The sequence below is a fragment of the Bacteroidales bacterium genome (assembly GCA_023228145.1).
Taxonomy (GTDB): domain Bacteria; phylum Bacteroidota; class Bacteroidia; order Bacteroidales; family CAIWKO01; genus CAIWKO01.
On sequence record JALOBU010000002.1, the window covers coordinates 57,672 to 115,342 of the forward strand.

Annotated in this window: 58 protein-coding genes, 1 tRNA gene and 1 riboswitch (2 of these 60 cut by a window edge); of the genes, 35 read left to right on the forward strand and 24 right to left on the reverse strand. The window is 36.9% G+C overall.

Features of this window, described 5'->3' with window-relative positions; genetic code table 11:
- From M0R16_01135 to M0R16_01160, 6 genes are all read left to right on the forward strand, one after another.
- Positions 1-723, forward strand: partial view of a PKD domain-containing protein gene (locus M0R16_01135; GenBank protein ID MCK9611489.1) — the 3' portion only. It extends 1,521 nt beyond the left edge of the window; the window shows 723 of its 2,244 coding nt (coding positions 1,522-2,244); its start codon lies beyond the left edge, outside the window; its stop codon occupies positions 721-723.
- Positions 724-841: 118 nt separating this feature from the next.
- A complete protein-coding gene (locus M0R16_01140) occupies positions 842-1,768 on the forward strand; it encodes a M23 family metallopeptidase (protein MCK9611490.1) in 927 nt (308 codons plus the stop codon).
- A 61-nt stretch (positions 1,769-1,829) separates the two neighbouring features.
- Positions 1,830-2,030: riboswitch (cobalamin riboswitch) on the forward strand.
- Between the two features lie 99 nt (positions 2,031-2,129).
- Positions 2,130-4,046 carry a TonB-dependent receptor plug domain-containing protein gene (locus M0R16_01145; protein ID MCK9611491.1) on the forward strand — a complete coding sequence of 639 codons (1,917 nt, stop codon included), beginning with the start codon at positions 2,130-2,132 and terminating at the stop codon, positions 4,044-4,046.
- Positions 4,043-5,047 (forward strand): DUF4465 domain-containing protein, encoded by a 1,005-nt coding sequence (locus M0R16_01150; GenBank protein MCK9611492.1) that lies wholly within the window; start codon positions 4,043-4,045, stop codon positions 5,045-5,047. Before M0R16_01145 ends, M0R16_01150 begins: the two co-directional genes overlap by 4 nt.
- 7 nt (positions 5,048-5,054) lie before the next feature.
- Positions 5,055-6,026 (forward strand): T9SS type A sorting domain-containing protein, encoded by a 972-nt coding sequence (locus M0R16_01155; GenBank protein MCK9611493.1) that lies wholly within the window; start codon positions 5,055-5,057, stop codon positions 6,024-6,026.
- The gene (locus M0R16_01160) at positions 6,023-7,063 is read left to right on the forward strand and encodes a hypothetical protein (GenBank protein ID MCK9611494.1); all 1,041 of its coding nucleotides are present in this window, start codon (positions 6,023-6,025) and stop codon (positions 7,061-7,063) included. The genes M0R16_01155 and M0R16_01160 overlap by 4 nt, the downstream gene beginning before the upstream one ends.
- Here the strand turns inward: M0R16_01160 and M0R16_01165 are convergent.
- On the reverse strand, positions 7,060-7,698 hold the full coding sequence (locus M0R16_01165; GenBank protein ID MCK9611495.1) for a peptide deformylase: 639 nt from the start codon (positions 7,696-7,698) through the stop codon (positions 7,060-7,062). The two genes, M0R16_01160 and M0R16_01165, sit on opposite strands and share 4 nt — an antisense overlap.
- 55 nt (positions 7,699-7,753) lie before the next feature.
- On the opposite strand from M0R16_01165, the gene M0R16_01170 reads away from it, so the two are divergent.
- The 4 genes from M0R16_01170 (at position 7,754) to M0R16_01185 (ending at position 12,519) form a co-directional block, all read left to right on the forward strand.
- A complete protein-coding gene (locus tag M0R16_01170; protein MCK9611496.1) occupies positions 7,754-8,170 on the forward strand; it encodes an OsmC family protein in 417 nt (138 codons plus the stop codon).
- A 14-nt stretch (positions 8,171-8,184) separates the two neighbouring features.
- The gene (locus tag M0R16_01175; GenBank protein ID MCK9611497.1) at positions 8,185-9,129 is read left to right on the forward strand and encodes a glycosyltransferase family 2 protein; all 945 of its coding nucleotides are present in this window, start codon (positions 8,185-8,187) and stop codon (positions 9,127-9,129) included.
- Between the two features lie 244 nt (positions 9,130-9,373).
- Positions 9,374-11,314: an asparagine synthase (glutamine-hydrolyzing) gene (asnB, locus tag M0R16_01180; GenBank protein ID MCK9611498.1), complete on the forward strand. Its 1,941-nt coding sequence runs from the start codon at positions 9,374-9,376 to the stop codon at positions 11,312-11,314.
- A gap of 182 nt (positions 11,315-11,496) precedes the next feature.
- Positions 11,497-12,519, forward strand: a complete 1,023-nt coding sequence (locus tag M0R16_01185; protein MCK9611499.1) for a glycosyltransferase — start codon at positions 11,497-11,499, stop codon at positions 12,517-12,519.
- 1 nt (position 12,520) lies between these two features.
- On the opposite strand, the gene M0R16_01190 is transcribed toward M0R16_01185, so the two are convergent.
- The 4 genes from M0R16_01190 to M0R16_01205 all read right to left on the reverse strand — a co-directional run bounded on the left by M0R16_01190 (position 12,521) and on the right by M0R16_01205 (position 15,903).
- Positions 12,521-13,630, reverse strand: a complete 1,110-nt coding sequence (locus tag M0R16_01190; protein MCK9611500.1) for a beta-lactamase family protein — start codon at positions 13,628-13,630, stop codon at positions 12,521-12,523.
- Positions 13,631-13,635: 5 nt separating this feature from the next.
- Positions 13,636-14,271, reverse strand: a complete 636-nt coding sequence (locus M0R16_01195) for a hypothetical protein (protein ID MCK9611501.1) — start codon at positions 14,269-14,271, stop codon at positions 13,636-13,638.
- A 51-nt stretch (positions 14,272-14,322) separates the two neighbouring features.
- Positions 14,323-14,994, reverse strand: a complete 672-nt coding sequence (locus M0R16_01200) for a YggS family pyridoxal phosphate-dependent enzyme (protein ID MCK9611502.1) — start codon at positions 14,992-14,994, stop codon at positions 14,323-14,325.
- A gap of 90 nt (positions 14,995-15,084) precedes the next feature.
- Positions 15,085-15,903: a 2,3,4,5-tetrahydropyridine-2,6-dicarboxylate N-succinyltransferase gene (locus M0R16_01205; GenBank protein MCK9611503.1), complete on the reverse strand. Its 819-nt coding sequence runs from the start codon at positions 15,901-15,903 to the stop codon at positions 15,085-15,087.
- 238 nt (positions 15,904-16,141) lie between these two features.
- On the opposite strand from M0R16_01205, the gene ruvX reads away from it, so the two are divergent.
- The 4 genes from ruvX to M0R16_01225 are packed head-to-tail and all read left to right on the forward strand — an operon-like array spanning position 16,142 to position 18,159.
- Positions 16,142-16,555, forward strand: a complete 414-nt coding sequence (ruvX, locus tag M0R16_01210; protein ID MCK9611504.1) for a Holliday junction resolvase RuvX — start codon at positions 16,142-16,144, stop codon at positions 16,553-16,555.
- A 7-nt stretch (positions 16,556-16,562) separates the two neighbouring features.
- On the forward strand, positions 16,563-17,135 hold the full coding sequence (gene def, locus M0R16_01215) for a peptide deformylase (protein MCK9611505.1): 573 nt from the start codon (positions 16,563-16,565) through the stop codon (positions 17,133-17,135).
- Positions 17,136-17,146: 11 nt separating this feature from the next.
- Positions 17,147-17,701, forward strand: a complete 555-nt coding sequence (locus M0R16_01220) for a tetratricopeptide repeat protein (GenBank protein ID MCK9611506.1) — start codon at positions 17,147-17,149, stop codon at positions 17,699-17,701.
- Positions 17,701-18,159 carry a GAF domain-containing protein gene (locus tag M0R16_01225; protein MCK9611507.1) on the forward strand — a complete coding sequence of 153 codons (459 nt, stop codon included), beginning with the start codon at positions 17,701-17,703 and terminating at the stop codon, positions 18,157-18,159. Before M0R16_01220 ends, M0R16_01225 begins: the two co-directional genes overlap by 1 nt.
- A gap of 5 nt (positions 18,160-18,164) precedes the next feature.
- Here the strand turns inward: M0R16_01225 and cdaA are convergent, their stop codons facing one another.
- The gene (gene cdaA / locus M0R16_01230) at positions 18,165-18,956 is read right to left on the reverse strand and encodes a diadenylate cyclase CdaA (protein ID MCK9611508.1); all 792 of its coding nucleotides are present in this window, start codon (positions 18,954-18,956) and stop codon (positions 18,165-18,167) included.
- Between the two features lie 180 nt (positions 18,957-19,136).
- Here cdaA and M0R16_01235 point away from each other — a divergent pair, with 180 nt between their 5' ends.
- The 4 genes from M0R16_01235 to M0R16_01250 all read left to right on the forward strand — a co-directional run bounded on the left by M0R16_01235 (position 19,137) and on the right by M0R16_01250 (position 25,158).
- Complete coding sequence (locus M0R16_01235; GenBank protein MCK9611509.1) at positions 19,137-19,802, forward strand: gliding motility-associated C-terminal domain-containing protein; 666 nt, start codon at positions 19,137-19,139, stop codon at positions 19,800-19,802.
- A 10-nt stretch (positions 19,803-19,812) separates the two neighbouring features.
- Positions 19,813-20,856 carry a PorP/SprF family type IX secretion system membrane protein gene (locus M0R16_01240; GenBank protein MCK9611510.1) on the forward strand — a complete coding sequence of 348 codons (1,044 nt, stop codon included), beginning with the start codon at positions 19,813-19,815 and terminating at the stop codon, positions 20,854-20,856.
- 132 nt (positions 20,857-20,988) lie between these two features.
- Complete coding sequence (locus M0R16_01245; GenBank protein ID MCK9611511.1) at positions 20,989-24,084, forward strand: gliding motility-associated C-terminal domain-containing protein; 3,096 nt, start codon at positions 20,989-20,991, stop codon at positions 24,082-24,084.
- Positions 24,085-24,111: 27 nt separating this feature from the next.
- A complete protein-coding gene (locus tag M0R16_01250) occupies positions 24,112-25,158 on the forward strand; it encodes a PorP/SprF family type IX secretion system membrane protein (protein ID MCK9611512.1) in 1,047 nt (348 codons plus the stop codon).
- Positions 25,159-25,344: 186 nt separating this feature from the next.
- On the opposite strand, the gene fabG is transcribed toward M0R16_01250, so the two are convergent.
- Complete coding sequence (gene fabG / locus M0R16_01255; GenBank protein MCK9611513.1) at positions 25,345-26,091, reverse strand: 3-oxoacyl-[acyl-carrier-protein] reductase; 747 nt, start codon at positions 26,089-26,091, stop codon at positions 25,345-25,347.
- Positions 26,092-26,319: 228 nt separating this feature from the next.
- Here fabG and M0R16_01260 point away from each other — a divergent pair, with 228 nt between their 5' ends.
- From M0R16_01260 to M0R16_01295, 8 genes are all read left to right on the forward strand, one after another.
- Positions 26,320-27,600, forward strand: a complete 1,281-nt coding sequence (locus M0R16_01260) for an ankyrin repeat domain-containing protein (protein ID MCK9611514.1) — start codon at positions 26,320-26,322, stop codon at positions 27,598-27,600.
- Between the two features lies 1 nt (position 27,601).
- A complete protein-coding gene (locus M0R16_01265) occupies positions 27,602-28,033 on the forward strand; it encodes a hypothetical protein (protein MCK9611515.1) in 432 nt (143 codons plus the stop codon).
- A gap of 209 nt (positions 28,034-28,242) precedes the next feature.
- Positions 28,243-29,124: a glycosyltransferase family 9 protein gene (locus tag M0R16_01270; GenBank protein ID MCK9611516.1), complete on the forward strand. Its 882-nt coding sequence runs from the start codon at positions 28,243-28,245 to the stop codon at positions 29,122-29,124.
- On the forward strand, positions 29,109-29,684 hold the full coding sequence (locus M0R16_01275; protein ID MCK9611517.1) for an L-threonylcarbamoyladenylate synthase: 576 nt from the start codon (positions 29,109-29,111) through the stop codon (positions 29,682-29,684). The genes M0R16_01270 and M0R16_01275 overlap by 16 nt, the downstream gene beginning before the upstream one ends.
- A 73-nt stretch (positions 29,685-29,757) precedes the next feature.
- Entirely contained in the window at positions 29,758-31,122 is a 1,365-nt protein-coding gene (locus M0R16_01280) for a CCA tRNA nucleotidyltransferase (protein MCK9611518.1), read from the forward strand.
- Positions 31,123-31,186: 64 nt separating this feature from the next.
- A complete protein-coding gene (locus M0R16_01285) occupies positions 31,187-31,780 on the forward strand; it encodes a plasmid pRiA4b ORF-3 family protein (GenBank protein ID MCK9611519.1) in 594 nt (197 codons plus the stop codon).
- Positions 31,781-31,789: 9 nt separating this feature from the next.
- Positions 31,790-32,728: a tRNA (adenosine(37)-N6)-dimethylallyltransferase MiaA gene (gene miaA / locus M0R16_01290; protein MCK9611520.1), complete on the forward strand. Its 939-nt coding sequence runs from the start codon at positions 31,790-31,792 to the stop codon at positions 32,726-32,728.
- A 79-nt stretch (positions 32,729-32,807) separates the two neighbouring features.
- Positions 32,808-33,614 (forward strand): hypothetical protein, encoded by an 807-nt coding sequence (locus M0R16_01295; protein MCK9611521.1) that lies wholly within the window; start codon positions 32,808-32,810, stop codon positions 33,612-33,614.
- Positions 33,615-33,649: 35 nt separating this feature from the next.
- Here M0R16_01295 and M0R16_01300 read toward each other — a convergent pair whose 3' ends face one another.
- The 10 genes from M0R16_01300 to M0R16_01345 form a co-directional block, all read right to left on the reverse strand.
- Positions 33,650-34,990, reverse strand: a complete 1,341-nt coding sequence (locus tag M0R16_01300) for a YihY/virulence factor BrkB family protein (protein MCK9611522.1) — start codon at positions 34,988-34,990, stop codon at positions 33,650-33,652.
- A gap of 142 nt (positions 34,991-35,132) precedes the next feature.
- Positions 35,133-35,909 (reverse strand): energy transducer TonB, encoded by a 777-nt coding sequence (locus M0R16_01305; GenBank protein ID MCK9611523.1) that lies wholly within the window; start codon positions 35,907-35,909, stop codon positions 35,133-35,135.
- Between the two features lie 22 nt (positions 35,910-35,931).
- Positions 35,932-36,579 (reverse strand): biopolymer transporter ExbD, encoded by a 648-nt coding sequence (locus M0R16_01310; protein ID MCK9611524.1) that lies wholly within the window; start codon positions 36,577-36,579, stop codon positions 35,932-35,934.
- Between the two features lie 34 nt (positions 36,580-36,613).
- Entirely contained in the window at positions 36,614-37,255 is a 642-nt protein-coding gene (locus M0R16_01315) for a biopolymer transporter ExbD (GenBank protein ID MCK9611525.1), read from the reverse strand.
- A gap of 34 nt (positions 37,256-37,289) precedes the next feature.
- The gene (locus M0R16_01320; protein MCK9611526.1) at positions 37,290-38,120 is read right to left on the reverse strand and encodes a MotA/TolQ/ExbB proton channel family protein; all 831 of its coding nucleotides are present in this window, start codon (positions 38,118-38,120) and stop codon (positions 37,290-37,292) included.
- 236 nt (positions 38,121-38,356) lie between these two features.
- Positions 38,357-38,905 (reverse strand): hypothetical protein, encoded by a 549-nt coding sequence (locus tag M0R16_01325; GenBank protein ID MCK9611527.1) that lies wholly within the window; start codon positions 38,903-38,905, stop codon positions 38,357-38,359.
- On the reverse strand, positions 38,869-40,074 hold the full coding sequence (locus M0R16_01330) for a tetratricopeptide repeat protein (GenBank protein ID MCK9611528.1): 1,206 nt from the start codon (positions 40,072-40,074) through the stop codon (positions 38,869-38,871). Before M0R16_01330 ends, M0R16_01325 begins: the two co-directional genes overlap by 37 nt.
- Positions 40,075-40,092: 18 nt before the next feature.
- Complete coding sequence (locus tag M0R16_01335; protein ID MCK9611529.1) at positions 40,093-41,034, reverse strand: substrate-binding domain-containing protein; 942 nt, start codon at positions 41,032-41,034, stop codon at positions 40,093-40,095.
- On the reverse strand, positions 41,021-41,308 hold the full coding sequence (locus tag M0R16_01340) for a hypothetical protein (GenBank protein ID MCK9611530.1): 288 nt from the start codon (positions 41,306-41,308) through the stop codon (positions 41,021-41,023). Before M0R16_01340 ends, M0R16_01335 begins: the two co-directional genes overlap by 14 nt.
- 9 nt (positions 41,309-41,317) lie before the next feature.
- Positions 41,318-41,405, reverse strand: a tRNA-Ser gene (locus M0R16_01345).
- A 278-nt stretch (positions 41,406-41,683) separates the two neighbouring features.
- Here M0R16_01345 and M0R16_01350 point away from each other — a divergent pair.
- The 5 genes from M0R16_01350 to M0R16_01370 are packed head-to-tail and all read left to right on the forward strand — an operon-like array spanning position 41,684 to position 45,779.
- Entirely contained in the window at positions 41,684-42,811 is a 1,128-nt protein-coding gene (locus tag M0R16_01350) for an Mrp/NBP35 family ATP-binding protein (protein ID MCK9611531.1), read from the forward strand.
- Between the two features lie 35 nt (positions 42,812-42,846).
- Entirely contained in the window at positions 42,847-43,092 is a 246-nt protein-coding gene (locus tag M0R16_01355) for a NifU family protein (GenBank protein ID MCK9611532.1), read from the forward strand.
- Between the two features lie 60 nt (positions 43,093-43,152).
- Entirely contained in the window at positions 43,153-44,229 is a 1,077-nt protein-coding gene (locus M0R16_01360) for a 3-hydroxyacyl-CoA dehydrogenase family protein (GenBank protein MCK9611533.1), read from the forward strand.
- 9 nt (positions 44,230-44,238) lie between these two features.
- The gene (locus tag M0R16_01365; protein MCK9611534.1) at positions 44,239-45,453 is read left to right on the forward strand and encodes a beta-ketoacyl-[acyl-carrier-protein] synthase family protein; all 1,215 of its coding nucleotides are present in this window, start codon (positions 44,239-44,241) and stop codon (positions 45,451-45,453) included.
- A 20-nt stretch (positions 45,454-45,473) separates the two neighbouring features.
- On the forward strand, positions 45,474-45,779 hold the full coding sequence (locus M0R16_01370; GenBank protein MCK9611535.1) for a hypothetical protein: 306 nt from the start codon (positions 45,474-45,476) through the stop codon (positions 45,777-45,779).
- A 16-nt stretch (positions 45,780-45,795) separates the two neighbouring features.
- On the opposite strand, the gene M0R16_01375 is transcribed toward M0R16_01370, so the two are convergent.
- The gene (locus M0R16_01375; protein ID MCK9611536.1) at positions 45,796-46,212 is read right to left on the reverse strand and encodes a DUF4878 domain-containing protein; all 417 of its coding nucleotides are present in this window, start codon (positions 46,210-46,212) and stop codon (positions 45,796-45,798) included.
- A 119-nt stretch (positions 46,213-46,331) separates the two neighbouring features.
- Here M0R16_01375 and M0R16_01380 point away from each other — a divergent pair, with 119 nt between their 5' ends.
- On the forward strand, positions 46,332-46,943 hold the full coding sequence (locus M0R16_01380) for a riboflavin synthase (GenBank protein MCK9611537.1): 612 nt from the start codon (positions 46,332-46,334) through the stop codon (positions 46,941-46,943).
- A gap of 56 nt (positions 46,944-46,999) precedes the next feature.
- Here M0R16_01380 and M0R16_01385 read toward each other — a convergent pair whose 3' ends face one another.
- Positions 47,000-50,212 (reverse strand): UvrD-helicase domain-containing protein, encoded by a 3,213-nt coding sequence (locus tag M0R16_01385; GenBank protein ID MCK9611538.1) that lies wholly within the window; start codon positions 50,210-50,212, stop codon positions 47,000-47,002.
- A gap of 37 nt (positions 50,213-50,249) precedes the next feature.
- Between M0R16_01385 and arfB the strand changes: the two genes are divergently transcribed.
- Positions 50,250-50,678, forward strand: coding sequence for an aminoacyl-tRNA hydrolase (gene arfB, locus M0R16_01390; protein ID MCK9611539.1), 429 nt, complete (start codon positions 50,250-50,252; stop codon positions 50,676-50,678).
- 37 nt (positions 50,679-50,715) lie between these two features.
- Here the strand turns inward: arfB and M0R16_01395 are convergent, their stop codons facing one another.
- Together M0R16_01395 and M0R16_01400 are read right to left on the reverse strand one after the other, a co-directional pair.
- Positions 50,716-51,486: a patatin-like phospholipase family protein gene (locus M0R16_01395; GenBank protein ID MCK9611540.1), complete on the reverse strand. Its 771-nt coding sequence runs from the start codon at positions 51,484-51,486 to the stop codon at positions 50,716-50,718.
- Between the two features lie 384 nt (positions 51,487-51,870).
- Complete coding sequence (locus M0R16_01400; GenBank protein ID MCK9611541.1) at positions 51,871-52,191, reverse strand: hypothetical protein; 321 nt, start codon at positions 52,189-52,191, stop codon at positions 51,871-51,873.
- Between the two features lie 216 nt (positions 52,192-52,407).
- On the opposite strand from M0R16_01400, the gene M0R16_01405 reads away from it, so the two are divergent.
- Positions 52,408-53,742: a saccharopine dehydrogenase NADP-binding domain-containing protein gene (locus tag M0R16_01405; GenBank protein MCK9611542.1), complete on the forward strand. Its 1,335-nt coding sequence runs from the start codon at positions 52,408-52,410 to the stop codon at positions 53,740-53,742.
- Positions 53,743-53,752: 10 nt separating this feature from the next.
- Entirely contained in the window at positions 53,753-54,469 is a 717-nt protein-coding gene (locus tag M0R16_01410; GenBank protein ID MCK9611543.1) for a TerB family tellurite resistance protein, read from the forward strand.
- Positions 54,470-54,472: 3 nt separating this feature from the next.
- Here the strand turns inward: M0R16_01410 and glpK are convergent, their stop codons facing one another.
- From glpK to M0R16_01425, 3 genes are all read right to left on the reverse strand, one after another.
- Positions 54,473-55,960, reverse strand: a complete 1,488-nt coding sequence (gene glpK, locus M0R16_01415) for a glycerol kinase GlpK (protein ID MCK9611544.1) — start codon at positions 55,958-55,960, stop codon at positions 54,473-54,475.
- A gap of 29 nt (positions 55,961-55,989) precedes the next feature.
- Positions 55,990-56,910 (reverse strand): YitT family protein, encoded by a 921-nt coding sequence (locus M0R16_01420; protein MCK9611545.1) that lies wholly within the window; start codon positions 56,908-56,910, stop codon positions 55,990-55,992.
- 120 nt (positions 56,911-57,030) lie between these two features.
- Positions 57,031-57,671 carry the final stretch of a tetratricopeptide repeat protein gene (locus M0R16_01425; GenBank protein MCK9611546.1) on the reverse strand. The gene runs 1,300 nt beyond the window's last position, so 641 of the gene's 1,941 nt are visible here — the last part of the coding sequence; the start codon falls outside the window, past its right edge; its stop codon occupies positions 57,031-57,033.

Consider the following 57,671-nt stretch of genomic DNA (forward strand, 5'->3'; position numbering starts at 1 on the left):
AATGGTGCTATTTCGGTTTATTACCGTATTGCTGAAGGCACACAAGTAAATGAAACTACACCATCTTTGTCAATACCTGCCGGAGGAACTCAGGAATACACCTTTTCAAATACTGAAACACCAGATACCACAGGACAATTTGTATTTATAGCAGGAACTAATATCACGGAAGATAATAACCGGGCAAACGATACTTCGAGCAATATTATCCCCATTCTTAAACTTCCCGTTGCCGGATTTACATATGAAATAAACGAGCTTGAAGCAACCTTCACCAATACATCTGAAAATGCAATTCTTTACTTATGGAATTTTGGAGACGGTAGTGCCAACAGCAATGCCGCAAATCCTGTTCATACTTTTCCAGCTTATGGAAATTACAACATCATGCTCGTTGCTTCCAATGCATGCAGCAGCGATATTGAAAACCAATCAATCGGTATTGTTGGAATAATTGAAAATTCATCAACAGAGCTTATTGCTGTTTCTCCAATTCCTGCTGATGATTATATCATAATTGATATAACTCAAGAAACAGAACTTGTAAAATCTGTTAGTATCATGGATATCAATGGGAAACTGATTTGCAGTCGTTCACTACTAAATAATAGTTCAAAACAATATAAACTTAGTGTGTCAGATTTTACTGAGGGCATGTATTTTCTGATAATGAATTTTGAAAACAAAATTGTTTGCAAAAAAATACTGATTCACAGAAACTAAGAGCCTTTAACACCAGTTTTTTCTTTGCATTGGCTCATTTTTCATAACATTATTGACAAAAAATATTATTTTTGTGTGGATTAAATTTGTTCAGGATGCTCTTGCGAGTTGACAATATATGATGAAAAACCTTTTTGTAAAAATATCACTTATAATTATTGTTCTTGTTTTAATCATTATTAAGAATACAACTTTTGCACAGGGAAACGGAGAGCAAACATTTGAAATTATCGAAAGCCTGAATGACAGCATTGACCTTCGTTCAAATTTTTATGATGACACGGATTCTCTCTCAGAATATTTTCCTGCTCACGGATTATATGAAACATGGGATAACGATGGGATATATTACCCTCAGGTAGATTTTTCAAGTAAAAAAGATACTACTTTATTGATTCTTTGCGATAATAAAACAAATTTCTATACTCATCCGCATAAAGGACACATCAATTCTGAATATGGTTATCGGCGTAGGCGTTTCCATTATGGAATTGATATAGATTTAAATATTGGTGATAGCGTTAAAAGTGCATTTGACGGCATGGTGCGAATTTCAAAATATCACAGAGGATATGGGAATGTTGTCGTGGTTAGGCATTTTAATGGCCTGGAAACTGTTTATGGGCATTTATCAGGATTCCGCGTCAGGGAAAACCAGATGGTTAAGGCCGGACAAATTCTCGGCTATGGTGGCAGCACAGGTCGTTCAACAGGGCCACACCTTCACTTTGAAGTACGTTATCTGGGCACACCTATGAACCCCAGAAAAGTTATAGATTTCGAAAAATTTAAACTATTAAGTGATACCCTTTTAATAACAAATAAAACTTTTGCAAAATCTGCCAGTAAAACTTACCCTAAAACCTCTAAATCCAGTTATTCAGGTAGTTCCAAAGGCTCTGGAAATTATTATTATGTCAAAAAAGGAGATACACTAGGTCATATTGCATCAAAATACGGGACTTCGGTTTCAACATTATGCAAGCTTAACGGTATCTCATCAAAAAGCATATTACAAATCGGCCAAAAAATCCGCGTCAGATAATTTATGAACATCATTTTGTGAATTATTTTCATTTATTTCCTGAGTAGATTATAAAAATAAATTACTTTTGCCAGCAAATGGTGCCGGTATTGAGTATTTTGATACCGTAAAGGGAATCAGGTTAAAATCCTGAACAGTACCCGCTGCTGTGAGTTCTATGAAAACTTTTTATGCACTCTTGTCACTGTCCGTTATTTATGGGATGGGAAGACGCATAAAAGGGGAACAAGTCAGAAAACCTGCCATTGAATATTTGTTATTTATAGCTTTCGGGGAAAAAAGCTTGAATAGATAAATCAAATTTCTTTTTTATCTGTTTTTCCCAAAAAGTTACAAGTAACATACTGGTAAATATGTTATTGTGTTAAAAACAGGAATCATCGGCTTTTTTGTATTTTTTACAGCAACTTTTTCTTTTGCTCAAAAACCAATCAACGACTCCATTTTTTTACTGCAGGAAGTGGAAATTAAAACGGAACGTTATTCAAATAACATCATTGGAGTTAAAACCATTGAAATTGACAGCAATTATATGAAAATGTTTGAAACAAAAAGCCTGAACGATGCTCTGGCACAAATTTCAACACTATATATAAAATCTAATGGTGTGTCGGGATTAAGCACTATTGCAATAAGAGGAACCGGAACTTCTCATACTGCCATTTTGTGGAATGGCTTTAATATTCACAATCCCATGAATGGCGGCATGGACTTATCTTTAGTGCCTGTCGGGTTTAACAATAAAATATCCATACAGTATAATGGGCCATCAGCTTTGTATGGAAGCGGCTCCATTGGAGGAATAATTCATCTGACTGACATTCCAAGGTTCGGGAAAGGGCTGGCTGTTTATGCAGGGGCAGATTACGGCAGTTTCATCAATTATTCAGCAAATGCAGGTCTTGAGTATAGCAATCAAAATAACAGCAGTGAATTTAGAGCTTTTTTCCATGAAGGGAAAAATAATTTTTCTTATTCAAACTTGGCTAAATATGGCAATCCGAAAGAAAAACAAATTCACTCTGACATGAAACAATATGGAGCAAGCCTGAACGAATCCTATAAGTTCAATGATAAGAATATTCTTAATTTCCGCCTCTGGTATCAAAAAAGCGACAGAAATATCCCGCCAACAATGACACAGGAGTTCAGTTCGGCAGAACAGGGCGATGAATTTTTAAGAAGTGCGGCAGAATGGAATAATATCGGTCTGCGTTACCGGCTTTTTATCCGCTCGGCATTGTTTTATGAAACATACCGATACGATGAGCCCGATAAAAATATTTTCTCAAAAAGCAAGTCCCTTCTCTCTGTGGATGAAGCAGAGATATATGTCAAAATATTCCCTTTTCATACCATAAACACTGGAATAAACTATACGTATTCAAAAGGAATATGTGATTACTATTCTGATGCCAAAACACAGCAATCGCTGGCCGTTTATGTTTCCTATACCGCCGTAAGCAAAAAAAACTTATGGAAATTCAATGGCAGTTTACGAGGAGAGTACAACGACATGGGGCTGCTGCCGCCAATGTTTTCGGCAGGTATGGAAATTAAAATCTATAAAGAACTTATTTTATATGCTAATTTTAGCAGGAACTACAGGGTGCCAACCATGAATGATATGTTTTGGTATCCGGGAGGCAATCCAGAGCTTAAACCAGAAAATGCTTACGTCGAAGAGCTGGGAATTAAACAAAATATCACTTGCAAAAAAATAAAAATTCACTATTCTGTATCCGGTTATAATAATAATGTAACAAACTGGATAATATGGCTGCCCGAGTCGTATTACTGGTCGCCGCAAAACATTCAGGCCGTTTGGGGCCGGGGGGCTGAAAGCAATATAGCTGCTGACATTCCCATTCGAAAAAGCGTGCTGAAAATTCAACTCGAAGCCGCATATACCAAATCTACCGTTGAAAAAAGTTCAAACATTACTTCTCTTGGCAAACAGCTTATTTATACACCGGAAGCAAATGCAGGTCTCATTATTTTATGGTCATATAACACTTTTGCCTGTTCCTATAATATGAACTTTGTTTCAGCACGATATACCTCTCCGGATAATTCAGAACAACTTCAATCCTATCTGTTGGGGAACATCCATCTTGCAAAAGAATTTAAAATAAAAGATTTCGGCCTCGGAATATTTTTTCATCTTAATAATATCTGGAACCAGGAATACCAGACTATTGCTTGGCAGGCCATGCCCGGTATAAATTTCAACACAGGAATTAAATTAAATTTCAATAAAAAAACAAACAAAACATGAAAACAAAAAAATTATCAATTATCACTGCATTAGTAATTATAATGTTATTATTGATGCCCCCTGTAGCTAAAACTCAGACAATTTCTGATTTTGAAACCCCCGTTCTGCCTGCCGATACTTTCTGGAACGGAAGTGACGGCTCTGGTGGATTTGCAAATGGCAACGCCTGGTTCAATAACAAATTTACGGACTGGGGTGGTGGATTTACTTCATGGGGCGGTTTTAGTTACTCAAGTATGCGTGACACCCTGACACAGAGTTTTACTAATGACCTTAGCGCAATAAGCTGTTTTGGATTTAATAATTCGCAACAATATGCCGTCTGTTATGTGAGTGTTTTCGACCCTTTGCCGGTTATCAGGCTCACAGGAATAGCACAGAACGACAGTGTCAGCGGCCTTTATATTACAAATTCCACTTATGGATATCTTACCATGAAAAACGGGGATTTTGCCACAAAAAAATTCGGCGGGGCAGACGGCACTGACCCGGATTGGTTCACAGTTGCAATTTACGGGTATAAAGACGGCATGAAAAAAGCCGACAGTGTCTTGTTTTACCTTGCAGATTTCAGGTCAGCCGATTCTACTGAAGATTACATTGTAAAAACCTGGGAATGGGTAGATTTAAAAATTCTGGGAAAAGTTGACAGCCTGGAATTCAATATGTTCTCAACCGACACTGTTGGCGGGTTTGGTATTAACAACCCCACCTATTTCTGCATAGACAACCTTATCACAAATCATAATAGTTTTGCATCGGTAAAGGAAAATATTTCAGAACAAATTCTGATATACCCAAACCCCGCTAATGATTTCATTTATGTTAAAAATATTCCTGTAGATAAACAAGCAACAATATTTGTAAATGATATTTACGGAAAAATTGTTTTTATTATCCCAGTTAATGAATCGTTCGCATATCTTGATATCAGGCATCTCTCGCCAGGTATTTATACAATTATATGTAATGGATTGTGTGCAAAGTTTTTAAAAAAATAAAAAAACTATGAAATATTTTCTCATACTGATTCTTATATTACCTTATGCTGGGTTAGCTCAATTTCCGCCACCTGCTGGACAAACAGGAACTACAGCCATTTATAAGGATAGTACTATTATTGTTTCATGGGCAAGCAGTTGTTCTGTGGCTCGAGGCTGGCAAAATATAGCCGACACCACACTTGGCAGAGCTGATGTGGGAGATAGTTCCATGGCCACAGGACAGGCAGGAACCAACGGTGTGGTTAGCCTTGGAGACGGTGGATATGCCACACTCACATTTCCCAATCCCATTACTAACGGCTCATCATGGGACTTTGCCGTTTTTGAAAATGGGTTTACGGACACTTTCCTTGAGCTTGCATTTGTTGAAGTTAGTTCTGATGGTATTTTATTCTATCGCTTTCCTTCAACATCCCTTACTGATACTTTAGTTCAGGTTGAAGCCTATGGCGGGCTTGATGCAGCAAAACTTAACAACCTTGCCGGGAAATACCGTATGTTTTACGGCACTCCTTTCGACCTTGAAGAACTAAAAGACTCAGTGGAACTGGACATAAATCACATTACACATGTCAGAATCAGAGATGTAGTTGGTTCTCTGGATAATAATTATGCGACCTACGATTCTCATGTTAAAAAAATCAATGACCCCTGGCCCACCCCTTTCAACTCCTCCGGCTTTGACCTTGACGCAGTTGGTGTTATAAATCAAATTGCCTCTGTCAAAGAAAATGATAATAATACAAATTTATCCTTTTACCCGAATCCCTGCAGAAATACAATAACAATTAATTACAACGATATAAGCAGCGGGGCAATATTATCAATACTGAATTTATCAGGAATGTGTATTAAGCAACAAAAAATCGTGGAGCAAACCATCCTAATAAACATCTCTGATATCACTCCGGGAATTTATTTATTGAGGCTTGCCAGCGAAAAACAAACCATTTACAAAAAACTAATCAAGCTATGAAAAAGCGAATCAAAGCCTGTATTTTTTATACTTTAGCATGCGCCCTGCTTATATCTTCATGCAAAAAAAATACTCCTCCGGATGATATTCCAGATATCAGTGCCGGGAAAGGCGTTTTCATTGTCAATGAAGGTAATTTTCAATGGAGCAATGCCTCAGTGAGCTACTATAACTTTGATGATGGTTCATTTTCAGAGGACATTTTTAAACAAGCTAATAACAGGCCATTGGGAGATGTTGCGCAATCCATGTATGTGTTTAATGGGAAAGGCTATATTGTCGTAAACAATTCTAATAAAATAGAAATAGTTAATATCGTTGATTTTACTTCTGCTGGTGTCATAACAGGATTGAATTCTCCGAGGTATTTTTTGCCTATCAACACCTCAAAAGCCTATGTTTCAGAGCTCTACAGTAAGTGTATTCATATCATAGATTTAAACTCAAATACCAAAACAGCTAGTATTCCGTGTACAGGCAGCAGCGAAGAGATGATATTTGCCGATGAGCAAGTTGTTGTTACCAACACGAGGACAAATTATATATACCTCATCAATTCAAATAATGATATTATTACCGACAGTATAATGGTAGGGTTTGCGTCAAATTCTCTGGCGAAAGATAAAAATGGGAAATTATGGGTAATGTGCGCAGGAGATGAAATTAACAGTATCAAGGCTTCGTTACATTGCGTAAATCTTCAAACCAAAGAAGTGGAAAAAAATTTCGACCTGAATGTATCTTTGAATATCTGGGACAAAATGAGAATGAACAACACTAAAGACACTATTTATTATATGTGTAACGGAGTTTATAAAATGTCCATTGATGCATCAACCCTGCCGGCATCACCGTTTATATCACAGGGCAATTGCCTTTTTCTTGGAATTGCTGTTAATCCCAATAACAATAATATTGCTGTGGCTGATGCTGTGGACTATATACAAAAAGGGAAAGTGTACTATTATTCTTCAAACGGCAGCCTGTTAACAACCATCAACTCCGGAGTTATTCCTGTTGATTTTTATTTCAACTAAATCCTGTCTAAAAATACGATGCCATTCAGGTGATCAATCTCATGCTGAAATATATGTGCTGTGTATTTTTGAGTTATCCTTTCGGCTTTGTGTGTGCCATCCGGCAGGTCGTATTCTACATCCACCCAAATAGCACGCAGAGAATTCTGCTGAATTCCGGGTATTGACAAACAGCCGTCAGAACGCCATTCAGTTGTGTCGGAATATTTTGTAATTACAGGATTTAAAAATACTTCCCATGGACGGTTATACATAGTTCCCTTATCATGGCGCTGCACCCAGATTATATTTCTGTTAATGCCAACCTGCGGGGCAGCTATACCGACTCCACCTTCATCAAGAACAGTTACTTTCATCCTGTCAATAAGAAAAAACAAGGTTGTTGTGTCATTAAGATTAACATCAATGGATTGGGCACGTAATATTAAAGAATCTTCATAAATAAAATAATTCATAACCCTCATGATGGAATCCATGGCCCCATTGAATATTACAGCTTTCTCGGCATCAGTGAATGCAAGCTCATCAATGGGTGGAACATCAGGGTCGTCAAAAGTTTCTTTTTTGCATTGCGCAAACAAGGTAGCTGCAAAAAGAAGTAATAAAAGAAATGAGAATTTATTTTTAATTTTCATGCTTATATGATTACATTTGTGTTTGAAATGCAAATATATTAAAAACTTCATATAAATGAAAGCAAAAATTGAATGTCGTTGGATTAATAATATGGCATTTGAAGCAGAAGTTGATAATCACTCAATAAAAATGGATGCCGATGAACTTTCGGGAGGTGAAAATCTGGGACCAAAGCCAAAAGCATTATTATTGGTGTCCCTGGCAGGCTGTACCGGTATGGATGTTGTTTCCATTTTAAAAAAAATGAGGGTTGATATTGAAGATTTTTATATTACTGTGGAAGGAGATTTGGCAAATGAACACCCCAAATTTTTTGAAAAAATAAAAATTTTTTACCACTTCAAGGGAAAAAACCTTCCCATGGATAAAATCCAGAAAGCTGTAGAATTATCTCATGGAAATTATTGCGGTGTGGCTGAAACCCTGCGAAAAGGTACAGAACTGGAGCATGAAATAATAATTGAAGAATAAAACTCAAATACGTTATGCCTTTAATTTCTATAGTGATACCGTGTTTTAATGAGGGTGAAAATGTAGAACTGGTTTGTGCAAAACTTCTCGAATATTCTTTCCCTGATGCTCATACAGAAATTCTCTTTGTTGATGATGGTAGTGCAGACAACACCCTGCAAAGGATAAAGTCCCTTGCGGATAAGCACAAGGGAATAGTTAAATACATTTCCTTATCGCGAAATTTCGGCCATCAAAATGCTTTATTTGCCGGAATTTCAACGGCAAAAGGCGACTGTATTATCATGATGGATGGGGATATGCAACACCCGCCGGAAATAGTTCCGCAGATGGTTGAAAAATGGAAAGAAGGTTTTGATATTGTTTATACCATAAGAGAGCAGGATAAATCCCTCTCTTTGTTTAAAAGGTTTACTTCAAAATTATATTATAGGTTGTTGAATGCATTTTCAGACATTAAAGTTGACATGGGAGCAGCCGATTTCAGGTTAATAGACAGAAAAGTTGCCGATGTGATAAAAAACGACATCAATGAAAGTTTTTTGTTTCTGCGTGGTATATTCAACTGGGTAGGTTTCAATAAATTCGCTATTAGTTATATGCCCCATAAACGCCATGCAGGAAAATCAAAATATACTTTTCGTAAAATGTTCGCTTTGGCAACGAGCGGAATATTTTCATTTTCTATAAAACCCCTGAGGCTTGCAACTTATCTTGGGTTGTTTATGTCGCTAGTGTCTTTCGCTTATGGGTTTTACGCCTTATTCATGAACATTTTTACGGAAAAAACAGTGAGTGGATGGACTTCCGTCATATTCAGCATTCTTTTTGTCGGAGGGATAATCATGATTTTATTAGGTATCATTGGCGAATATATCGGAAGAATTTATGTTGAAGTTAAAAAACGACCCAGATTCCTGATTAAAGACTCAAATTATAACAAAACCACTATGGATTAAAAATCTATAGTAGTTTAGTTTTTAAAATTTATTAAACTCAAATTCGTCATTTGAACATTTATTTCTATCAGAGAACAAATATTAAGAATTGATATGAATTTTTAAATAAAATTTAGAATTCTTCAATTAAGTTCCTATCAGAAGTTCAAACTCAATGACTTTTGATCTTTATCTTACTCTAAGGTCTGCATTTCAGATACATTGAAAAATTTTTGTTTTACCTTTGCTCATTAAATTATAACTCATGTGCGGTATCTGCGGCATCATTGAAAAAAACAAAGACAATTCATCTTTGATGGTGGATATGCTCAAAATTATTGAGCACCGCGGACCTGATGATTACTCTGTTTACAATCATAAAGATTTTTGCCTTGGCCATCGCCGCCTCGCCATCATTGACCTTAACACCGGCAACCAACCCATTTTTAATGAAGACAAAAGTATTTGCATCATTTTTAATGGTGAAATCTATAATTACAAAGAGCTAAAAACCGAACTGTTGCAAAAAGGGCACTCTTTCAGCACTGCTACTGATACGGAAGTAATCGTTCATTTATATGAAGAAGAAGGTACAGATTTCATTCAAAAACTTAATGGAATTTTTGCTTTTGCACTGCTTGATAAAAATAACGACAGACTGCTCCTGGTCCGTGACCATTTCGGTGTCAAGCCTTTACATTATTATTTTAATAACGGATTGTTTATTTTCGGTTCAGAACAAAAAAGTATTTTACTTCATCCACTTGTCAGCCGTAATATCAATTACAACTCTCTCCACTCCCACCTAAACCTGCGATATACCCAAAGGAATGAAACACTTTTCGAAGGAATAAAACGCTTGCCACCGGCTCATTTTTTAATTTTTGAAAATCAAAGCATCCACATTAAGAAATACTGGAAATTGAAACCACAACCTGATGCGAGTATGAATGAAAAGGAAGCCATTGAAAAAATGCATTTTTTTATGAAACAGGCGGTGGAAAGGCAGCTGATGAGTGATGTGCCGCTGGGAGTCTATTTATCTGGCGGCATGGACAGTTCAACCATAGTACAAAAAATGCACGAGCTGGGAGTTGAGAAAATCAACACATTTACTATGGGATTCAATGAGCCCACCGACGAATTTCCCGATGCCGAACAAATCGCAAAGCATTTCAATACGAATCATCATACTTTATCCCTTTCTCTGAATCCGATGCAGCAATTCCCGCAGGTAATCTGGCATGCTGAAGAACCAAAAATCAATCTTCTGCAGGGTTTTAATATGTCGAAATTTGTCAGGCAAAATATAACGGTTGTACTTGGCGGTTTAGGCGGTGATGAGCTTTTTGCAGGATATGACATCCATAAATTTATTTTCCCATTCAATAAATTTCACAGATTAACGCCCTTATGGTTGCAAAAGATATTTCGTTGGAAATCGGAATTGCTTTTTAAGATGCAAAACCCCACCCATACCCTTACTCTTGATGAATACAGACGTGGATTACAAATGCTGCTTGCCTTAGGAAATATTGAACGTTTTTATCTTATCCTTAGAAATGTCTGGGATTTTGACAATGGGTTTTATAAAGAAATTTATCATCAGGATTTTTACCGGCAAATGCTCGCAGAAAGCCAGAAAGTTCACACAGAATTTGATGCATTTTTTAAAGATTCAAGACATTTAAACGCACTGGACCAAGTGCTTTTCACAGAGTTTCAGAGCAAAATGACAAATGATTACCTGCTCACTGAAGACAGGATGTCAATGGCTAATTCTATAGAAGAACGGGTACCTTTTCTTGATTTGGATTTGGTGAATTTTGGTTTTTCAATCCCCATACATTTAAAAATAAAAAACAATCAGACGAAATATCTGTTCCGTAAAGCCATGGCACAAAAGCTGCCGCAAAAAATTATCACGAAGAAAAAATGGGGGTTCACGGTGAATGCGTACCTGCAGTTTCAGAAAGACCTGAAGGCAACAGCAGAGAAAATACTCACACCGGAGTTTATTGAAAAACAAGGTATTTTTAATTATAGCTACATCAGGCGGATTATTGAGCACTCTCCTCACCCGAAAATGCGCTGGCATTATAATTATATATGGATTGTTATGGGGCTTGCTATTTGGCAGAAGATGTATATTGACGGAGATAATTTTAAAAAGAAAGAAATAGATTTGAAGCAGTATTTTAGCTAATCTTTGAGATTATCAGAGTGTTATATTATTAGTAAGTTGACAGTAAAATATGAATTACATGAGTACCACAATGACACTCAGGACACTAAGAGACACTAAGAAAAATTCTCTATTTTTTATCTAAAACTTAGTGAAATTAATTGCTCTAAGTGCCTAAGTGTTTATTTTTAAAATATAAAAAAATGAAATACTCTATAATCATCGCCACATACAATCGTCTGGAAGAAGTTAAAGAATTGCTGGCTTCGGCAGAAAATCTGGACTTTAGCCGTGATACTTTTGAATTAATATTTTCTGATGACGGCTCAACAGATGATACTGAAATTTTTTTAAAAAATTACAAATCGTCCAGCGGGTTAAATATCCGGTACCTTTATCAGCAGAATAAAGGCCCCGGGGAAGCACGCAACCATGGCATGAGAAAATCGCAGGGAGAATATTTTATATTTGTGGACTCCGATTGTATGTTTCCACCGGAATGGTTACAAAAAATCGATGAATACCTAAATAAAGAGCATCTGGATGCCTGGGGCGGTCCGGATACTTGCCACGAAAGTTTTTCGCCTCTGCTCAAAGCAATTAATTACTCCATGACTTCATTTATCGGCACAGGCGGCACCCGGGGCGGTAAAAAATCTGTTCAAAAAAAATTCTATCCGCGTAGCTTCAATATGGGGATTTCACGGAAAGTTTTTGAAACCATAGGTGGGATGGGCGGTTTGCGACACGGCCAGGATATGGAATTTTCAGGGAGAATTTATAATAGTGGTTTTAAAGTCGGATTAATTGCGGATGCATTTGTTTATCACAAAAGAAGAACATCTTTAAAACGATTTTATAAACAGGTGTTTAATTGGGGTGTTGCACGTGTGAACCTTGGTAAAATGGATAAACAAATGTTTAAACCGATACATTTTATCCCGGCATTATTAATCGCATTTTTTTTGTTGTTTGTCATTATCACTCCTTTTCCGTTTTTCCCGAAATGGCTTTGGTTTATTGCTGCTGCAGGTATTACATTTCTTGTAACCATTGCTTTTTTTCAATCGCTTGCAAAATATAAGAGCCTCAAAACATCACTGCTTTCAATCATCACGCTATATATTCAGATTATTGCATACGGCCTTGGCATGTGGAAAGGGTTGTTTCAGGTTTGGACAGGCAAAGGGACAGCCGAAGGATATTCCAAAAATTATTACAAATGATTCAATAATTTTCTATTTCTGATAAATAATAAATTAGATTCAACCAGTCCACTTTTCTATCTGTGTTTCCTATCCTTACAATAATCGTGTTTGTATTTGGGTTTATAAATACGTATTGACCCAGGAAGCCGTTGGCATAAAAAGTATTATTGTTAAACAACCAGAAATGATATGAATATTCATTCTGCTCTTCAATTGCGGGAGTTGTACATTTTTTTATCCACTCTTCAGGAACAATCTGTCTGCCCTCCCATTTTCCATCATTCAATATCAGCCTGCCAAACCTGGCAAAGTCTCGTACAACAGCATTGATACAACAGAAAGGCTTTTCAAATCCACTTTTATAACTATCAAGGCTCCAATATGCCGGGCTTTCCATTCCAAGAGGCTGCCAAATTTTTTCCTGAAGATATTCAGATAAAGACTTCCCTGTTGTACTTATAAGTATATTTCCCAGTAAAGTTGTATTTATACTTGCATACTCAAACATGGTTTGAGGATTTTTTTGTTTGTATATAAAACGTAAGTTCTTCAATAGGTTTTTGCTTACGAAATAAGTCGCTTCATTATTAACAGGAATAAGAAAACCTCTGTTAAATATAATCCCTGAACGCATATTCAACAAGTCTGCAATGGAAATGTTATCCATTCCTTTTCCCTTTAACTCCGGAATATAATCAGTAATAACATCATTGACATTATGAATAAACCCTTCTTCAATGGCAATTCCAATAAGAACAGAAACAATTGATTTTGTAACTGAAAATGAGTTTACAACAGAATTCTTATCATGTCCTTCAAAATATTTTTCGTACATGATAGTATCGTCGCGGATTATTATAAAAGCAACTGTTTTATCTGATACAAGAATCTCTTCAACAGAATTTAACTTCTCAGGGTTTAAATTATCAGGAATCAGGCATTGTAATTTATCGTTATTTGGTTTTTCATAGAAATAGGAATTTTTATTGCCTGTATCAATTTTTCTGTTTTCAAATATTTTATAGTCATCAACAGTTATTTTGCCATTCAGAAGAACTCTTCCTGTTGTGCCACATGAAACAAATGATAATAATATTAGTAAACTCCAAAATAATTTTATCAGCTTCATAAACTTCAGAATGAAACGCCAAGCTGGACTTCAAATCCCCTGAAATTAAGCCTGGTTCCTGGAAATTCTATATATTTTGTTTCCACAGTGTTTTGAAGTACTCCCCCCGTATAAGTTCCTTTTAAATCCAGTTTGCTTCCACCCAAATAATAGCCAAGCCCGGGGCTTATTGCAAGATTATCGTTTATCCATATCGTAACAGTCAACCCAAAAATAAATCCGTGTGAAATATTGTTTTTGTATGTAAAATCTGAAGAGCAAGCATCCCAGCCTTCATATTTCTGCAACATACGGTTCAGGTTTTCATAATTTATTTTTTGAAAGAACTGATAAGCGCCAAAATATCCGGCTCCTATATCAATGTCAACATTTCTGACAGGTATAGATAAGGCAGGCATAAAACTCAACGCCAAAGCATAAAAGGGCCCCATCAGAGGCTTGGAATTATCGAAGCCCGGAGGGATGCCATTCACCGACATACCACCAATTGAATAAATAGAACCTGTTGGAATAAGTTTTAAATACTTAACGGGTTGAACAGGATAACTATAATAAAATGGCGCAACAGGGAATGAAAATGCACCTTTTTCAGGAAAGAAATAAGCCACTCCCAATTGCCCCTTAGCAATTAAAGAGAACATGATACCTATGCAAAAAAAAACTATAGATTTTATGAAACCTGCATTCATTATTTATTGATAATTTCGTTCGCCGAATATTGCTGTTCCGACTCGTACAATTGTTGACCCTTCTTCAATGGCAATTTTAAAATCACTGCTCATCCCCATCGAAATTTCTTGAAATGTTACAACATTAGTAAAATACGTTAATTTCAATTCATCAAAACAACGCTTCAGTGTTTTAAACTCATTTCTGACAATTTTTTCATCATCTACAAAACTTGCCATTCCCATTACACCGCATATACGGATGTTTTTCATTTTAATAAAATCTTCAGAAGTCATGATTTCATGAGCGTCATTTATTGACAATCCGAATTTACTTTCCTCTGAAGCAATATGAAATTCAAACAAACAATCAATCATGCGGTTATTTTTCAGGGCTTCTTTATTAATTTCGGTCAGTAGTTTTAAACTGTCCACGCTGTGAATACATGAAATAAAAGGGGCAATGTATTTAACTTTATTGGTTTGCAGATGCCCTATCATGTGCCATTCGATATCCGAAGGCAAGTGCGGCTGTTTCTCAATTAATTCCTGCACCCGGTTTTCGCCAAATATCCGCTGGCCTGCATAATAAGCTTCAAAAATTCTTTTCACCGGTTGTTTTTTTGAAACAGCAAGTAACTTCACATCCGAAGGAATTTGTTTTAATACAATTTCTATGTTATCTGAAATTTTCATAAAATATGAGGGTAAAAATACAAATTTAAAATTCAGATTATGCATTAAAAAACAATAGAGAAGTGTTAGAAATTTCGCATCATGAAATACTTACACTGCTACATTAAAATCTCTCAAACATTCGTTTAATGAGGTTTTAAGATTAGTTGATTCTTTTCGTTTGCCAATAATCAACGCGCAAGTTATTGGATATTTCCCAGCAGGAAATTCTTTCAGATAAGTACCAGGAATAACTACAGAGCGTTCAGGAATAACTCCATGATATTCTAATGGTTCGCTGCCGCTAACATCAATTATTTTTGTAGAGTTTGTAATCACAACATTGGCCCCCAGCACAGCTTCTTTTTTTACATGCACGCCTTCCACAACAATGCTACGGGAGCCAATAAAGCAATTATTTTCAATGATAACGGGCGATGCCTGAACAGGCTCCAAAACGCCCCCAATGCCCACGCCACCACTCAGGTGTACATTTTTGCCTATTTGAGCACATGAACCGACAGTGGCCCAAGTATCCACCATAGTTCCACTATCCACATAAGCACCGATATTTACATAAGAGGGCATCATCACCACGCCGGATGCCAGATAAGAACCATAGCGGGCAATAGCATGCGGAACCACACGGATGCCTAATTCACGATAGTTTTTTTTCAAAGGTATTTTATCATTAAACTCCAGCGGACCCGCTTCTGAAACCTGCATCTGTTGAATCGGAAAATACAGTAAAACTGCTTTCTTTACCCATTCATTTAATTTCCAGTTTCCCTCCATAGGTTCACTAACTCTTAACTTACCCTTATCAAGAAGCTCAATGGTTTTGCGAATGGCATCACAGGTGCTGTCATCCTTGAGAAAATCGCGATTATCCCAGGAAGTTTCAACCTTTTTTATTAATTCTGAATACATACATTAATTGGAATTAAGTTGTGTTCAAAGTTAGGGAAAATTTGTATTTGTTTAATAGCATAATTAACCAATCAAAAAAAGCAATGATTATGGATTTTTATTTTTTGTTACCACTTTTAAATTTTTCGCAAACCGCAGGGATGTATAATAAGATAAATCAAAGCTTTGAGGCAAAACCTTTTGGAGAAAAAGAAAATGTAAAATCTTAAAAAAATTGTAATTTTGCAAACCACAGATTATGGGACGCATATTAGCTATAGATTACGGACAAAAGAGAGCAGGCATCGCAGTTACCGATGAATTGAAAATTATTGCCAACGGGCTTACCACGGTTAGCAGCCATGAAATTATATCTTTTCTGAAAAAATATTTATCAGAAGAAAGCGTTGAATGTATTGTAGTTGGGAAACCTTTACAAATGGATAACTCTCCATCCGAATCCGAAAAATACATCTCAATATTTATTTCATCAGTTAAAAAGGTATTCCCAGACATTCCGCTGGTCAGAATCGATGAACGGTTCACTTCTAAAATGGCATTTCAAACCATGCTTGATTCGGGTATTAGTAAAAAAAAGCGCCGCAACAAAGCACTTATAGATACCATCAGCGCTACTATAATTCTGCAATCATATCTTGAAACAATTAAGTAAAGAACTTATGAAATTACCTGTACTTGCTTTCGGAACAGCTTCGCTGAAAAATAAATCAGAATCTATTGACAAAGATTTTCCGGAATTGAAACAACTAATCGAAAACATGTTTGAAACCATGTATGGCTCTGCCGGTGTAGGGCTTGCAGCGCCTCAAATCGGAAAAAATATCCGTCTGTTCATTGTTGACACCAGCCCTTTTGGAGATGATTATCCCGACGGAAAAGATTTTAAAAGAGTATTTATTAACGCACAAATTACTCACAGAACCGGTGACGAATGGGCTTTTAATGAAGGATGCTTATGCATTCCGGAAGTTCGGGAGGATGTGATGCGTCCACCCACCATTACCATCAAGTATTATGATGAAGATTTTAATTTTCATACCGAAACTTATTCCGGAATCCGTGCACGGGTTATCCAACATGAATACGACCATATCGAAGGAATTTTGTTCGTTGACAGGCTCAGCCCATTAAAAAAAATGTTGATAAAGGGGAAACTATCAGCTATTTCCAAAGGATTGGTAGCAACCAAGTATAAAATGATTTACCCTCAATTAAAAAAACAAATAATCTAAGAATACAAACTATGAAAACATTAAAAACTTTAACATTACTTCTAATTGTTTTAATTTTTGCGTCCTGCCAACCTTCAAAAGATAAAGTGGTAAGGGACATTACAGAAAAGGAAAAAACCATTTATAGCGGAACAAATCCCATTCCTGACAAAACCAAAGTTGAGGAGTTAATCACCCTTTATAAGAAATTTGCCGAAGAATTTTCTGATGACTCCCTGGCTCCGGAATACCTATACAAAGGGGCTACTTTATTAATGAATAGTGAACAAAATGACGAAGCCATAAATCTCTTAGACAGAATTTTCAAAGATTATCCATCATTCAATAAGCTCCCTGAGGCATTGTTTCTCAAAGCATTTATTTACGAAAACAATATAAAAAACATCAACAAAGCTAGGGAAGCTTACAAAGATTTTCTTAATAAATACCCCGACAGCGACCTGGCTGATGACGCAAAGATATCGTTGGAAAACCTGGGAAAAACTCCAGAACAAATTATTAAGGAATTTGAACAAAAAATGAAGCAGCAGGAAGATTCGCTTGCAGCAGCTACAGCAAAAAAATAATGCCAGACAAAAAATCAGAACGATATGAGAGACTGTACCTGCAAGCATTTGAATTGCTTACAAAATGCAAGGACGTTACTGCACAAATGGCCACAGTTACAGCTATTCTTTTTAACAAAATGGACACTTTTTTCTGGTGTGGTTTTTATAAAGTGGAACCTGACAATCTCGTTGTAGTTACATATCAGGGGCCGCTTGCATGCCAGTTGTTACCCAAAAACAAAGGAGTTTGTTGGGCTACTGTGAACAAAAATGAAACTATCATTGTTCCTGATGTTCATGCTTTCCCGGGGCATATTGCCTGTGATTCAAGGTCAAAATCTGAAATAGTTGTCCCGTTGAAAGATAAAAAAGGTAAAATTATCGCTGTTCTTGACGTGGACAGCAAAGAATTAAATACTTTTGACGAGACTGACAAAAAATACCTTGAAAAGATTGTGAGCCTGATAAATATATAACAATATCAGGCAAATTCCATCTCAAGAAAAACTTTTAATGCTTCGGATTTAATTTTTGTATATAAGGTCCCATTTTTAGCATAAGCTATGTTACCTGTTTGCTCAGATACCACTATGGTGATTGAATCAGAAATTTCTGAAATTCCAACAGCTGCCCGATGCCTTAACCCTAATGAAGATGGGAAATTTTCGCTTCTTGTTAAGGGCAAAACACATCTTGCAGCTTTAATCCTATTGCCAACAATAACAATAGCGCCATCATGCAAAGGACTGTTTTTGAAAAATATATTTTCTATTAGTTGTTCTGTAATTTTCGAGTCTATTAACTCCCCTGTATTGACAAATTCATCAAGGTTGCTTCGTTTGGCAAGCACAATCAGGGCTCCGGTTTTTGTATCTGCCATTCTCTTACATGTTCTGACGATTGTTTCAATATTAACTAAACTCCCCTGTCTAACATTCATTTTCAGAAAAGTCAGCCATTTCTTCCTGCGTGATAAAAAACGAGGTGTCCCTATCATTAATAAAAATTGTCTTATTTCTCGCTGAAAAACTACAATAAGCGCAATGACACCCACACTCACAAACTGTCCGAGAATTTCAGACAGCAAGTCCATTTGCAGCATATTCACAAGTTTCCAGAGAAAATAAATCGAAACAATTCCCAAAAAAATATTTATGGCTGCTGTCCCCTTCATCAGGCGGTATAAATTATAAATCAACACAGCCACCAACAATATATCAATAACATCTGTTACCCTCAAGGACAAAAAATCGGCAATAAACAGGATAATCATTTCATTTTTTTTACAAAAATACGTCTTTTCATGTTATTGAAATATAAAGGTGGTAATAATGAATATCTATGAATTATATATTGCTTTTTTCACAACCAAATATTTTTTATTATTCTGAATTTTTTTTTAATATCTTTGGTACATAAAAATTAATCATTTATCAATCATAGAATACATGAAATGAATAAATTTAAAGCTTCTCTTTTTATCGTATTTATTACATACTTATTTTTTAATCATAAATCATTTTCGCAAAACACCAGCAATCTATTCACTAAAGAAAATAGCATTATTAATAATAAAGATAAGGAAAAAGTTGAAGCAAATTTTATCGCTAGTGACTCAATTATTTGTGCTGGCCATTATGTTACATTTACAAACCTTTCACCTAGTGGAAATAAGTTTATTTGGTATTTTGAAGGAGGGCAGCCCGATTCATCTTTTGTAAAAAACCCCCCGGTGATTTATTACTTTTATCCAGGAAGTTATACAGTAAGCTTAACGGCTATTCAAAGTAATGATACCAATACATTAATAAAGCCCAAGTACATATATGTTGAAGATTGTAGTGAAAAATTTGTTTTTATACCAAACATATTCACACCTAATGAAGATGGTATAAATGATGTCATTTTCATTAAAGGGCCTGATATTGTTGAAGCACATATGTTTATTTTTGACCGCTGGGGAAAAAAAGTTTATGAAATTCATAACCTGTCACAAGTCTGGGATGGTGAAATTAATGGTCAAAAGGCAGAGCAAGGAACTTATGTTTATTACATAAACTTAATATTCAAGGATGGAGATACACAAATTAAAAAAGGTAATTTTACATTAATACGATAAGTTGTTAGATATGAAGAAAATATTATCCCTTATCCCAATACTTATTATTTTACATGTAAATCTGTTTGGCCAGGATGTTCATTTTACACAACTTAACAGCGCTCCGCTGATGACGAACCCTGCCCTAACCGGTGCTTTCAGTGCAAATCACAGAATTATTGTCAATTACAGAAGCCAATGGAGAAATGTTACCGATTCTTATATGACATACGGCCTGTCATACGACTTAGGTTTTCTTAAAAAGGAACTTAAAAGAAGTTTTCTTGCATTAGGAATACAGTTTTTCAACGACCAATCGGGAGATATTAAATTAGGGTTAACTCATATTAATCTTTCAATAGCGTATCACCTATCTGCAAATATGCATAATGTCTTGGCTGTAGGGTTACAAGGAGGATGGTACGAGAAAAGACTTAATGTAAAGAATATGATTTTTGGGAACCAATATGATGCTAGTTCACTAGGAGGTTATAATCCTGCACTACCTCATGGTGAAAGTATGCCTTTTATAAACATTGATTATGGTGATTTTTCAGCAGGTATTTTGTGGTCATACAACTCCAGAAAATCCACAGTTAATACTCCTGAAACAAAAAAAGTAAGCGTTGGATTGGCATTATTTCATATCAACAGGCCTAGACAAACATTTTCTAACTCATTAACCGAAAGGCTTTATATGAAATTTGCTTACCACATTAACTCATCAATAGGATTTAAAAATAGCAGATTCTTTTTATTGCCTTCAACTGCAGGCTTTTTCCAGGGGCCTACCTACGATGTCGTTTTTGGCAACTTGTTCGGAGTAAGGTTGAAAAAAATATCCTATTATACTGATTTTAACCCTGAAACGTCAATCGCTATTGGTGCACATTACCGCATTAAAGATGCTATTATTATTATGGGCCAGCTTGACTGGAAGAATTTTCTTTTCTGCTTAAGTTATGACATCAATACTTCAAAATTATATAATGCCAGTAAAGGTGCCGGAGGATTTGAGGTATCAATAAGGTTTATGGCGCCAGTTTCTAATGCCGGCAAAAAAAATCTTTATTAAATATAATGTTAAATATACTGCTTAATAACTGTTAATTTTGTAATAATTCAATAAATATTTGCCATCCACATAAAATGTTATTATATTAGCATAAATTTTAAAATAAAGATTAGATAAACAAAATCCACAGTTATGACTAATATATTTAAATCCTGTCCTTTAGGTCTGGTAATTATTGCTTTGATATTTTCTTTGCAAATATCTGCTCAAACAACATTCCAGAAGCAATACCAGATTGGCCAGTTCCACCATTTTACAGAGTGTGTTCAGCAAACAGACGACTTGGGGTATATTTTTCAGGGATGGAAACTGGATGTTAGTTTCCCTCTTATGAAAATGACTCTTGTCAAAACCGATACTCTGGGAAATGTTGAATGGCAAAAAGACTATTGTAAGTGCATTACAAACCCTCCTTTGTGTTTATCCTGTGGGGCAGCTTCAATTATGGGAGGATGTATACAACAAACCAACGACGGGGGCTTTATCATGTCGGGCAGCGCTGACGATAAAATGCTATTGGTGAAAACTGATGGCTACGGAAATGTCACATGGGCAAAAACATATGGTTCTGGTTCCTACGGGAAATATGTCAGACAAACAGCAGACTATGGATATATATGCGTTGGCTATTCGGGCAGCAATATTTTTATTGTAAAAACTGATGCAAGTGGAACCTTGCAATGGGACAGAGCATATCAATTAAGCCCTAATTATAATGATGCGGCTATGGATGTTGACCAAATAAACAGCGGCGATTTTATTGTAACCGGATATTCAACCACAATATTTAATCCTGGACCCAGCGCCGATACTACAACAGATATAGTCCTTTTAAAACTAAATTCCTCCGGGACATTACAATGGATAAGAACATACGGTCAGGATTCGGAAAGCGAAGAAGGCCATGCTGTTAGTAAAACAAGTGATGGGGGTTATATCGTAACGGGGCATACATCTCAAACCGGCTCAGGACTCAGTGCTGCCGATGTTTTCATTTGGAAATTCAGTTCTTCTGATTCTCCTCAATTTCAATACAGCTATAAAGTTGGCGGTTTCCTGTCACTGGATATCAGCTTTGGTTATGCCGGGCAACAAACATCAGACGGTGGTTATGCACTGTTTGGAGTCACTACGGGGTTTGGTTTGACAAGCATCTCCTATTTCAGCAACTTTATGTTAAAACTTAACAACATAGCAGATATTGAATTCTGTATGTCTTATAAAGACTCTGTTTCAGGAGCTCCCATAAGCATGGGCTATTCTATCTGGAATGATGGCAAGCAATTGGCCGATGGCGGATATCTGCTGGGCGGTTGCGGTATCCTGAACTCCGGAATAGGACTTGGCCATAAGCTAATCAAAACGAACAGTTACGGCTCCAGCGGGTGCAGCGAAAATACTATTTATCCCACAAGATATAACTTTGCTCCTGCTGCCGAAAACCAATCTCCAACAAATCTTGCTACAGGCTCTTCCGACAATATCAATATGTTTGTCAGTGACCCCGGAATAACTGAAGAAACAGTTTGTATTTTTACTCCTTTGATTGTTGATGCAGGCATGGATTACAGCATGTGTGAAAACACCACTTCCTGGTTAGGTTGGTCTCCCACAGCCAGCGGAGGAACCGGGACTTATTCCTATTCCTGGCAGCCGACAACTTATCTGGATGACCCCTACTCAGCAAACCCTGCAATTACACCAATGGCTGAAGGCACTTATACTTATACAGTAACTGTTACAAGCGGAAGCCAGACCGGCACCGACGATATCACTATTACTGTGCTTCCCGCTCCCGATGCCACTCTGGAGCCTTTTGAAAATATTTGCATCAGTTCCGACCCTTTTACCATTAGCGGAGGAAGCCCCACCGGAGGCAATTATTATATAGATGGAGTTATTGGAACCACATTCAACCCTGCAACAGCTGGCTTGGGGACACACATCATTTCATATATTTTGATTGGCGGCAACGGATGCACCGATACAGCTTTTCAGGAAATCATTGTTTATGACCCCAATCCCGATATAACTCCCGCAGGGCCTTATTGCTCCGACGACCCTGCCGATACACTACAGGCTGCCAGCCCCGGAGGAATGTGGTCAGGAGTGGGTATCACCGACCCTTATTTCGGAGTTTTTAACCCTTCTGTAGCAGGCCTGGGAACACACTGGATTAAATACGGATTCCCTTCACCCTGCCTGGCTTACGACTCTATACAAATTACTGTTATACAAGCAGCAAATGCCACTATTTACTGGCCAGGACTCCTGTGTGTGTTCGATGCCCTTGATACATTGACTGCCTATGACCCAGATGGAATATGGTCAGGGGATCATATTGTTAATGCTACTACAGGAACCTTTTCACCAAGCACTGCAGGAATAGGATCCCATCAGATCATTTACACCATAAGCGGGCAGTGTGGCGATGCCGATACTCTTAATGTTATTGTTGCAGGTCAACTTAGTGCAACCATCACAGACATATCGCCTTTATGCTCCAATGCACTACCGGTAACACTTGTTGCTGTTGACTCAAGCGGTATATGGACAGGTTTGGGAATTACAAATCCTGTTTTGGGTATTTTCACTCCCGATACAGCAGGGGCAGGAACTCATCTTATTATTTATACCATTCCTGGAAGTTGCGGAGATAAAGATTCTACTTATATCACAATATATTCCTCACCCGCTCTGGCAGCATCCATATCAAACGAAAGTTGTACTGGCGCGAACGATGGCTCCGTTAAAGTAACAATAACCGGGGGCACACCGCTTTTTGAAATTGCTTGGGATGGTGATACAAGCTCACAGTCAGGAAATACATTTAACAAAACAACTCTTAACCCTGGCGAATATTTTATTGCCGTTTCCGACTCAAACGGATGCAAGGATACAGTTACATACAAAGTGCTTGCCTCTGACATTAACTGCTCCATTTATATTCCAAATATTTTCTCACCAAACGGAGACGGCGCAAATGATATATTTGTTGTAAGAGGGCTCAGACCGGGAGATGTAAAAGAAATTAAACTGGCTATTTATGACAGGTGGGGCGAAAATGTATATATTTCTGAAAATGCTGTTGAAATTCTTGAAATCGGATGGGACGGCAAATACAAAAACAAAGAAATGAATACTGCGGTATTTGCATACTATTTTAAAGTGGTGCTTAATAATGATGAAACTGTTGTTCGTAAAGGGAATGTTACAATTGTCAGATAATTTATTAATAATTAAAATTCATAGATTATGAAAAAAATATTTCTAATTGCTGCTATGTCAATCTGCACATATTATGTTTTTGGACAGGACATACATTTTTCGCAATTCAACTATGCCCCTCTGTCTTTAAACCCTGCCATGGCAGGCGCTTTCAATGCCGACCACAGAATCATTGCAAATTACAAAAGCCAGTGGCGAAGCATTTCAAAATCGTATATGACCTACGGAATATCTTATGACTGCGGAATATTAAAAGGAAAGCTGAACGGAGGCATTCTTGGACTTGGATTTCAGCTTTTTAATGACCAGGCAGGCATTAATAAATTGAGCCAAACTCTGGTGAATATTTCCGCTTCCTATCATTTACCCATCAACAGGCAACACACACTAACTGCAGGTATTCAGGGAGGCCTCGGCCAAAAGAGAATTAAAACCGATAATATGCAATGGGATAGCCAATACGACAATACTTATCCGGATGGGTACAATCCTTCAGGCACTACCGACCCCATTATAAGCGATATGTCAAAAGGTTTTGTTTACGGAGATATTGGTGCAGGGCTGTTATGGTCATATAGTTCGGGTTCTGCCACATTATCATCTAACAACTCAAAAAAAGTAAGCGCTGGAATTTCACTTCTTCACATAAACAAACCCAAACAAACTTTTTCGGAAAATACAGCAAAACGCATGTATATGAAAATGACCGTTCATGCCAATGCATTTATTGGATTTACAAACACAAACTTTTCAATGCTACCCACTCTTGCCTGGTTTATGCAGGGGCCTTCCAATGAGTTTATTCTGGGCTCTTTGTTTCGTTACCGTTTGAATGACGCATCAAAATATACAAATTTTGTTTCAGAAACTGCTGTAGGACTTGGATTATATTACCGTTTGAAAGATGCTTTTATCATTATGGCACAGGCGGAGTGGCGTAACTTTCAGCTCGCTATAAGTTACGACATCAATACATCAAAACTTGCAGCCGCCAGCAAGAGTGCCGGAGGCATGGAAATCTCCCTGAAATATATTACTCCGCTTTTCACAAAAACAAATAAAAGCTTGTATTAATACTGCCTGTTTGTGATAATGAGTTTTACTGTTAATGCTCAATGCACAATATTCAATTTTCAATGTTCAATGTTCAAGTAAAGATGGCGACTGGCCAAAAGCCAATAGCCACTATTAGCACCTTATGACGACTGCTCACTGTTCACTGCTCACTGTTCACTGCTCACTGCACACTGCACACTGTCCTCACGTATTCATTCCGCCACAAACATTGATCACCTGAGCGCTGACATAAGATGAAAGGTCGGAGGCTAAATATAATGCTGTATTTGCAACATCCTCGGGAGTGCCCGGACGGTTTAAGGGAATACTTTTTAACCAATACTGTCTCGCTTCTTCAGGTAATTTTTGGGTCATTTCGGTTTCAATGAATCCCGGCGCTATGGCATTGCAACGCACGTTGCGGGAGCCAAGTTCTTTGGCCACCGACTTGGTAAAGCCAATGATACCTGCCTTGGACGCCGCATAATTCGCCTGCCCGGCATTGCCTGCTACGCCAACAACAGAACTCATATTAATGATAGAGCCATAACGCTGCTTCAGCATGGTTTTTTGCACTGCCTTTGTCAGGTTGAAAACCGATTTGAGGTTGACATTGATTACAACATCCCAGTCGGCTTCGTTCATGCGCAACAACAGATTATCGCGGGTGATACCGGCATTATTGACTAAAATATCTATAACAGGAAATTCCTTCAGGATGTCATTTATTGTTTCTTCGGCGCTGTGATATGATGAAGCATCGGAAGCATAGCCCTTCGCCTTAACCCCCAATTTCAACAATTCAATTTCTAATTGTTTCGCGTTGTCATCATATAATAAATCAGTAAAAGCAATGTTACAGCCATTTTCAGCAAACTTCAGCGCTATGGCCCTGCCAATACCTTTGGAAGCGCCGGTAATGACAGCCGTTTTATTTTCAAGAGTTTTCATGATTTTTTTTACAAATTTAATGAATATTTTGTCGCATTAAACCAGGATTACAAATCTGAGTGAGCAGAGCAGAATTATGTTATAACAGCAACACATTTAATGTCTTTTGCAAATATAATACTTGATTTTTATCTTAAATTATTTTTTCATTCATAAAGTAATTAATGGAAATAATTTATTCTGTAAATTTGAGTTTTATTATATCATCCAATATTCTTTTTTATCCTGATGAGCATAAAGTACCTGATATTATTGTTTGTTTTTATTTTTAACAGCCTTGGCCTGGCAGCTCAGGAGAATAAAAACCAGCAATTGCTCCAAGCCGCTTACGATGGAGATACGGATAAAATCCTCCGCTTGCTGCTCGACAGCGCCGATGTCAATACTGCAAATGCAGAAGGCGTTACTGCCCTGATGTACGCTGCGGAAAAAGGCCATACCGATATTGTAAAAATACTGCTTTACAACAATGCAGACCCCAACGCCGAGCCGCTTACGAAGCGTACAGCTCTGATTAGCGCTGCCATCAATAACAATATCGAAATTGCCTATAATCTTTTATTATACGGCGCCGATATCAACGCTGCTGACGAGAACGGCGCCACGGCGCTGAACTATGCCAGCTGCCTGAGCTTTTACGACATGGCTGAATACCTCCTGATGAACGGCGCCAGGCACGACATCAAAGCTCAGGACGGCACCGATGCCATGCTGGGCGCTGCCTTTTACGGCAACGCAGAAATAGTAAGCTTGTTATCGCGCTATCAAGCAAATATCAACACAAGCGATTATGCAGGGTTTTCACCCTTGTCGCTAGCCATTCAAAATGGCAATGCATCCATGGCGGATACACTTATCAGAAATAAAGCCGAAATAAAATTATTTCTGAAAGAACATCCAAAAGTTAACCCGGTTGATTATGCAAGGATTATGAACCGTAAGCCTTTGGTAATACTTTTAAAGAAACAAGGCGCACACGGAAGTTTTAACCTCTTTATTCATCAGGTTACTCTTACTTTCCACCCCGGATTTCTCAATAATGAAGATTATTTTATGGGAGCAGGTATCGGCATAATTGAATCAAAGTCAAATCTAAGCCTTGAATTGGGCCTTTACGGAAGGTTGGCAAGAAAACGTATTCTTGAGCAGCAATCTGAAAATATCTATTATCAGTTGTGGCAGAAAAAACAATATATATACCTCAGCCTGGAGAAGCTTTTTACTTTTCGAACAAAAAAAACCGAACGTAAGCAAGGAATTTTTATCAGGGCAAAAGGCATTGTTACTTTTGGCAACTACGAAGGGTTAAAAAGAAACCCGAAAAGTAAAATTACATTGGCCCCTGGTGTTGGATACAGTTATATGTTCAACCATGTTTTTTTTAAAGCAGCTTATGAATATGCTGATTTAGGCATTGGTAATAAAATGTCGCATTGGTTGTCGTTATCAGTTGGAATAAGCATAAACACAAAAAAAAGTCATCTCACAAAAAAAATATATTGGATGTAATATGATGATTAAAAAAAATACCATGCTGCTCATCCTTGCCCTGGCATGTTTTTTTATAAATTCATGCAGTGAAAGTTTGCAGCCCGAAGATTGTATGAATTACGATTATTCCGATTGCAATACCCTAGAACCAGAATTGGGCGCTTTGCATGTGAAACTGACCATCAATGCGGAAAACCCTTATATTCCCGTAAGCATTTATGAAGGCAATGCCGAAGACAGCCTGATGGTGCTTTCCGATACCGTCATGTCTGCCCAAAGCAGTTACCTCCTTGTCCCCGACAAATATTACACTGTAGTTGCAAAATACAAATCCGGTAATAACATCATTTATGCTTTTGACGGTGACAGGGTGAAAAAAATTCAGGAAGTAATCTGCGACTCCATATGCTGGTCGGTTGATGAAGGCAATGTAAATGTTGAATTGAAGTAGATAATTCATTTGCCTGTTCATGGTTCTTGAATAAAAATTTGGATATTCTTATGTATTAACATTCCATAATTCATAACTTTGCCATAAATTATTTTCTTCTGAAACGTTTTCTAATCATACAAACCGCATCCATCGGAGATGTTGTTTTAGCCACTCCATTAATTGAAAGCATCAGGGCAGACAATACATCCCATGAGATTGATTTCCTGTTGAAAAAAGGTTGTGAATCCTTATTTGCAGGGCACCCTCACCTCAACAACATCCTGATATGGGATAAATCGGAAAAGAAATACAGCAGGCTTTTTCCCTTGCTCACGCAAATAAGAAAAAAACGTTACGACTACCTGATTAACCTGCAGCGCTTTGCCTCAACAGGCCTGCTTGCCGTGTTTTCAAAAGCCGATTTTGTAAGCGGGTTTGATAAAAATCCCTTCTCTTATCTGTTCGACAAATCCGTAAATCATATTATCGGTGAGAACTCCAAAATGCACGAAATCAACAGAAACCTGATGCTTATTGAGAAAATCGTGAAACCATTACCGCATGTCAGGCTTTATCCATCGCAAACTGATTTTGATAAAGTTTCTTCTTATAAAAATCAGGAATACATTTGCATTGCCCCGGCTTCATTGTGGAAAACAAAACAATTTCCGGAGCATAAATGGGTGGAGTTTATTCATGCATTGCCATCAAAATATATGGTCTATCTTATCGGGGCGAAATCAGATTTCGGCCTTTGCGATAACATTTTAAGACAAACAACAAGCAAAACGGTTCAGAATATTGCCGGCCGTTTATCTTTGCTTGAAACTGCCGCATTGATGCGTGATGCAGTCATGAACTATACAAATGACTCAGCGCCCATGCATCTTGCATCTGCTTTGAATTCGCCTGTTGCCGCCATCTTCTGTTCCACGGTTCCCGATTTTGGTTTTGGGCCATCATCAGAAAATTCACACATCATTGAATCCGATGAAAAATTGAATTGTCGGCCTTGCGGCTTGCATGGGCATAATTTTTGCCCTGAAAATCACTTTAATTGCGCAAACAATATTTCTGTTAATCAATTATTACTATGCCTGAATCCATGAAAGAAGAGCTGTTGAAAGCTTATGAAATACTGAAGCAGGGCGGTATTATCCTCTACCCTACTGATACAATTTGGGGTATTGGCTGTGATGCCACGAATGCAAAAGCTATTGAACGGATTTATAAAATAAAAAAACGTTCCGTAAATAAAAACATGATAATACTCCTCGACTTCCCTGAAAAGCTTTATCAATACGTTAGTAAAATTCCCGAAACTGCTTTTGATTTTATTAATAACATAAAGACACCCCTGACTATTGTTTATCCCGGAGCCAAAAACCTGCCTAAAATCCTTATAGCAAAAGACGGCAGTATCGCCATACGCATTGTTCGTGAAGAATTTTGCCAGAAACTGATAGGGCTGTTGAATAAGCCGCTGATTTCCACTTCAGCCAATATATCCGGAGAAGCCAACCCGCTTATCTTCAGCAAAGTGAACCCTGACATTATCAAAAAAGTTGATTATGTTGTTACCCTGAACAAGAACAGTATCAAACAGCTTAAATCATCCACCATAATACAGTTTAATACAAATGGGGAATATGAAATTATTCGCGCTTAATAAAGCTATTTTTTTATTTTTGCAACCATAAGCTATACTATTGAACCAACATCTTCAGCATCCGGTATTCGGCATTATTTCTGATATCATTCACAAAAACAATCAACAGGCATTTGTTATTGGCGGGTATGTCAGGGATTGCTTTTTGAATCGTTCAAGTAAAGATATTGATATTGTTATTAAAGGAAGCGGTATTGAACTGGCCGAAAGGGTAGCACAAAACCTGGAAGAGGAATGTAACATAACGGTTTATAAAAAATTCGGCACCGCCATGCTGCGTTACCATGATTGGAACGTTGAATTTGTCGGCGCCAGAAAAGAATCATACCGCAGCACTTCGAGAAATCCGGTTGTTGAAAACGGTACGCTGGAAGATGACCAGAATCGCCGCGATTTTACCATTAACGCTATGGCTTTCAGCCTCCAGAAACATAATTTCGGCGAACTCATCGACCCTTTTAACGGTCTTTCCGACCTGGAGAAAAAATGTATCCGTACACCTCTTGACCCCGACAGAACATTTTCTGACGACCCTCTGCGAATGATGCGTGCTATAAGATTTGCCACCCAGCTCCATTTCAAAATTTTTCCGGATACTTTCCAATCTATACAAAAAAATAAAGAACGCATCGGCATCATATCAAAAGAACGCATCACCGATGAACTGAACAAAATTATACTCTCGCCGGCGCCATCATCAGGAATTATCTTGTTGGAACAATCAGGGTTGCTGGATATTATTTTTCCGCAATTTCCTGCACTCAAAGGCATTGATGTAAAAGACTACAAAGCTCATAAAGATAATTTTTATCACACCCTTCAGGTGCTTGACAAAATAGCGGTGCAAAGTGACAATTTATGGTTGCGCTGGGCCGCTATATTGCACGATATCGGTAAACCGCAAACAAAACACTTTTCCAAAAAAAACGGCTGGACTTTTCACGGACATGAAGTAAAAGGCTCTTTCATGGTTAAGGAAATTTTCAGCATGCTGAAACTGCCTCTCAACGCCAAGATGGAATATGTACAGAAACTTGTTTTGCTGCATCTGAGGCCCATTTCTCTTGCAGAAGACGGCGTTACCGACTCTGCTGTGCGCCGCTTGTTATTTGAGGCAGGGAATGATGTTGACGACCTGATGACTCTTTGTGAAGCGGATATCACATCAAAAAATATAAAAAAAGTTGAACGTTTTCTTAAAAATTTTGAAATTGTCAGAGCAAAACTTGCCGAAATTGAAATCAAAGACAGGCTTCGCAACTGGCAGCCTCCTATATCCGGAGAATTGATAATGAAAATATTCGGTTTAAGTCCATGCAAAGAAGTCGGTATAATCAAAACGGCCATCCGCGAAGCCATCCTTGACGGTAAAATCGCAAATAATTTCGACGAAGCATTTCAATTCATGCTGCAGGAAGGAAAAAAACTGAATCTGTAAAAAAAATTGCTTTAAAAAAGATTGCTTTTTTTATATTTTTGCATTACTTTTATAAAAAAATTTATTGACTATAATCCATACAGCCATGTTAATATACAGGTTCAAAATTGTTTCGGATGACAATGATAAATTTTACAGGGAAATTGAAATAAAACCAGGCAATTCATTCGAAGATTTTCACCAGGCCATTCAGGATTGTGTCTCCTTTGAAAAAGGAGAAATGGCATCATTTTATATATGCGACAGCAAATGGAACAAATTACAGGAGATAGCTCTTTGCGATGTAAGCGACCCGGATGCCACTGATAATACAGAAGATATAAAAGTTCCTGAAATGTCGGAAGTAAAATTAAAAGATTGTATTAACGACCCCAGCCAGCGCATGATTTATGTTTATGACTTCCTGAAAATGCACACGCTGTATATAGAATTATCAAAGATAACAGAAGGCGACTCAAAAATAAAATACCCGAGATGTATTAAATGCACCAGTGACTTCCACAAACCCCTTAAGAATACTCTACAGCCCGATGAACTTCCTGATATGGAAAATGAAACGCCCGAAGATGGCGAAGAGTTTTATAATGTTGAGGATATGAATTTTGACGACAGCAATATAATCTTTGGCGACAGCATAGATGAAAAAAACTATATCTGATAAAGCTGAATGAACCTCTCTCAGCCGGAACATTCAAAAAAAAATTTAGTTATTATTTCAGGCCCTACAGCTGTCGGCAAAACATCTGTGGCTGTTAAAATAGCACAACACTTCCACACAGAAATAATATCAGCGGATTCCCGTCAGTTATATCGCGAAATTAAAATCGGAACAGCTGTTCCGTCCGATGATGAATTGGCTGCTGTGAAACACCACATGATAGGCACACTCAGCATACACGACTCATACAATGCTTACCGTTTTGAAACGGATGTAATAAAGTTACTGAATAATCTTTTCCTGCATAAAAAAACAGTAATAATGGCCGGAGGCTCTGGATTATACATTGATGCTGTTTGCAATGGAATAGATGTTATTCCGGACCCTGACCCCGAGCTGCGAATCCAATTAAACCGTGCTTTTGATGAAAAAGGAATAACTCCTTTGCGTAATCAGCTAAAACTGCTCGACCCTGAATATTATGCATCAGCCGATATTGCAAATCATAAACGTATCATTCGTGCACTTGAGGTATGTATAAGCACCGGCAAGCCTTATTCAGCCTGTTTGAAAAAAAATAAAGCTCCTAGGGATTTTCACGTAATTAAAATTGGACTTAACAGGACACGTAATGAACTTAATTCGAGGATAAACGAAAGAGTGGACATGATGATATCAAAGGGCCTACTTGAAGAAGCAAAGCAACTATATTCTTATAAAACGCTGAACAGCCTTAATACCGTTGGATATCGTGAACTTTTCCGTTATTGTAACGGGCAATATTCTTTCGATGAAGCTATTGAAAAAATCAAAACCAATACCCGCAGGTATGCAAAAAAACAAATCACATGGTTTATGCGTGATAAAAATATTAAGTGGTTTCATCCCGATGACACAGCAGGTATTTTGGAGTTTATTAATTCCAAAATGCATATGGGCAAAGAATAACCATTAGAAAATATTCCTAACTTTGCATCGTTGTTATTACATTCGATAGACTACTCGTACTATGCACAAAACTATATTTATGCTCAGAAAAACAAAAAAAAACATATTGATTAAAAAACTCATTTTTGTTTTTTTTCTAAGTTTTATACTTTTTCAAGCAAACTCACAAAACTGCCCCAGAAACTCTTATGACTGTAAAGGTGCCTGTGGGTGGTTCGTTGATGTTAATCATGATGGGTATTGCGACCTTACAACCTTCACTGAAGCTATATACAACAAACTTCTGAACAAGAAAGATTCTGTTCCCATAGCTGAAAACAATATACTCCATCAAAATGCCGACAGCTCTCAAAAACATGATAATTCAAGTTCAAATACCGACACATCCAAACAAAAAAATAAAGAGAATTTCCAGAATAATGTTTCACATAACTGCCCGTTCGCAAATACACCGGAATGTGAGATAAACAGAGCTCAACAAAACAATAGTGCGAATGCAAATTTCCTGCAAAATAACGTAAACAAAAATGAGAATAAAAGCTATGAAATTAAAAAATATGATTTCTTTCTAATTTTCAGCTTTTGCATATTTTTTTATTTGTTTACATGGTTATTATCAAAAAGAAAAATACTCAAAAAATCTACACATAAAAGAATCTGGAACTCTTTGTTATTATTGTCTTTTATTAATACAGGGCTTACAGGGCTATTTCTTGTAATTCAGCTCAATTATCTTGTATTATTTGAGTGGTTTTCAAAATTGTTGTTCTGGCATGTTGAATTTGGCATAAGTATGGCAGCTATATCTATTGTTCATATTCTTTGGCATTGGAAGTATTTCCGCAATATTATAGCAAAGCCCAAAGAGAAAGATACATGCAATTGATATAAGCAATTGCTGTAATAATCTTTGAATAAGTTTCAATCAATCTCTTTTACTAGTTTATTAGCACTGTGTGCCTTAAGCGTCTCGTTAAAACTATTAATTCTTGCATGCATTTCCTTACACGCGGGAAGTTCAATATTACAAATATCATTATTCCCTTTTTTATCAAGTCTTTCAATAACTGTTTGAATACTTATTTTTTGCACATCAAAAGCCGGGATATAAGCATATTCTTTGTCAGACGAAGTTTTGACTTCGGTTATCAGCCGGCATTGAATAAGCTCGTAAACAATTTGGCGAACCAGTTTTAATGGAATTTTTATTGTTGAAGATAATTCTGACGCCGTTGGCTGTTGTTCTTCTTTTACAAACCTTTTAATAATCGTATGCATAATAAGCAGTGAAATTATTTTCTGGCTGTAATAGCTCATGTTACTCACATCTAAATCATATTCATACTTCTTTATGTTTTGAATTGCGTATGTTAATTCCGCCCCAAACATGATAATAATCCAACTCATGCGCAACCATACCATTAATAAAGGAATAGCTGCAAAACTTCCATAAATGGCATTGATATCTATCAACTCTATCTGTACAATAAAATATCCCATCTGAGTTAGTTGAAAAGCTGTACCTGCAATAAAACCAGCCAACAGGGCCGGCTTAAATTTAACTCGGGTATTTGGAATTATAACATAAATTGTTGTAAAAACAACCCATGTTAAAAAGTACGGGGCCAGGTTGAAAAAGAATTTAAAAAATGGGCCAATATATTCTATCAGGGAATTTTCATTTGAAATGGAATTGAATTGTGATGATAAAAATGCAGCCACAGAACTCGACACGATGATAAAAACAGGAGCTAATATTGCAAGAGTAAGATATTCGGGAATTTTGCGCAAAAGGCTTCGTGATTCCCTGACATGCCATATCGCGTTGAAAGAATGTTCAATATGGCTTAAAATCTCCACAATAGCCCATATAAGCACTATCGTGCCAATGCCGGCAATAACACCTCCCCTTGCTTCATTCAGCAATGTGTTGGCAAAAACCAGCAACTTATTAATGATTGCCTGATTTTCTGAAAAATTCTCATATATCAGGGTTTCAAGTATTTTGTCAAGCCCAAAACCTTTGGCAATAGCAAAAGCTAAAGCAAATACCGGAACAATCAGCATCAATGAATAATATGTCATGGCTGATGCCCTGAGCCTGCACTCATCTTCGTTAAATCCTCTAAAAGCCAAAACAACTATTCTTAAGTTTTTTATTAAGAAAGATTTTGTTTTAGGCAGCTTGTCCAACGACTGATGCCAGATATCATGCTTTAAAAAACGTATCAGAAAGTCGAGTTTATTTTTTATACTTTTCATAAAACTATATCAATAAATACACTAAAAAAAAGCGATTTATAAAATGATTAAACTTAGAAAGGATTTTTATCAAAAATAAAAAAATATTGCAAATAAAAAAAGCCACCTCATTAGAAGTGGCTTCTTGTTTTGTTAAATAAAATTAACTTAAGATGAAGCGTATGGGCATATTAAACTGCACTCTTACAGCTTTCCCTGATTGCTTGCCGGCATTCCAGGAAGGCATCAGTTTAACAACACGTACAGCTTCTTCATCACATCCACCTCCAATTCCTCTGAGGACACGGACATCAGTAACTTTACCTTTTTCATCAACCACAAAGGTAACATAAACTGTGCCCTGTATGCCGCTTTCTTTGGCCATTTGCGGGTAATTAATATTTTCCTTGAGAAACTTAATGCGGGCTTCATCACCACCAGGGAAAGAAGGCATTTCTTCCACTACTGTAAAAATAGGTGTTTCTATCACTTCTTCAATAACTTTGTCAGAGTTATCTTCTTCAATAACCACCTCTTCTTCTATTATATTTGTAGTTGTTTTATTTAAATCGTCCTGATTTATTTCTGTAGTTTCTGTTGTATCTGTAACGACAATAGGTGCTGTGAATTTAGCTTTTTGCTCAACAGTTGCTTCGGGTGGCGGTGGCGGTGGCGGTGGCGCATTTTCATCTTTAGGTGCATTCATTGCCATCATGTCAACCGTAACTTCCTGCTCCTGATTGGCTGAATAGGTCTGCTTAAAAATAAAGAATGGGATACCCACAGCCAACAATAAAACCGCTACTGAAATAATCACCGAACGGGTCATAAATTTCTTGTATGCTTTTCTGAGAAAATAAGCGCCATACTCTTTATTTCTGTTCTGAAAAACTATTTCATCAAGGTTTTGAGCAGTATTGATATTTAAACTTTCTGCCATAATATTAATATTTTTAGATTAATTATTTAGGAGCTTGTTCAATCAATGCAATTTCTTCAGGGGCGATATCGACAATAGCATAGTTGGCAATATTACAGATAGCCATTTCATCAACCACATTCACAATGCTCTTGTATTTGGTTTTCTCGTCGGCTTTAATCAGAATGATTGGCGCTTTTTTATCAGATTTTTTTATTCGCTTGATCTGGGCATTTAATGAATCTTCTTCAAGCACCAATTCTCCTTTTTTCACTTTTTCCTTCAGTTCAAAAATTTCTGTAAAGACTTTTTCGTTTTTCTTTAATAAAATCTTCCGGAGACCGTCTTTACTAAAATCTGTTTTATTGATAGTTGTCGGGAATGTTTGTCCTTCGGGAACTTCGCCATGATGATACCAAAAAACCCTGTCATCGCCAGTTAATAAAATTGTATATGTTCTGTGAGCGTCCACCTTGGGTGCATCTTTGGGATCTTCAGATTTATCTTTCTCCGGCATGGTAATCTCCATGACTTTGGGTTTGCTGAAAGCGGTGGTCAGCATGAAGAACGTGATGAGCAGACACATAAGGTCCACCATCGGAGTCATATCAATATGAGCTCCCATTCTTTTTGGTGCACGCCTTCCGCCCTGCTTTTTACCTGAGCCGGTATTTTCTATTATTTCAGCCATGATATTTTATATTACAATGGTTTAATATTATCACTTATTTAATATCCTCAAGTGTAGCTTCTTCCTTCTGCAGGTTAGTCACAAGGTTGAATCTGTTTACTCCGGAATTCTGCATGACATCCATTACTTTTTTCACGGTTTTGTAGTTTGCTTCAGCATCGCCGTTGATCGCAACTTCAGCCAATGGATTAAGTTCGCGGGCATAAGCAACCCATATTGCGAGTTCGGGATACTGATCACCTATGGTGTCCATGGGGATACCGCTTTGCATTGCTTCTTTTTTATCTGCATCTTCTTCATTCAGAAAGGCCTTGAGCTTGTTCATAGGCATACCAAATGAAGATCCCTGACCGAATTTTGTTATTTCTTTTTCAGTTAATGACAAGTGGTACAAATCATTGATTTTGGTAATCAGTTGATTCCTGAAATGGGCGGATGTATCCTTTCCATTGTCCATACTGAAAAAAACTTTGTCGTCATTAGAAACCAGCACCGAAATAACATCCTTATCAGGCGTTGCTTTCTCTGAAACCGACATGGGTGAATCAATAACTTTGGCCTCCTGTGGCTTAAATGATGCAGTTAGCATAAAGAATGTCAAAAGCAATGAGAATAGGTCCACCATCGGGGTCATATCCACGTGGGGCTGGGCTCTCTTTAGTTTAATTTTTGCCATAATACAAAAAATTTGCTTTTAAATTCTTACTTATTTATTTGGTTGTTGAGGCAAATGTCTGAATCAGGCTGAAGCCGGCTTCATCAATTTTAAAAGTCAGGTTATCAATTTTACTTGAGAAAAAGTTATAAAACACAATTGCAAGGCATGAACCTGTGATACCAAATGCCGTATTGATAAGAGCTTCTGAAATACCGGTTGCCAGTGCCAAAGCATCGGGTGAACCTGCAGACGCGAGAGCCGCAAAAGCACGGATCATACCGAGTACTGTACCAATAAGACCAACAAGTACGCAAATAGAAGCCAGGGTTGATAAAATGACCAGATTTTTGTTCAGCATAGGTAATTCGAGGGCTGTTGATTCTTCCATTTCTTTCTGAAGTGCCAGAACCTTCTGATCTTTTTCAAGAACATTATCATCTTTAAGTTCTTTGTATTTTTTCAGACCTGATCTCATAACATTGGCCACTGAACCTTTTTGTTTGTCACAGTCAGTAATGGCGCCTTCGATGTTGTTGCCGGCCAGATGCTGCTGAATGTTTTTCACAAACTGGTTGATACGGCCTTTTCCTCTGGCACGTCTCAACATAACCCATCTTTCAATGGTAAAAATCAATACCATCAAAACGGTAGTCATTAAAATAGGAACGATAAATCCTCCCTTATAAATCATAGCCAGAAAATTCCCCGGCAACGGATGACCTGAAGGGTTTCCACCTTCGAAATTTGCAGGATTACCCATGACAAACTTGTAAACAAGAATTGATACAATTAATGCTATCAGTATTGCACCGGATGCAAATGCTGACTGTAAGGCTTCTTTCAGTGACTGACCACCTTGAACATTTTTCTTACTTTTACTCATTTTTTTTAGATTTTTTGTTTATAATTAAAATTTTTAAAACATTATTTTTTCGGAGCTACAAATATACTCTCTTTTTTTAAATAAAATCAGCAAAATAATTTTTATAACTGCAAAATTATCATTTTATTTTTTTGATTTACCCATAAAACAGTTTTCGGTTGTTTAAAAAAAGTAATCGGTAAAAAAAAGCCTTACAAAATTTCGTAAGACCTTTTATGGGAAAGACTATCTGCTATTTATTTTTGGTCAGGACAGGGATGGTTTTTAGTTTCTTTAAGCATATCAAGAGCTTTTTCATTATCAGGCTTCAACATAAGGATTTTATTCCAAAAATATCTGGCCTTACATATATCTTTTTCCGCTCCCAAAAAATAATATGAAGCAAGGTAATCATAACAGCTTACAAGATCGTTGGCATATTTAACCGAATCGGCTTTAACCCTTTCAATATAACTTTCAAAAAGAGGTTTTGCATTATGGGTGTTTGTTAAGGTGTCTATCATTGAATTAATTATAGCCCTGTAAAACATACTCTTTCCATTCATAAAATCAGGCTTATTTTCTGTCAAATATGCAAAAGTAGTATCTGCTTTTTTCCATATATTTATGTTTTTTTCAACAGTTCCATAATTATAATAAACCACTCCGAGCCTATAATAATCAGCTGTTCCGGCCTTGTCTTTTGCAATCTTTTTTTCGTAATTTTCGGCAGCTTTGGCATAATTTTTCATTCTTGTGTATGAATTGGCTAATTCCGAAAAAATATCATACTGGTTGGAATCCAAAGCGAATGCTTCCTGAACTTTGTAATAGCCAATGAATCTTTGTTGTTCTTTGAAAGAATTTTTCCATAATAAATATAATCGTTTACAAGAGTTTTTTCCGGTACGGTGTTCTTAAAAAACTTAGTAATATATTGCAGGGCATTTTGATAATCAGCAGTTTCGTAATAACAATAAGCGAAGGCGCGATTCAAATCATTACGGGTGGTATCCGTCTTGACGATTTCATTTAATTGATTTATGGCTTCTTTGTGATTATCTGATTCGATTAATACGTTTACATATTTAATCTTTGCCGAAACATTTGTTGAGATATCAAGATATTTTTTATAATTCTGCATGGAAAGTTCCAGCTGATTTGCTTTTGAATATAATTTCCCTAATTCTAAGTATGCAGGAGCAAAAGTAGAATCTATCCCGATGGCTTCTTTATAATAGTCAATAGCTTCCTGCCAGTTGCGTGCTCTTATCCAAAGGTTTCCTAGACGTAATTTTGCAGAAGGTGATTTTGGATTCAATTCCTGAGCCATTTTGTATTGAGAAATAGCATTGGAACCATCATTATTTTCAAGAAAAGCATCACCATAAATAAGGTATAATTCAGCATTTTTACCGTCAAGTTCAATAGCTTGCTCTAATAATTTCAGTGCCTTGGCAACATTCTTTTTGCCCTGAATAATCAAATATGATTCTGCAATTTTCGCAAGCGTTCTTGCCTGTTTATCAGGTTGTATCGTTGAAGTTTTATTGGTTTTGCTGGGAAATTTTGCCTGCGCATCATTAAAATATTTTTCGGCAGATAAATCGTCGTTTTTCATCAGGCAAATCTTTCCCATTCCCACATAACCGGCAGTATTTTCGGGGTCCACTTCCATTGCTTTTACAAATAAAATTTCTGCTTCTTTTATAGCAGATTTTTTTGAAGTATACGCGGTATCTGAATAATATTCAATAAGATAGTTTTCTCCATAATAAAAATAAACATCCCCATTTGTTGGCTGGCTTTTCAGCAATGCCTCGAATGCTTCCTTAGCCGAATCAAACTGTTCGCTATTAGTAAATTCCCTAGCTTTAAGCACATCAGGATGTGAGGGCTGTGCCATCCCCGATACACAAAAAAACATTGCAATTAAAAAAACAATTGAAACTGATTTTTTTGTTCTTGTTTTCATTTGTTTTACCTCCATTTTTTAGTCTTTCTTTATTTGTACCAGTCTTATTGGCATGGTTGCCGGAACAAGTCCTGATTTTAATATTATTCGTTGTCCCTTTTCACCTGCCACAAATTGAACAAAACCTGTGCCAAGCCCGTTGAAATACTCCCTGCTTATCATATATACATCGCGGACAAACGGATAAGAACCATCTGCAATATATGCCTGGTAGGGTTTAAGAAACGGGCCATCAAGATTACCTTCGTCAGAAATCCCAGCAACTTTTACCTGATTTAAAAACTTCTGAGTAAGGGTATCCTGAGTGTCGCTTATCCAATTCACACTAATTATTCCTATAGCGCCAATATTTTTTTGAACATAATTAATTACTTCTTCATTGGAATTTACAGCATAGCAATAACCCGGGAATTTACTGCTCAACTTAAATTTTTCTTTGAAATATCTGGGGTTACCAGATTTGTTATTATCAAAAACAACTGTGATATCTCCATTTTTCGAATCGGGCTTCAGGTCAATCCATTTGCTTAATTTACCTTTGAAAATATCTTCTATCTGTTCATAGGTGAAGATGGTATCCGGATTCTGTTTATTAATAATTATGGCAAGGGCATCATAGGCAATTTTTATGGTCTTGGGGATGAGTTGCAGGCTGTTCAACTTCTGTTCTTCCGAAGCAGTGAGTTTACGATTAACGACAATCAGCCTGGCAGAATCATTCAGAAGATCGGTAAAACAATCCACCTCATTTTTATAAGTCGCATTAATTACGGCATACGTATAAATTGCTTCAAATGTCGATACCTGGGTATTCATAATCAGGGAGTAGGATTCATCCACTGATATTTTAATATTTCCACTGGTAGGTGTTTCATCAATTTTACCTGAAGACCCGCAACCGGCAAACAAAAATGCAATTAATATGATAATTGCATAGCGAAAAGAATTATTCTTCTTCATGTTTTTGGTGGTTTTTAAGTTTAGGTAACAGACGCAAGAAACGGATAATTCCATAGGCGATAAGAAATATGCCGAAAAATATTTTAATGCCGCTATATTCAGGAGGAATATTAAACCGTTGATTGAATTGAGGAAAAAACATTATAAAAAAACCTAACCCTATATATACCAGCACCATGAACAAGCCAAAAATGCTCCATACCCCGAAATGATACTTTGAACTCATAAAGTTACAGATATGATAGTTTAATGCAAATGAAACGAACCTTTTCATAAAACATTGCGGAGAGAATGGGATTCGAACCCATGAACCGCTTTTGGCGATTACACACTTTCCAGGCGTGCGCCTTCGACCACTCGGCCATCTCTCCGAAGTGTGCAAATATATTCATTTTTTTATTTCCAACGCATAAATATCCTGAAACTCTTATTTTATCTTTTTCTTTGAACATGTTTGTTTTTTTAGAATTCATTATGCTTTTCAGTGTTTTTATCAATTTTTTCAAAATTATAAACAAAGAAACTTTAATTTTAAATAGTTAAGAATCTGGTTTAATAAAAACAGAAAAAGGTATGTTTTAATAAGATTACGGATAAAAATTTTATGTTTAAAAAAAACACTATCTTTACAAAATCTAAATAAGAAACAATGGAAATATACAAGGAGCAAATAATCAACGCATTGAGTAAAGTCATTGATCCTGATTTGCATAAAGACCTGGTCAGCTTGGGAATGATTGAAGATATTTTTATTAAAGACAATGAAATAAATTTCAAGCTTATATTAACGACTCCTGCATGTCCACTGCGCGAAAAGTTAAAAAACGACTGCATAAAAGCTATTAAAGAGGATTTAGGTGATAATTTTATAATAAATATAGAACTGGGAGCTAAAGTAAAAAAAAGTACACAATCAAAAGGCAAAGAAAATGTTTTACCCGGCGTTAAAAACATAGTATTGATTGCTTCGGGCAAAGGAGGCGTTGGAAAATCAACTATTGCGGCTAATATAGCCATCTCACTTGCGGAAACAGGGGCAAAAACAGGTTTGCTGGATGCCGATATTTATGGCCCTTCGGTCCCCATTATGTTTGACCTTAATAATTATCGCCCGAAAGCAATAGATAATAGCGGAGCAGTTAGAATAGTGCCTGTTGAAAAATTCGGTATTAAACTGATGTCTATTGGATTTTTTGTTGACAGTACTCAGGCATTGATATGGCGCGGGCCTATGGCTTCAAATGCCTTAAAACAACTTTTTACCGAAGTGGAGTGGGGAGAACTTGATTATCTTATTATTGATACCCCTCCCGGTACTGGCGACATACACCTCACGCTGGTTCAGACATTGCCGGTAGCCGGCGCAGTAATAGTTACAACGCCTCAGGAAGTCGCCCTGTCCGATGCCCGAAAAGCCATTGGCATGTTCAGGCAGGAAGGAATTAATGTCCCTGTATTAGGACTTATTGAAAACATGTCATATTTTACTCCGGCCGAATTACCTGAAAACAAATATTATATTTTTGGTAAGGGCGGAGGTCAAAAACTGGCTGAGGAAACCAAAACTGTATTGCTGGGACAGATACCTTTGATACAGTCATTATGTGAATCGGGTGATGAAGGGAAACCTGCTGCACTTGTGCACAATACTTCTATTGCAAAAGCGTTTATGGAGTTAACTGAAAATTTATCACAGCAACTATCTTTATGGGCTGAATTTAAATCAGTAACAGATGTTTTCAAACATACTCATACGAATAATAATACAGATAAATAAATCTCAAGAAATTATAAATTTAAAAAATCTGAAAAATGGATACAAAAGAAGAATTAATAAAAAAAGTAAACAATGTAATTGACCAGATCAGGCCTTACCTGGAAGCTGATGGCGGTAATATAAGCTTTGTGGAACTTACAGATGATAATGTGGTTAATGTGCAACTTCACGGTGCCTGCCACAGCTGCCCTATGAGCATAATGACACTGAAAAACGGAGTGGAAGCTGCAGTAAAAAAAGCAATTCCCGAGATCAAATCCGTTGAGGCTGTAAATCTTTGAGAACTACTGCCCATTAAAACAATTTAATTATTTATAATTGTGTGAGGCACATTTTTAATAATGGGTTCAGAAAAAACAATAAATAGAATTGGTATTATCGGTTCAGGGAAAATGGGGACCGACATACTCCATTTTTTATTATTTCAAAATTATAAAATCACACAAATCTGTTTAAATATTGAGGAAGCTGAAAGAAGCCGGCAGTTGCTGAATAAAAAACTGTTGCGCTTGCAAAGATGCGAAGCAATTAATGAAGAACAGTTTGTCAATACGATTTCATCAGTAGATATAAACAACGAATACAAATCTCTCGAGTCCTGTGATTTAATAATTGAATGCACATGGGAGAATCCTGACAGAAAGAAAAAACTGATGAATGATATTGCCTCTTATCTTCAAACAGAAGCAGTAATTGCAAGCAATTCATCTTCAATAAAACCATCATTATTTGTAAATAAAACATTATCCGACAAGACGTTAGGCTTACATTTCTTCTATCCCGTAAAACTCAAAAATATTGTCGAAATTATCGTTTCAAAAGAAACTTCAGATGACGCAAAAAATATGATTGTTGCTTTTTGTAAAAAAATAGGGAAACGACACCTCATGCTTGATGAAGAAAATGCTTTCATTTTAAATAAGTTGTTTCTGGAAGTTCAGAATGAAGCCTTTAACATCCACATAGAAAGCAACTTATCGTACAAACAAATTGATGATGTTGTTAAAGAAAATCTTTTTCCGGATGGAATTTTCAGCTTTTTTGACCAAGTTGGCAATGACATTATGTTGGCATCAATTATGAATTACATTTCTGACATAAGTGATTCCGAGCGTTACCACCCTTTGGTACATAAACTTGAAGAAATGTGCAGAAATAATCAACTTGGGGTTAAAACAAAATCCGGATTTTATCCTTATTTAGATATTGAAAATCAGGTTATTAATAAGAATGTGACAACAACCAATGAAATTATTACCGGAAATATTATTTCAAGGCTCTGCAATATTTATTTTAAGGAAGCACATCGAATAATAGCTAAAGGGATTTGCAGTCCGGACGATTTAGAATTTGCCGTGAAAGAATATATGAATATTGATAAAGGGCCCTTCACTTTGGAACAAGAATTAAAAAAATAAACAATAAAAATGGAACGCGTAGTAGTAACAGGCATGAGCCTGATAACCTCACTGGGGTTGGACCTTAACACAAACTGGGAAAATCTGCTTGCCGGGAGAAGCGGGGTGGCCAAAATAAAACAGTTTGATGCTTCAGAATGCCAGACACAGATTGCTGCTGAAATTCCCGAAAACTTTGAACAACAATGGCCACAATACATAAAAAAAAGGGCTGCCGAGCAAATGACACGCATCACCAAAGCATGTTATGTTGCTGCAAAGGACGCTGTTAAAATGAGCGGGGTTGATTTTGAGGAAGCGGACAAAACCCGCTGCGCTGTCATACTTGGAGTGGTTACCACGGCCAATACATCCTCGGAAAAAGGCACTACCCCACAAAACCGAATATTAAAAAGCATGAACAATGCCATGTCTTCTTGGATATCCCTTGAGTATAAATTACTGGGGCCTAATTTTACTGTTTCGGCTGCCTGTGCTTCTTCAGCCTTTGCTATTGGACTGGCTTATGATATGATAAAAAACGGAATGGCAGATATCGTAATTGCTGGAGGCGCCGACTCCATTGTCAATAAAGAAGAAATTGAAGGGTTTAATCATTTATATGCCATATCAACTGAAAATGATAATCCCGAAAAAGCCAGCAAACCTTTTTCTAAAAACCGAGATGGTTTTGTTATCGGCGAAGGTGCCGGGGTCATAATTCTGGAATCCGAGAAAAGTGCCCGGAAGCGAAATGCCCGAATTCTTGCAGAAATTGCAGGATATGCCACAACAAGCGAAGCATATAATATTATGGCTCCAATGAAAGATGGCGAGGGTATCGCACACACACTTCAACTGGCTTTACAAAAATCAGGTATCAATACCGAAGATGTTGATTACATAAATGCTCACGGCACATCAACCACTCTAAATGACAAATACGAAACCCTTGCCATAAAAAAAGTTTTTGGTGATAGAGCATACAAAATCCCTATATCTTCATCCAAATCCATGATAGGTCATACTATTGGGGCAGCAGGAGCTATAGAACTTATTATTACCATTCAATCCCTGATAAACGGTATAATTACACCAACCATAAATCTTAATGACCCTGACCCGGAACTGGACCTCGATTTTGTCCCAAATACAGCACGGAAACATGAAATAAATTGTGCACTTTCCAACTCATTTGCTTTTGGCGGACATAATGCTGTTTTGGTAATAAAAAAATTTCAGTAATTTTGTAAAAAAAAATTCAAATGGCAATTATACACGAAAATACCCGCAACGAAGTTAAAGAAACCGTTTATAATTTTTTTACTGAAGAATGCGATGTTGACCCTGCGCTTCTAAGTGAAGAAACAAATATTATCCGTGATATTGACGGAGATTCGCTGATGTTTATTGAGCTTATTGAGATTTTTAAAAAGAAATATTCTTTAAATATTGAATTGAAAAGTATCGGGAAGTATGTAGTAAAACATCCTGTTGAAACCATCGGCCAACTGATAGATATGACGATGCTCATCATAGAGCACGAAAACAATATAACCACTTTGGATTAAAAAATCAGGCGGCAATTCACTTGTTGCCTTTTATAGGTGTTTCCTTTTTCATATTCACCAGCCATTTCCCGTTGACCTTAACGAGTTCCACCTGTTTTATTTCGCCATTTTCATTTTTATAATTTACTATTGCATTTTTCCCGTCAATGGCTGTTTTAATAACCTCAACATTTATATCCTTAGGTTGAAAATCCGCTTCTTTTCCATTCTTTTTACTCATCTCATACATCATGGAAATCATATCAATGGTCTTACTTGTTGTTTCGGTGCCGTACATCCTCGCTTGGTCAAATTCAAATTTTGCCAGGTGTTTTAAAAATTTCACTGCAGTTTCAGCAGCCTGATTTTCATTTTTCTGTCGGGTTTTACATGAAAAAATCAACAGGCTAAATATTACCAGAAGAAAAAAAGATACAACGCTTTTTGTTTTCATTAATCTTAATTTGGAAATCCAAAGTTACATAAATTATTATCTGTTTTCAGCTTTTGATACAATCTGTAAGGTCTATTTTGTTATTTTTGCAGGGAAGAAATAACCAAAAGAATTTATTCATGTTTACAGGAATTGTTGAAAACACAGGAAAAGTAGTGAATATTGAACGAGAACGTACCAATATTCATATTACCATTAAAACTCCCATTGCAAAGGAACTCAATGTTGACCAAAGCATGTGTCATGATGGTGTTTGCCTTACTGTAGTTAAGGTTGACCCCGACAAAATTCAATATGTTGTTACTGCCATACAGGAAACGCTTGACAAAACAAATCTGGGCACCTGGGTTCCCGGTTACGAGGTGAACCTGGAACGCAGCATGAAGATGGAAGCACGTTTCGACGGGCACATAGTGCAGGGGCATGTTGACCAGACTGCAATATGCACTAAAGTGGAAGAAATGGACGGAAGCTGGAAATTCTGGTTCGAATACGATTCCGATAAACAAAATATCACTGTGGAAAAAGGCTCAATTTCAGTTAACGGTGTCAGCCTCACAGTGGTAGATTCCCTGCCCGGGCAGTTCTCGGTTGCCATAATTCCTTATACATATCAGGTAACAAACTTTCATAATTTCAAAAAAGGAACTGTTATCAATATTGAGTTTGATGTTTTCGGGAAATATGTAGCAAAGCTGTTGAAACTTTACATGGAGCAAAAAGGTTTGTAATCCCCGAGGATTACGCTATTCGTACTGATATTCAACCTTTGGTTATCTACGATGCCTTAAACTTTTACTAATCTTGCTTTTTCCTGCAGATAAATCAGGTATTTGTCGCAGGATTTACCATTAATATCTGATAACAAAGCCGCATAATTTAATATCTGGGTTTTGTGTTTGTCCTGTTCTGCACCTGTTTTAAAATCTATTACAATGCTTCTATCTTTTTCAAAAATGACCCTGTCGGGGCGGTATAACTTATTTTCCGGGGTTATAATGTCTGCTTCAGTTCTGACATCCAGCCCGGGGGAAAAAAATTGGCTGATTTCAGTATCGGAAAACATTTCGTTGACATAATTCTTTATTTCATCCGCCTCCCTTTCATTCACAATGCCTTCTGTAAGCATATTGTCAATAATGTTTTCCGCATCATCAAAATCTTTTATCCCGGAAAGCACATCGTGAACTATATTCCCCCACTTCATGCCTTCAGCCTTTACATCATCGTCCCACAGTACGTTTGAGTTATATCTTATATTTATTTTTTCCAACCAATTTTCAGAAATAATATAATCCGGAGTAACTTTTTCAATATGTTTTCCTTCCTTAACAGTATCTGTATATCGGTAACTGCTGTCGCCAAATTCATAAAACAGTTTATCATCACTCCACAAACCTTCACTTTTTAAAAAGTCCTGTAATAAAATGCCAAACTTAGCTTCTCCGCTTTTTTCTTCTTTTTTGGTAATTACATATAACTGATTTTCCGCCCTTGTAAGTGCCACATAGCATATATTAAGCATATCAATCACTGAACGTAATTTTTCCTGTTCATATAGACAATAATAATCAGTCCCTTCCAATGCGCTTTTTGTAATTTGTACAGGTATGGCCGGCATATGGTGGAAAAGTTTGCCAGGCATTTTAATCCATGATATTTTACCTTTGCTTTCGGCGGCCTCATCGGCAAAAGGATATATTACCACCGGAAACTCCTGCCCTTTTGCTTTATGTATTGTCATAATTTTAACAGCGTCCAGTTCTTCAGGTACCGAGATTGATTTAGAATACCCTATTTCATTCCACCACTCTATAAAATCCAATGGGTTTAAGTTGTTTTTACGCGAAAATTCAGCAATAGCATCAAGATAAAAAATCACAAAGGGGTTGGAAGGTATATTTAGCTTTAGAGAACGAATTATTTCTTCATTTAAGTCATATAAAGGTAAACTTGACAAAAAGTGTAAGTTAATATCAATACCGGCTTCAATAAACAATTCATTCAAAGCGGTAAGCGGTAGCTTGTCTTCTTTACATCTTTCATGGTACAGGTTAATTAAATATTCAGGAACATTTTCCAGGCTATAGTGCTTGCTTATATAAAAAAGTATATATCCGACAGCAAGTTCATCATTATTGTTTTGCAGGAACTTCACCATTGAAATCAGCATATTAACTTCGGGCGAAGCAGATAACCATAAAGATTCGGAAGAAACCACATCCACAGAATTTTTCATAAGATGTGCGGCAACCGATGCAGATTCTATATTGGTACGGCAAACAACGGCAATATCGTTCAAAGGAACCTGTTCATGCTTTAAATTCATTACTATTTCCAGAACTTTATCAAGCTGCTTGTTTTTATAATCTTCTCTTTCTATAAAAATAATATTCACATACCCTCCGGTATTACCCGGTTTGATGTTTTGTTCAATCCGACTGTAAATATCTTTTACACTTTCATCATTAAATTTTTCTGCTAAAAAAGAGAACAATTGGTTGTTAAAGCTGATGATTTCCTTTCTTGAACGGTAATTGATATTACTTGCTTGTTCATCATAAATATCGTAAGGGGCAAAGCTCCTTTTCAGGTTCTTCTCGATATCATCAAAATGTGTAAGTGGTGGTTTTGAATACATATCAGGCAACGAAGCAAACTGCATCACTTCGCCGTTTCGCCAGCGGTAGATAGCCTGCTTGCCGTCTCCGACAATCAGATTAAGATTCGCTGAAGCCAGTGAATTATCTATCAATGGCAACATGTTTTGAAACTGCAACACCGAAGTATCCTGAAATTCATCAATGAAAAAATGTTCAAACTTTTCACCTGTCCTTTGATATATAAAAGGCACCGGTTCATTCAGTAATTGTTCGTGAATTTTCCGGTAAAAGTCGCTGATAAATATCAGGTTGGTTTCAGATTTTATGGCTTCCACTTCCTTCTCAATAAGATTCAACAATGACAAGGGATAAAGGTTGCGCGACAGCAGGCTAAGGTTTCTGAAAGATGCCAGCAGTTCGACAATGCGATAGTAACTTTCAGTAATAAGAGGTTTTACAGCATTAATGGCATTTTTGTCTGCCTGAGGGGCCGTTGAAGAATACCATTTGTCTTCTTCTATGGTTTTTGTAGCGTTTTTGTTGACATCCGTATTTCCCAAGCGATTTTGCGCCAGTTTTGTAAAAAGTAACATGACGCCTTTTGAGCCCTGAAAAAAACTTTTTACATCAATATTTCTCTTATCAATAGTGTTAAGCACATTATGTGCTATGGCATCGGCTTCCTGATTTAATTTGTTCATCTGTGCAAAAACGCTGCTTATTACCGCTCTGAAATCATTCAAAGTAAAATCACGAAAAAGCTGTATATATTTCTGAGTATCTTCTTTCAGTAATTCCTCGGAAAATATTTTCAGTTCATCTACCACATCCCAGTTCTTCCCTTCTGACATCTTTTGTTTTACAAATTCTACAAGCACCCTTGTTATGGCTTCATCAGCGCCGGCATAGCTCAACAGGACATCAACCGCCTGAGACAAGACGCGTTTTGCGTCCAGTTCCACATCAAAGTTTTGTGGTATTTTCAGGTCATAGGCAAATGTTCTGATGATACGTTGAACAAAGCTGTCAATAGTGCTGATAGCAAAATCAGAATAATTATGAAGTATTTTTTCGAGCACCAGGCGGGAGCGCAATGCCAGTTTTTTTTCATCAAGGCCAGTGGTTTTGCCTAAAATTTCAATCAGAGAAGCGTACTTTTTACGCAGCTCATTATTTTCTTCCGACTCAGACTCATCAAGGCTACTAATCGTTAACAGGTACGTAATAACACGGCTTTTCATTTCGTTAGCAGCTTTATTTGTGAAAGTTACTGCAAGTATGCGGCGGTATTTTTCAGGGTCGGACAATACAATTTTAAGGTATTCTTTTACCAGAGTGTAGGTTTTTCCGGAACCTGCAGAGGCTTTATATACAATAAATTTCTTTTCGGAGAGCATGGGTACGATTAAAGAGTAAAGATAGAAATTTTTAATTTTGCAAAGCCATCATGTGTTGATTATTATGATTGATGGAAAACGCCTCCTGAAAGAAATTATTTTTAATACTTCCCGTGCTTCTGGAAAAGGCGGGCAGCATGTGAACAAGGTATCCACAAAGGTCGAACTAATATTTAATATTGAAGCATCTGCACTTTTTTCTGAGGAAGAGAAGCAATTGATTTTGTCGAAATCCGGCAAATATCTTAAAGATGGCATTAGTATTCATCTTTTTTGCAGCGAAAGCCGTTCACAGCTTCATAACAAAAAGATTGCTTTTGAAAAATTGATTAAGTTGCTTGAAAAGTACCTGAAACATGCGAAAGAAAGAATACCTACTGAAATCCCTGATGAAGAAAACGAAAAGCGTCTGGCTGAAAAAAAGCATAAAGCTGAGAAAAAACAAAACAGGCAGAGGGTTGAATAATAAAAAAAACTTGAATTTTTTTCAGACATTAATCTTTCTAATAACCTTTTTCTTTTAGCACTTTACGGGCTTCTTTGTAGCCGATATCAAACATTTTTTTTCCCTGGGAAGCTTCAAACATGGAATACTTATTCAGTTCAGAGGGCTCAATATAAATGTCGAAGCTGGGGATTTTGTGTTCGTTCATTTTATTCAGTGCAATATTCAGGATTCGGTCGGCCACATTTACCATTCCCCGATACTTGGTTTCTGGAAGTACGGGATTAACATTAACACCAATAATCATTTCGCAGTCGTTTTCTATGGGCGATAAAGGAAGATTATCCAGCACACCACCATCAACATAGGTTACCCCGTCAATGTTTACGGGCTGGAAGATAACCGGAACTGTACAGGAAGCTATTATTCGTTTTACAAGCTCACCTTCTGAGAAATATTCTATACAGGCTTTGTCAAGGTTTGTTACAGCAATATGCATGGGAATTTTGAGGTCTTCAAAATTTTTGGCGCTGAGATTTTCACGCAGGGTTTTATATAAGCCTGTCATGCGGACAAGACCTTTGTTGGGGACAATAAACTCAAGAAATTTGTAAGTACTTTTATTCGCAAATAAAGTATATATTTCATCAACGGAATGTCCGTCTGCATAAAGGGCGCCCACTATTGAACCCGCACTTGCTCCTGAAATGACATCAGGATAGATGCCGGCTTCGTTTAATGCTTTTAAAACACCTCCGTGAGCAAACCCCCTGAATCCACCACCACTCAGAACCAGCCCCGTTTTATATTTTTTCTTTACTTTAACCATGAGTTATACTGTTTTTTTCGGCACTAAAATTATAAAATATAAAGTTATAAATAAAACGGCCGCCGAAGAAAAAAACATAGTGACCGCCGGGCCAAAATAAAACCAGATGATGCCGACCAGAAAACTGGCTATCATGGTAAAAATACTATTGATGGCAGTAAAAGCCCCTATGGCGGTTGCGGTTTCGTTCTTTCCTGTGATATTGGGAATCCATGCCTTGCTGATACCTTCGTAGCAGGCAGCATACAAGCCATAAAAGAAAAGCAAAATGAAATAGATATACAGTCGGTTGCCAAAGACAAAGCATTTACAAACTGCCGAAAAGGTATAACCCTTGCAATTAAAATATATGAATAGCTAAAGAATTTAAGGAAAGAATAAAAGTTATTTTCTAACCAGCGCTTCCACAACTTTATCAATACTCAACATTTTACGGTTAAGATAATGTGTTTCTCCGTTATCAAAAACCAGTAAAACTTTCTTATTATTATTACTTGTGTCAGCGTTTACAGAAATAATTCTGTCTTTTATTATCTGAACGACATTGGTAATGGGATTGGTAAATATTTCTGATTTTTTTACAAACTCATCCGTAATTTCATGTGTATTCATTTCAAACAGCAGCCGTTTATTGGTAATAGACATAGTGCCGAAATAATCTTTACCTTCCGGGAATGCATAATACAAATCCCATGAATCTATCATAAACTCATTTTGACCAAGCGGGATTTTGAAAGTTTGAACCATACATTTCAAAATAATCATCAAATATACTATAAAAATTGTCGAAAGTCAAGAAATAATTTAGTTATGTCTAAAATTTAACTAATTGGATATTGAAACATATTTATGCTTGATTATTGCTTTAAGATACTTAAAATTTATAATTTTGCAACAGAATTATGAATTAAATAAATATTAATGAAAAAAGTATTAATCTTGGGTGCAGGAATGGTTGCAAAACCAATAATTCAGTATTTACTGAGTAAAAAAACAAACTTAACTGTGGCTGCTTTAAACATTGAGGAAGCAAGGCGTATGATTGGCAATTCTTCGAACGGAAAAGCCATATACTGGACAGTGGAAAACGAAATTGCACTAGACACCATGGTTTTTGAAAACGATATCGTAGTCAGTCTAATCCCTTATGCATATCACATAAAAGTTGCTGAATATTGCATTAAGCACAGAAAAAACCTTATTACAGCTTCCTATGCAAAACCGGAAATGTATGCCCTTGACACAAAGGCAAAAGAAGCCGGTATTATTATCCTGAACGAATGTGGTTTAGATCCCGGCATAGACCATATGTCAGCAATGCGTATTATTGACCATGTACATAAAAAAGGAGGCAAAATAGAAGATTTTTATTCTTTATGCGGTGCTTTACCTGCTCCTGAATCATGCAATAATCCTTTCAATTACAAATTTTCATGGAGTCCCAAAGGTGTGGTTCTTGCCGGCAACAATGACGCAAAATACCTGAGGCACGGAAAAAATGTTGAAATCGCAACAGAGGATTTGTTTAAAAACCCCATGACATTGAATTTCCCTGATGTCGGAGAACTTGAGATATATCCTAACAGAGATTCACTATCGTATATTAAAATTTACGGAATTCCGGAAACAAAAACGATGTATCGTGGCACCTTTCGCTTTAAAGGCTGGTGCGAAACGCTGGATGTCATGAAAGCACTAAAATGCACACTTCTCGACAAACACGATTTTACAAGTAAAAGTTTTGCTGGCGCTGTCGCAATGGTTAATGGGATGACTGACGAAAAAGATATTCATAAAAAAGCAGCTGCTTTACTGAATATTGATGAGAAAGCTTATTCTTTAAAGGCAATGGAATGGCTGGGCTTATTCAGCAGTGAACCAATGAACCGTAAAGAAGATTCAATGTATGAAATTACTTCTGACCTGATGATAGAAAAGATGATGATAAACGAAAACGACAGGGATATGGTGGTGATGATGCATATTTTCAAAGCATCATATCCTGACGGAACTGCAGAGGTAATTAAATCAAGGATGCTTGACTTCGGCTCCATCAAAACAGATACTGCTATAGCCAGAACAGTAGCGCTTCCTGCTGCAATTGCCGTAGAAATGATACTTCAGGAAGAAATAAAGAGTAAGGGTGTTCATATTCCTGTAATACCGGAAATCTATAATCCTATTCTTGACAATCTTGAAAAACTTGATATAAAAATGATTGAAGAATATGGTTTGCCTTTGTCTGAAAACTTATAAAATACTCTGATTGAAATTCGGGAAATGGATAGGCGGCGGATTGGGGTGGGCTTTTGGTGGCCCTATAGGCGCTATATTGGGTTTTGCTTTAGGCTCTGTTGTTGACAGCATTGATGGTTCAACTCCCCAACCTACCCATGCAACACAGCAGGGTGATTTTGTGGTCAGTATGCTCGTTCTCACTGCCGCTGTAATGAAAGCCGATGGTAAAGTTCTGAAAAACGAACTCGATTATGTGAAGCGTACATTCCTGAACCAGTTCTCCCCTGAACAAACCCGGGAATATATGTTGCTGTTAAGGGATATACTGAAACAGGAAATCTCCGTTTATGATGTTTGCAGGCAGATTGATGCCTATATGGATTATTCTTCAAAACTTCAGTTATTGCATTATCTTTTCGGAATTTCCCTGGTAGATAATGTAACCCATGCTACCGAAATAAAAGTTATTGAAGCCATTGCTAATAACATTGGTATTACAGAAGCAGATTACCTATCCATTAAAGCAATGTTTGTCAAAGAGGTGGACAGCGCTTACAAGATACTGGAAATTGACCCTTCTGTTAGCGATGAAGATTTGAAAAAAGCATACCGGAGAATGGCTCTTAAATATCATCCCGATAAAGTAAGTCATCTGGGCTATGAAATGCAAAAAACTGCCAACGAAAAGTTTCAGAATGTTAATGCTGCTTATGAGGAAATAAAAAAACAGCGTGGCATAAACTAAGTATTACAGACGCGATTTGTTCACGGCTTTTTTCCATTCATTGTAAAGAAATTCCCTCTTAAATTTATCAATTTCAGGCTTAAATATCCGGTCCGTTTCTTTTAAAAGGCTGAGTTGATTTTTATCCCAGTAATCAATAGCAACTCCGGCAAGGAAAGCAGCTCCAAGTGCTGTAGACTCAATGCTGACGGGCCTTACGACAGTAACATCAAGTATGTCCGCCTGAAACTGCAAAAGGAAATTATTTGCTGCAGCGCCTCCGTCAACATTCATTATTTTTAGGTCTTCTATACCGGAATCTATTTGCATGGCATTTACAACATCTTTGGTTTGAAAAGCCATAGCCTCAAGCCCTGCGCGGATGATATGTTTTTTTTCTGACGACAGAGTAAGCCCTGTAATAATACCCCGGGCATCCATGTCCCAGTATGGTGCGCCCAATCCTGCAAATGCGGGAACAAAATATACTCCATGGTTGTTTTCTGCTTCCAAAGCAATTTTTTCCGTTTCGGCTGCCGCTGAAATGATGCCCAGATTGTCGCGCATCCATTTTATTACGGCACCTGCAATAAAAACACTACCTTCCAGAGCATAAGAAATTTTCCCATCTATGCCCCATGCAATGGTGGAAAGCAAACCCTGTTTCGACCTTACAGGTTTTTCTCCGGAATTCATCAATAGGAAGCAGCCCGTGCCATAGGTATTTTTTATCATTCCCTTTTCTAAACAATTTTGTCCAAACAAAGCTGCCTGCTGGTCTCCTGCAATGCCTGACAAGGGTATGGAAATGCCATCAAAAACTGTTGCATCGGTGTGACCATATAGTTTTGATGAATCAACAACTTCGGGAAGCATACATTCAGGGATGCCGAAAAGTTCGCAAAGTTTTTTGTCCCAACAGAGGCTTTTGATATTAAACAGCATGGTTCGCGAAGCATTTGAATAATCTGTTATATGAAGTTTTTCCCCACTTAACTTCCATGCGAGATATGTATCTATTGTGCCGAAAAGCAAATCTCCATTTTTTGCTTTTTCCTTTACACCACTTATATTATTTAATATCCAATGCAATTTAGTAGCTGAAAAATATGAGTCAATAACCAGTCCTGTATTTTCTTGGATATAATCAGTCCATCCTTCTTCACGTAATTTCTTACATACTTCTGAAGTTCGCTTATCTTGCCATATTATCGCATTACAAACTGGCTTACCTGTCTTTTTATTCCATACAACAGTAGTTTCTCGCTGGTTTGTGATTCCTATGGCGGCAATATCTGAAGAAGCAACATTCAGGGAATTCATGACATCCCTGGCAGCCTGCCATTGATTTTGCCATATTTCTTCGGCATTTTGTTCAACCCAACCGGGAAAAGGAAAAATTTGCTTTGTCTCTATTTGGCTTATTCCTGCAATTTTAGCCTGTTTATCAAATAATACCGCTCTAGAACTTGTAGTCCCCTGGTCGAGTGATAAAATATATTTTTTTTTCATTTCACAAAACAATTTATAAAATACTCTGGTTAATTTTCTTGTTTCAGAGGTTTAAATCCTTCGCCGAGAATTTCATTAGCATTTAAAACTGTTAAAAAAGCATATGGGTCCACTTTGTGAACATAATCTTTCAACTGCGCAAGTTCCTTACGGCTGACAACGGTAAAGATAATTTGTTTTTCTGTACCTCTGAACATGCCCTTACCTTGAATCAATGTACCACCGCGGTCAAGATCATTGATAATAACCTCCCTTATCTCATCATATTTATCTGAAATTATAAATAAAGTTTTTTCATAGCTTAAGCCTTGAATCACAGTATCAATAACTTTTCCGGTAATAAATATTATCAGCCAGGAATACAAAGGTATTTTCCAGTCACGAAAAGCTACAAGTCCCAATAAAACGATAACTGAGTCAACATAAATAAGTAATTGCCCTACAGGCAAGCGGGTATATTTTGTGAAAATCATAGCAATAATATCTGAACCACCTGAAGTAGCTTTTGAACGAAACATGATACCGATGCCAATGCCAACCAAAACACCACCAAATAATGCCGAAAGCAAGGGGTCATTTTCCACCAGCGGGTTGTCGCCCTGAAAATAGGTGAGCAGTAAAATAAATTGTGAAACCGCAACAAAACCCACCACGGTTTTTATACCGAATTTTGGTCCCAGTATTTTTGTTCCTATGATAGTCAAAGGTATATCTAAAGCCAAACCTACTAACCCTATTGGCAATCCTTCAGGAACAATGGCAAATAATCCTTTGGTAACATAATGAACTACAATGGCAATACCGTAAACACCGCCCGGGACAAATTTGTATGGAGAAATAAAATAAACAAAACCTACCGACATTATAAATGCTCCCAGCAGGATCATAAAGTATTCAAAAAACCATTTGCGGGTAAATTTTTTTTCGAGATGCTTGATTTTAATTGACATGATAAATACGATTTGAGTTTTTAAAATTTTTAAGGCGACAAAATTACTAAAATGCTACAGCAACAAAATAATATTGTCAAGACAGCTATTTCTCAGGAGAAAACAGTTGAAAGCAGCATGTTATTGTTGAAGCATTTTAAGGTAGGCTGGGTCCGCTTCAACTCCCGAACTGACTGCTTTTTGTGCATTTGCAAGTGCTTTTGATTTTTCTCCAAGCGCATTCCATGAATAAGAACGGGACAGATAATAAATTCCTTGAGGGTCAATGCTTATAGCTTTATCAAAATCCTCAAGTGATTCTTTGAATTTTTTCATGCGCTGCTTGTCAATACCGATATTATTGTATATGCTTGCATCATTAGGCTTTAGTTTAAGATATTTTTGGTAATCTGCAATGGCTTCCTCAAAACGCCCGAGCATTTCGTATGTCAATGCACGGTTTGAATATGTATTTGAAACACGAGGATCTAATTCTATAGATTTATCAAAATTTTTCAGGGCTTCTTCATAATGTCCTGAGCGCGCCAACGCAGAACCTCGATTCGACCAAGTCTCGGCATTTTTAGGGTTAAATTGTAACGCTTTGTTGAAATCCAGTATCGCCAGACTGTCTTTATTGGTGAAAAAATATAAAGCCCCGCGGTTGTGAAATGCTAAGGCATAGGTTGAGTCTGTTCTGATGGCATTATTATAATCTGCCAGGGCTTTGTCATATTCTTTTCGCTGACGGTATTCATAGCCCCTGTTAACCCACATAAGAG

What these genes read in the sequence shown, in the direction of transcription:
- M0R16_01335 (MCK9611529.1), bottom strand. Translation starts at nt 41,034, where the DNA reads ATGAAGAAGAATAATTCTTTTCGCTATGCAATTATCATATTAATTGCA.
- M0R16_01395 (MCK9611540.1), bottom strand. Translation starts at nt 51,486, where the DNA reads ATGGTTAAAGTAAAGAAAAAATATAAAACGGGGCTGGTTCTGAGTGGT.
- M0R16_01375 (MCK9611536.1), bottom strand. Translation starts at nt 46,212, where the DNA reads ATGAAAACAAAAAGCGTTGTATCTTTTTTTCTTCTGGTAATATTTAGC.
- M0R16_01380 (MCK9611537.1), top strand. Translation starts at nt 46,332, where the DNA reads ATGTTTACAGGAATTGTTGAAAACACAGGAAAAGTAGTGAATATTGAA.
- M0R16_01365 (MCK9611534.1), top strand. Translation starts at nt 44,239, where the DNA reads ATGGAACGCGTAGTAGTAACAGGCATGAGCCTGATAACCTCACTGGGG.
- M0R16_01165 (MCK9611495.1), bottom strand. Translation starts at nt 7,698, where the DNA reads ATGAAAATTAAAAATAAATTCTCATTTCTTTTATTACTTCTTTTTGCA.
- M0R16_01155 (MCK9611493.1), top strand. Translation starts at nt 5,055, where the DNA reads ATGAAATATTTTCTCATACTGATTCTTATATTACCTTATGCTGGGTTA.
- M0R16_01140 (MCK9611490.1), top strand. Translation starts at nt 842, where the DNA reads ATGATGAAAAACCTTTTTGTAAAAATATCACTTATAATTATTGTTCTT.
- M0R16_01405 (MCK9611542.1), top strand. Translation starts at nt 52,408, where the DNA reads ATGAAAAAAGTATTAATCTTGGGTGCAGGAATGGTTGCAAAACCAATA.
- M0R16_01420 (MCK9611545.1), bottom strand. Translation starts at nt 56,910, where the DNA reads ATGTCAATTAAAATCAAGCATCTCGAAAAAAAATTTACCCGCAAATGG.
- M0R16_01360 (MCK9611533.1), top strand. Translation starts at nt 43,153, where the DNA reads ATGGGTTCAGAAAAAACAATAAATAGAATTGGTATTATCGGTTCAGGG.
- M0R16_01340 (MCK9611530.1), bottom strand. Translation starts at nt 41,308, where the DNA reads ATGAAAAGGTTCGTTTCATTTGCATTAAACTATCATATCTGTAACTTT.
- M0R16_01150 (MCK9611492.1), top strand. Translation starts at nt 4,043, where the DNA reads ATGAAAACAAAAAAATTATCAATTATCACTGCATTAGTAATTATAATG.
- M0R16_01295 (MCK9611521.1), top strand. Translation starts at nt 32,808, where the DNA reads ATGCTCAGAAAAACAAAAAAAAACATATTGATTAAAAAACTCATTTTT.
- M0R16_01170 (MCK9611496.1), top strand. Translation starts at nt 7,754, where the DNA reads ATGAAAGCAAAAATTGAATGTCGTTGGATTAATAATATGGCATTTGAA.
- M0R16_01220 (MCK9611506.1), top strand. Translation starts at nt 17,147, where the DNA reads ATGAAAACATTAAAAACTTTAACATTACTTCTAATTGTTTTAATTTTT.
- M0R16_01385 (MCK9611538.1), bottom strand. Translation starts at nt 50,212, where the DNA reads ATGCTCTCCGAAAAGAAATTTATTGTATATAAAGCCTCTGCAGGTTCC.
- fabG (MCK9611513.1), bottom strand. Translation starts at nt 26,091, where the DNA reads ATGAAAACTCTTGAAAATAAAACGGCTGTCATTACCGGCGCTTCCAAA.
- M0R16_01185 (MCK9611499.1), top strand. Translation starts at nt 11,497, where the DNA reads ATGAAATACTCTATAATCATCGCCACATACAATCGTCTGGAAGAAGTT.
- M0R16_01300 (MCK9611522.1), bottom strand. Translation starts at nt 34,990, where the DNA reads ATGAAAAGTATAAAAAATAAACTCGACTTTCTGATACGTTTTTTAAAG.
- M0R16_01225 (MCK9611507.1), top strand. Translation starts at nt 17,701, where the DNA reads ATGCCAGACAAAAAATCAGAACGATATGAGAGACTGTACCTGCAAGCA.
- M0R16_01205 (MCK9611503.1), bottom strand. Translation starts at nt 15,903, where the DNA reads ATGTATTCAGAATTAATAAAAAAGGTTGAAACTTCCTGGGATAATCGC.
- cdaA (MCK9611508.1), bottom strand. Translation starts at nt 18,956, where the DNA reads ATGATTATCCTGTTTATTGCCGATTTTTTGTCCTTGAGGGTAACAGAT.
- M0R16_01355 (MCK9611532.1), top strand. Translation starts at nt 42,847, where the DNA reads ATGGATACAAAAGAAGAATTAATAAAAAAAGTAAACAATGTAATTGAC.
- miaA (MCK9611520.1), top strand. Translation starts at nt 31,790, where the DNA reads ATGAACCTCTCTCAGCCGGAACATTCAAAAAAAAATTTAGTTATTATT.
- M0R16_01240 (MCK9611510.1), top strand. Translation starts at nt 19,813, where the DNA reads ATGAAGAAAATATTATCCCTTATCCCAATACTTATTATTTTACATGTA.
- M0R16_01195 (MCK9611501.1), bottom strand. Translation starts at nt 14,271, where the DNA reads ATGTTCTCTTTAATTGCTAAGGGGCAATTGGGAGTGGCTTATTTCTTT.
- M0R16_01245 (MCK9611511.1), top strand. Translation starts at nt 20,989, where the DNA reads ATGACTAATATATTTAAATCCTGTCCTTTAGGTCTGGTAATTATTGCT.
- M0R16_01160 (MCK9611494.1), top strand. Translation starts at nt 6,023, where the DNA reads ATGAAAAAGCGAATCAAAGCCTGTATTTTTTATACTTTAGCATGCGCC.
- M0R16_01275 (MCK9611517.1), top strand. Translation starts at nt 29,109, where the DNA reads ATGCCTGAATCCATGAAAGAAGAGCTGTTGAAAGCTTATGAAATACTG.
- ruvX (MCK9611504.1), top strand. Translation starts at nt 16,142, where the DNA reads ATGGGACGCATATTAGCTATAGATTACGGACAAAAGAGAGCAGGCATC.
- M0R16_01320 (MCK9611526.1), bottom strand. Translation starts at nt 38,120, where the DNA reads ATGAGTAAAAGTAAGAAAAATGTTCAAGGTGGTCAGTCACTGAAAGAA.
- M0R16_01315 (MCK9611525.1), bottom strand. Translation starts at nt 37,255, where the DNA reads ATGGCAAAAATTAAACTAAAGAGAGCCCAGCCCCACGTGGATATGACC.
- M0R16_01200 (MCK9611502.1), bottom strand. Translation starts at nt 14,994, where the DNA reads ATGAAAATTTCAGATAACATAGAAATTGTATTAAAACAAATTCCTTCG.
- M0R16_01330 (MCK9611528.1), bottom strand. Translation starts at nt 40,074, where the DNA reads ATGAAAACAAGAACAAAAAAATCAGTTTCAATTGTTTTTTTAATTGCA.
- M0R16_01305 (MCK9611523.1), bottom strand. Translation starts at nt 35,909, where the DNA reads ATGGCAGAAAGTTTAAATATCAATACTGCTCAAAACCTTGATGAAATA.
- M0R16_01260 (MCK9611514.1), top strand. Translation starts at nt 26,320, where the DNA reads ATGAGCATAAAGTACCTGATATTATTGTTTGTTTTTATTTTTAACAGC.
- glpK (MCK9611544.1), bottom strand. Translation starts at nt 55,960, where the DNA reads ATGAAAAAAAAATATATTTTATCACTCGACCAGGGGACTACAAGTTCT.
- M0R16_01350 (MCK9611531.1), top strand. Translation starts at nt 41,684, where the DNA reads ATGGAAATATACAAGGAGCAAATAATCAACGCATTGAGTAAAGTCATT.
- M0R16_01250 (MCK9611512.1), top strand. Translation starts at nt 24,112, where the DNA reads ATGAAAAAAATATTTCTAATTGCTGCTATGTCAATCTGCACATATTAT.
- M0R16_01370 (MCK9611535.1), top strand. Translation starts at nt 45,474, where the DNA reads ATGGCAATTATACACGAAAATACCCGCAACGAAGTTAAAGAAACCGTT.
- M0R16_01175 (MCK9611497.1), top strand. Translation starts at nt 8,185, where the DNA reads ATGCCTTTAATTTCTATAGTGATACCGTGTTTTAATGAGGGTGAAAAT.
- M0R16_01190 (MCK9611500.1), bottom strand. Translation starts at nt 13,630, where the DNA reads ATGAAGCTGATAAAATTATTTTGGAGTTTACTAATATTATTATCATTT.
- M0R16_01400 (MCK9611541.1), bottom strand. Translation starts at nt 52,191, where the DNA reads ATGATAGATTCATGGGATTTGTATTATGCATTCCCGGAAGGTAAAGAT.
- M0R16_01310 (MCK9611524.1), bottom strand. Translation starts at nt 36,579, where the DNA reads ATGGCTGAAATAATAGAAAATACCGGCTCAGGTAAAAAGCAGGGCGGA.
- M0R16_01235 (MCK9611509.1), top strand. Translation starts at nt 19,137, where the DNA reads ATGAATAAATTTAAAGCTTCTCTTTTTATCGTATTTATTACATACTTA.
- asnB (MCK9611498.1), top strand. Translation starts at nt 9,374, where the DNA reads ATGTGCGGTATCTGCGGCATCATTGAAAAAAACAAAGACAATTCATCT.
- M0R16_01265 (MCK9611515.1), top strand. Translation starts at nt 27,602, where the DNA reads ATGATGATTAAAAAAAATACCATGCTGCTCATCCTTGCCCTGGCATGT.
- def (MCK9611505.1), top strand. Translation starts at nt 16,563, where the DNA reads ATGAAATTACCTGTACTTGCTTTCGGAACAGCTTCGCTGAAAAATAAA.